We start from the raw sequence: 56,020 nt of genomic DNA, 5'->3' as shown, positions 1-56,020 counted from the left end.
TACGCCAGGTACGCGGATCTCTACAACAGCGATGACGACGACGAGGACGAAGAGTCCGGTCCGTCGACTCAGCGCCGCGGCGCTTGACGCCCTGAGGCGTCTGCACGACACAGCACCACACACGGAAACCCGGTCCAGGGCGTAGGCCCCGGGCCGGGTTTCCGTGCTGCTCAGCTCGCGTAGGAACCGGTCAGGGTCGCGCCCTCGGTGCGGTCGCCCCGGTCGAGGATCTCGCCCGCGACCCAGGCGTCGACGCCCCGGTCGGCCAGCGCGGTCAGCGCCACGTCCACCGACTCCTGGGGGACGACGGCCATCATGCCGACGCCCATGTTCAGGGTCTTCTCCAGCTCCAGCTGCTCCACCCGGCCGGCCTTGCCGACCAGGTCGAAGATTGCGCCGGGCGCCCAGGTCGAACGGTCGACGGTGGCGTGCAGGTGGTCCGGGATCACCCGGGCCAGGTTCGCCGCGAGACCGCCGCCGGTGATGTGCGAGTAGGCGTGCACCTCGGCCGTACGGGTGAGGGCCATGCAGTCCAGCGAGTAGATCTTGGTGGGTTCGAGCAGTTCCTCGCCGAGGGTCCGGCCGAGTTCCTCCACGTGCTGGTCGAGCGACATGCCGGCGCGGTCGAAGAGGACGTGGCGGACCAGCGAGTACCCGTTCGAGTGAAGCCCCGACGACGCCATCGCGATGACGGCGTCACCCGTACGGATGCGATCCGCACCGAGCAGGCGGTCGTACTCGACGACACCGGTGCCGGCGCCCGCCACGTCGAAGTCGTCCGGGCCCAGCAGGCCGGGGTGTTCGGCGGTCTCGCCGCCCACCAGGGCGCAGCCGGCGAGGACACAGCCCTCGGCGATGCCCTTGACGATGGCTGCGACGCGCTCGGGGTGCACCTTGCCGACGCAGATGTAGTCGGTCATGAAGAGCGGCTCGGCGCCGCAGACGACGATGTCGTCCATGACCATCGCGACCAGGTCGTGGCCGATGGTGTCGTACACGCCCAGCTGGCGGGCGATGTCCACCTTGGTGCCGACCCCGTCCGTGGCCGAGGCGAGCAGCGGGCGCTCGTACCGCTTGAGGGCGGAGGCGTCGAAGAGGCCGGCGAACCCGCCGAGGCCGCCGAGGACCTCGGGGCGCTGCGTCTTCTTCACCCACTCCTTCATCAGCTCGACGGCGCGGTCTCCCGCTTCGATGTCGACGCCCGCGGCTGCGTAGCTGGCACCGGTGGTCTTCTCTGTCATGACAGGAGAGAGCTTTCGTGTCGTTACTGCGGTTGGTGCGGGGCCCTGGGAAAAGCCTGAAAGACAGGGCCCCGCGCAGGTCGAGCCGGGGAACTCAGGGACGACGGAGGGCGTCGGCGGCGTCCGCGCCGCCGGCCAGCTCGGTCTCCAGGAGCTGCTTGCCGAGGAGCTGCGGGTCGGGGAGCTCCATCGGGTACTCGCCGTCGAAGCAGGCACGGCAGAGGTTGGGCTTCTGGATGGTCGTCGCCTCGATCATCGCGTCGATCGAGATGTAGGACAGGGAGTCCGCGCCCAGCGACGTGGCGATCTCGTCGACCGTCATGCCGTTGGCGATCAGCTCGGCCCGGGTGGCGAAGTCGATGCCGAAGAAGCACGGCCACTTCACGGGCGGCGAGGAGATCCGGATGTGGACCTCGGCCGCGCCGGCCTCGCGGAGCATCTTCACCAGGGCGCGCTGGGTGTTGCCCCGGACGATCGAGTCGTCCACGACCACCAGGCGCTTGCCCCGGATGACTTCCTTGAGGGGGTTGAGCTTCAGGCGGATGCCGAGCTGGCGGATCGTCTGCGAGGGCTGGATGAAGGTCCGGCCGACGTAGGCGTTCTTGACCAGGCCCGAGCCGTACGGGATCCCGCTCGCCTCGGCGTATCCGACCGCGGCGGGCGTGCCGGACTCCGGCGTCGCTATCACCAGGTCGGCCTCGACCGGGGCTTCCTTGGCCAGGCGCCGGCCCATCTCGACACGCGAGAGGTAGACGTTCCGGCCGGCGATGTCGGTGTCCGGGCGCGCCAGGTAGACGTACTCGAAGACACAGCCCTTGGGCTTCGCTTCCGCGAATCGGGAGGTGCGCAGGCCGTTCTCGTCGATAGCGATGAGCTCGCCCGGCTCGACCTCGCGGACGAAGCTGGCGCCGCAGATGTCGAGGGCGGCGGTCTCGCTCGCGACCACCCAGCCGCGCTCCAGGCGGCCGAGGACCAGCGGGCGGATGCCCTGCGGGTCACGGGCGGTGTAGAGGGTTCCCTCGTCCATGAACACCAGCGAGAAGGCGCCCTTGACCTGAGGGAGGACCTTGGCGGCCGACTCCTCGACGGTCAGGGGCCTGCCGTCCTCGTCCACCTGGCCGGCCAGCAGGGCCGTGACCAGGTCGGTGTCGTTGGTGGCGGCCACCTGGGTGGCACGGCCGTCCTGGCGGGGGAGGTCGGCGACCATCTCGGCGAGTTCGGCGGTGTTCACCAGGTTGCCGTTGTGACCCAGGGCCAGGGAGCCGTGGGCGGTCGCGCGGAAAGTGGGCTGCGCGTTCTCCCACACGGATGCGCCGGTGGTCGAATAGCGGGCGTGACCGACCGCGATATGACCTTGGAGCGAACCGAGGGAGGTTTCGTCGAAGACCTGGGAAACGAGGCCCATGTCCTTGAAGACGAGGATCTGGGAACCGTTGCTCACAGCGATTCCCGCGGACTCCTGTCCACGGTGCTGCAGCGCATACAGTCCGAAGTAGGTGAGCTTGGCGACCTCTTCACCCGGAGCCCAGACACCGAAGACGCCGCAAGCGTCCTGGGGGCCCTTTTCGCCGGGGAGCAGGTCGTGGTTGAGTCGTCCATCACCACGAGGCACGCTTCCGAGTGTAGGCGAGATCGACCACTGGTCCGAATTGGGGACGGCCGGAAAATGTCACAGCACAGAGGGTGACCGGACGCTTCCGTCTCGGTTCCGGATCACCTTGGCGATACGTACGAAGAAATCGGTACGGGCTCTCGGCGGCGCAGCCTCTCGGTGACCCCGCCGTCACCCTCATGGAGCGCCGCACGGGGACGCGGTCCGGGCCCTGAGCGCCGTCCGGCACCGCTCCCCGTCGCCCCGAACTCTTGCTCGTCCCCGCTCCCTTCCGCTTCGCTCCGCCCTGTGTCGCCGTGCCGCGCACCGCCCGTACCCCGCCCGGAGCCGGCCGGCGGATCGCCGCGTCGCGTACCTGTGTCTTCGTACGAGAGCGTCCTGTCGTGGCGTGCCGTCGCGAAGCCGCCGACGTGCCCCGCGGCCACCGCCGTCGGGGGCCCTACTCGGCGTCGGACGCGGCCTCGGCGATCAGTCCCTGGCCGTCCGCGGCGGTCAGCGTCAGCCGGCGGCCGGCGATCGTGGAGACCAGGGGCCCGCTCGCGAAGAGGCCGGTCAGCTTCTGCTCCACCTCGCCCGCCGGGCCGTCGCACGCCATCCGCGTGGTGGTGAGCGGCCCGAAAGTGAGCCGGTCGCCGTCGCGGGTGACCTGCGCGTTGAACCGGTTGCATCCGAGGGTCCCGCTCACCGACAGGTCGGCGGCGATCGTGAACCGCGCCGTGCCCGCCGCCCCGGCGGGCAGCGAGGACACCGACGCGCCGTCGACCAGGGACTCGACGGTCCACTCGACGGCGGTCAGCGAGGCGTCCGGTACGGCGGGCTGCGAGGTCATGGCGATGGTGCTCCCGTCCGCCGTCTTCAGGGTGAGCCGGTCGGGCCCGCGGTCGATGGCCAGCCGTCCGGTGAACAGCTTGGCGAAGGCCGTCTCGAACTCCATGTCCGCGCAGGCCATGGTGGTCGAGGCGCCGGGCGTCACGGTCACTGCGGAGGTGCCCGCGAAGGACAGGTCCGCTGTGAAGCCGTTGCAGCCGTAGTTCCCCTTGGCCTGCTTCTCGCCGAAGTCGACCCGCGCCGTTTCCGGGGCGTGCAGGGTGCGGCCGCCCGTGGTGAGGGACTCGACGGTCCAGCGGCCCACGGGATCGGGCAGCACGGCGCCCGCGCCCTGATCCTCGGCCCGGCCGCAGCCGGCCGCGGCGAGCGCGAGTACGAGGGCCAGCCCCGCGGGAAGGTGAACGTGCCGGAGGGTACGCATGCCCCTGGGACGAACGGGATCGCCGGTCGGTTCCACCCCGGCCGCGGCCGCGCTCAGCTCATCAGGGGCAGCAGCGCCGACAGGTCGGCCCGCTCGCCGCCGGCCCGTACGAGGGACCCGTCGAGCGCCGCGGCCCAGGTCGTACGACCGGTCGCGAGCCGGATCCAGGTCAGCGGGTCCGTCTCGACCACGTTGGGCGGGGTGCCGCGGGTGTGGCGCGGCCCCTCGATGCATTGGACCACCGCGAAGGGCGGGATCCGGACCTCGACCGAACCGCCCGGTGCCCGCACGGCCAGGGAGTCGGCGAGCAGGCGCGTGCAGGCGGCCAGGGCTTGCCGCTCGATCGGGATGTCCAGTCCGGCGGCCCGGTTGAGGTCGTCGGTGTGGACCACCAGCTCCACGGTCCGGGTGACGAGGAAATCGGCGAGGGTCATGTCGCCGACCCAGAGCTGGAGCACGCGCCGGCCCTGGTTCGCGGCAAGCTCCCGGGCCATCGCGGCGGCCGCCCGGTCGTACAGCTCCGGCAGGGAGGCGCCGGTCAGCGTCTCCCGGGCGGCCTCGGAGATCTTCCCGGCGAGGGAGGCGGTGGCGAAGGGCCATTCGACGGCGGTGAGCTCGGCGACGGCGGCGGGCGGCCGGGCGAGGCCGGCGGCCAGCGAGTCCGCGATCCAGGCGATGTGCGCGGCGAGGTCGGCGACGGTCCAGTCACCGAGCCCGCTGGGGCGTTCCAGCTGCTCGGGGCCCAACTCCCGGACGGCTCGTCCGACATGGCCGAACTGTGCGATCACGGCCGCCCTGATCCTGGCGTCGTCGTATCTGCGGGTCTTGGGTGCCATGCCGGGAGTCTGCCCGATCAGTCGCCACCGCGTGGCGGGGGCCTGCGGATCCAGGCGCAGAGCGCGAGCGTCGGCCCGCCGGCGGCCGGGCGTCGTGCCACGAAAGCGCCAGCCCCGCGAGCCCGGCATGATCCGAAAGACACGCCCCAGGGCCGGACGGCGGAGGCCGGGGCCCGCACGGACTTCCGTGCGAGCCCCGGCCCCGGTACGCCGTTCGCGCAGGTGATCAGGCCAGCAGCGCCGGGATCGTCGCCTCGTGGGCCTCGCGGAGCTCGGCCAGGGGCAGGCTGAACTCGCCCTGGACCTCGATCTCGTCGCCGTCCACCACGCCGATGCGGGCGACCGGGAGGCCGCGCGCACCGCACATGTCGGTGAAGCGGAGCTCCTCGCTGCGCGGGACCGCCACGATGGCCCGGCCCGCGGACTCGGAGAAGAGGAACGTGAAGGCGTCCAGGCCCTCCGGGACCACGATCCGCGCGCCGTTGCCGCCCTTGAGGCAGGACTCGGTCAGCGCCTGGATGACACCGCCGTCGGACAGGTCGTGCGCGGCGTCGATCATGCCGTCGCGCGAGGCGGAGATCAGGATCTCGGCCAGCAGCTTCTCGCGGCCCAGGTCCACCTTCGGCGGCAGCCCGCCGAGGTGGTCGTGGACGACCTGCGACCACGCCGAGCCGCCGAACTCCTCGGCGGTGTCGCCGAGCAGGTACAGCAGCTGGCCGGCCTCCGCGAACGCCATCGGCGTGCGGCGGTTGACGTCGTCGATCACGCCGAGCACGGCCACGACCGGGGTCGGGTGGATCGCCACGTCGCCGGTCTGGTTGTAGAGCGAGACGTTGCCGCCGGTGACCGGGGTGCCCAGCTCCAGGCAGCCGTCCGCGAGGCCGCGGGTGGCCTCGGCGAACTGCCACATGACGCCCGGGTCCTCCGGCGAGCCGAAGTTCAGGCAGTCGGAGATCGCGAGGGGCTTGGCTCCGGTCGCGGCAACGTTGCGGTACGCCTCGGCCAGGGCCAGCTGCGCTCCCGTGTACGGGTCCAGCTTGGCGTAGCGGCCGTTGCCGTCGGTGGCCATGGCGACGCCGAGGTTGGACTCCTCGTCGATGCGGACCATGCCCGCGTCCTCGGGCTGCGCGAGGACGGTGTTGCCCTGCACGAAGCGGTCGTACTGGTCGGTGACCCAGGACTTGGAGGCCTGGTTCGGGGAGGAGACCAGGGCCAGGACCTGCGCACGCAGCTCCTCGGAGGTCTGCGGGCGGGGCAGGTTGCCCGCGTCGTCGGCCTGGAGGGCGTCCTGCCAGTCGGGACGGGCGTAGGGCCGGTGGTAGACCGGGCCCTCGTGCGCGACGGTGCCCGGGGGCACGTCCACGATCTGCTCGCCGTGCCAGAAGATCTCCAGGCGCTCGCCGTCGGTCACCTCACCGATGACGGTGGCGATGACGTCCCACTTCTCGCAGATCTCCATGAAGCGGTCGACGTGCTGCGGCTCGACGATGGCGCACATGCGCTCCTGCGACTCGCTCATGAGGATCTCCTCGGGCGAGAGCGTCGCGTCGCGCAGCGGCACGGTGTCGAGCTCGACGCGCATGCCGCCGGAGCCGGCGGAGGCCAGCTCGGAGGTGGCGCAGGACAGGCCGGCGCCGCCGAGGTCCTGGATGCCCGCGACCAGCTTCTCCTTGAAGATCTCCAGGGTGCACTCGATGAGGAGCTTCTCCTGGAAGGGGTCGCCGACCTGGACGGCGGGGCGCTTGGTCGGCTTCGTGTCGTCGAAGGTCTCGGACGCGAGGACCGAGACGCCGCCGATGCCGTCGCCGCCGGTGCGGGCGCCGTAGAGGATGACCTTGTTGCCGGGGCCGGAGGCCTGGGCGAGGTGGATGTCCTCGTGCTTCATGACGCCGATGCAGCCGGCGTTGACCAGCGGGTTGCCCTGGTAGCAGGCGTCGAAGACGACCTCGCCGCCGATGTTGGGCAGGCCCAGGCAGTTGCCGTAGCCGCCGATGCCCGCGACGACGCCCGGCAGGACGCGCTTGGTGTCGGGGTGGTCGGCCGCGCCGAAGCGCAGGGGGTCGACGACGGCGACGGGGCGGGCACCCATGGCGAGGATGTCGCGGACGATGCCGCCGATGCCGGTGGCCGCGCCCTGGTAGGGCTCGATGTAGCTCGGGTGGTTGTGCGACTCCACCTTGAAGGTGACCGCGTAGCCCTGGCCGACGTCGACGACGCCGGCGTTCTCGCCGATGCCGACGAGCATGGCGTCGTTCTGGGGGGCCTTCTCGCCGAACTGCTTCAGGTGGACCTTGCTGCTCTTGTACGAGCAGTGCTCGGACCACATGACCGAGTACATGGCGAGCTCGGCGCCGGTCGGGCGGCGGCCGAGGATCTCCCGGATCCGGGCGTACTCGTCCTCCTTGAGGCCGAGCTCCTTCCAGGGCTGGGAGGCGTCCGGGGTTTCGGTGGCGTTCTTGACGGTGTCGAGGCTCATGCGCTGACCAGCTTCTTCAGGACCGACGTGAAGAACGGGAGGCCGTCGGTGCCGCCGGTTCCGATCAGCGGCTCGACCGCGTGCTCCGGGTGCGGCATCAGGCCGACGACGTTGCCCTCGGCGTTGGTGATGCCGGCGATGTCGCGGAGCGACCCGTTCGGGTTCATGTCGACGTAGCGGAAGGCCACTCGGCCTTCGCCCTCCAGTTCGTCGAGCGTGCGCTCGTCGGCGACGTACCGGCCGTCCATGTTCTTGAGCGGCACGGAGATCTCCTGGCCGGCGGTGTAGTCGCCGGTCCACGCGCTCTCCGCGTTCTCCACCCGCAGCTTCTGGTCGCGGCAGATGAAGTGCAGGTGGTTGTTGCGGAGCATCGCCCCCGGCAGCAGGTGGGCCTCGGTGAGGACCTGGAAGCCGTTGCAGATGCCGAGGACGGGCATGCCGGCCCTGGCCTGCTCGGTGATGGTCTCCATCACCGGCGAGAAGCGGGAGATGGCTCCGGCGCGCAGGTAGTCCCCGTAGGAGAAGCCGCCCGCGAGGACGACCGCGTCGACCTGGTGCAGGTCCTTGTCGCGGTGCCACAGCGAGACCGGCTCGGCCCCCGCGAGGCGGACGGCGCGCAGCGAGTCACGGTCGTCGAGCGTTCCGGGGAACGTGACGACTCCGATGCGAGTGGTCACCGTCAGGCCTCGACCTTCACGGTGAAGTCTTCGATGACGGTGTTGGCGAGGAACGTTTCGGCCATCTTGTGGATGCGATCGAGGGCGGCCTGGTCGACCGGACCCTCCACTTCCAGCTCGAAGCGCTTCCCCTGACGGACGTCGGCGATCCCCTCGAAGCCCAGGCGCGGCAGTGCACGCTGCACCGCCTGGCCCTGGGGGTCGAGGATCTCCGGCTTGAGCATGACGTCGACTACGACGCGTGCCACTGGCACTCCCGATGAGGTGTTGGTGCAAGGCGGTTCCATCAGCGTACCCGGCCGAAATTTCTACGCGGGTAGATATCGGAGCCCCTTGATCACCGCGCCGTTTCGGCTTCACCAACGCTTCGCAAAATCCCCAGGAAAACCACGTACCCGGCATTGCGGCGGGACACGCGGAGAGAATTAACTGGGCTTCGCAATGCAATGAGAATCGGGGTACAAAGGAATCAACCGGGATTCCGGCCGAAAGCTGCATTGCCCCAAAACATCCGAACAGGTGACATCGCCGCACGTCAGCGGGTGGCGGCGGCGCACGAAGGGACCGATATCCGTGGCTCAGCGCGTAGTGGTCACACTCTCCGACGACATCGACGGCGGAGAAGCGGCGGAAACGGTCATGTTCGCCCTGGACGGTAAGTCGTACGAGATCGACCTCAATGTGGCCAACGCAAAGAAACTGCGGAAGAGCCTCGCGCCCTTCGTGGCCGCCGGCCGTCGCCAGTCGCGCTCGGGGAAGACCTTCAAGCACACCTCGGTCGCCCCCGACCCGGCCGTCGTCCGCGCGTGGGCCCGGTCCCACCAGCACGACGTACCGCCGCGGGGGCGCATCCCCAAGAAGATCTACGAGGCCTACAACGCGGCCCACTGAGGGCCGATTTGCCATCCACCCCCTCCCTTCGGCTAATGTGTGGATCACGCCGAGGGGCGAGGCCGCAGGTCAGAGCCTCCGAGGTCGTGCGGGTGTAGTTCAGTAGCAGAACATCCCTCTTCCAGAGGGAAGGCGCAGTGTGCGATTCCTGTCACCCGCTCTGCATGACTCTCCGACCACTCCGGTGGATCGGGTAGAGTGATGCTCGTACTGCCCCGGCAGTGCACTGCTTGCGGACGTAGCTCAGTTGGTAGAGCACCACCTTGCCAAGGTGGATGTCGCGCGTTCGAGTCGCGTCGTCCGCTCTGTGAGTAGAGGGCCCCGATCCTGGTGATCGGGGCCTTCTTCGTTTTCCCTGAACTTCCCCCGCCGACCGCCGGGCGGCCTGACAAATGTCATCGCCGGTCATGACAGCGCGCACTGCCGAGCCGTTGCGGACGCCGCGACGCTGGCGTCATGACCGATACCGTGATCGAAGCCCGCGACCTGCGCCGCGGTTATGCCGGAGGATTCGAGGCCGTACGGGGCGTCTCCTTCTCCGTGACGCGCGGCGAGGTCTTCGCCCTGCTCGGCACCAACGGCGCGGGCAAGACCTCGACCGTCGAACTCCTGGAGGGACTGGCCGCCCCCGACGCCGGAGAGGTCCGCGTCTTCGGGCTCGACCCGTACGCGCGGCGGGCCGAGGTCCGGCCGCGCACCGGGGTCATGCTCCAGGAGGGCGGGTTCCCCTCCGACCTGTCGGTCACCGAGACCGTACGGATGTGGGCCGGGGTCACCACCGGGGCCCGCCCGGCGGCCGAGGTGCTGGACCTGGTCAGTCTGGCCGCACGGTCCTCCGTACGCGTCAAGCAGCTGTCCGGCGGCGAGCGGCGGCGGCTGGACCTGGGGCTGGCCCTGCTCGGCCGGCCCGAGGTGCTCTTCCTGGACGAGCCGACCACCGGCATGGACCCCCAGGGCCGCCGGGACACCTGGGACCTCGTCCGCGAGCTGCGCGCACAGGGGACCACCGTGCTCCTGACCACGCACTACCTGGAGGAGGCCGAGGAACTCGCCGACCGCCTCGCGATCCTCCACGAGGGCGAGCTCGTCCTGTCCGGCACCCCGGCCGAGGTGACCGCCACCCGCCCGGCCCGCATCCGCTTCACCCTGCCCGCCGGGGTGCCCGCGGCCCGGCTTCCCCTGACCCTGCGGGCGGCCGCCTCCGGGCAGCGCGTGGAGATCCGTACCGAACGCCTCCAGGCCGACCTGACCGAGCTGCTGGGCTGGGCGCGGGAGGCGGGCGTCGAACTGGCCGGGCTCGACGCCCGGTCCGCCTCCCTGGAGGAGGCCTTCCTGGAGATCGCCCGGAACCGCCGCGGCGCCGGCGGCCGTACCGAGGACACAAGGGCGGGGACCCGATGAACACGCTCACCCTGAACACCGGCCGGATCACCGCACTCGGCCGCTCCGAACTGACCCTGCTGGTGCGCAACCGGGCCACGCTCAGCCTGGCCCTGCTGATGCCGCTGCTGATGGTCCTCGTCCTGCGTTCCTCCCTCGGCGACGCCGACGGCGCGCAGGCGGTCGGCGAGGCCACCCTGACCGGCGGGATCGGCATGGTGCTGCTCCTCGTCGTCCACATGAACCTGGTGTCCTCCTACGTCGCCCGCCGCGAGGAACTCGTCCTCAAGCGGCTGCGGACCGGCGAGGCGAGCGACGTGGAGATTTTGGCCGGGACCGCCCTGCCCGCCGCCGCCCTGGCCCTCGCGCAGATCGCCGTCCTCGCCGTCGCCGGGGCGGCCGTCCTGGACGTGCGGATGCCGCGCAACCCGCTGCTCATCGGCGTTGCCGTCCTCGCCGGCATCCTGCTGCTCGCCGCCCTCTCCGCGGTCACCAGCTCCGTCACCCGCACCGTGGAGACCGCGGGCCTCACCACACTGCCGCTGTTCCTGGCGAGCGCCCTCGGATCGGGGATGTTCGCACCGGCGGACTCCCTGCCGGACGCGGTCGCCTCGGTGTGCGAACTCCTCCCGCTGAGCGGCGTGATGACGCTCGTACGGGCCGGCTGGGGCGGCGGCGCGGCCGGCGGGGACCTGCTGGGTGCCGGGCTCACCACGCTGGCCTGGATCATGATCAGCGTGTTTGCTGTCCAGCGGTGGTTCCGCTGGGAACCGCGCCGCTAGAACGAGTCGGGGGACGGGCACGGTGCCGAAGTTGACCGGGTGGTGGAAGAACCGCAGCAGTGCGGGGAAGGTCGAGCTGTACACACGGGGGTCGTTCCACCTCTTCGTGCTCCTGGAGATCACGTCGTTCGGGGTGGCCCCGGTGGCCTCCGCGGCCGGGAAGTCCTCCGTGGTGGTGCCGGTCGCGCTCTTCCTGCTGCTGTGCGCCCACGCCGTCCTGTGCGGGGTGCTCACCTCCAAGGCGCTGCACTGGGTGGTGGGGCGGCGCGAGCGCCCCACCCGGCTGGCGGTGACGACGGCCGCCGTGACGGGCGCGTGCGCCCTGGGCGTCCTGGTCCTGCGGGTGACCGGCCACATCTCCGAAGCCGCGGTGGCTCCGACGCTGGTGGCCGGGCTGACCTGGTTCGCCTCCGGTTCCCTCGTGCTGTGCCTGCGGTCGGTGAAGCGCATGTGGTACGTCCCGTCGACGGCGGCGGTCGCCGCGGGACTGGCCGCCTTGGCCGTGGGCATGCCGGCCGCCACGGCGCTCGGGTACGCCGTCGGTGTGCTGCTGGGCAGCCTGTTCTTCGGCGCGACCTGCGGGTTCTCGGCCTGGCTGCTCACCACGGTCTACGAGCTGGACCGCTCGCGCGAGGTCCAGGCCCGCCTCGCGGTGGCCGAGGAGCGGCTGCGCTTCGGCCGCGACCTGCACGACGTGATGGGCCGCAACCTGGCGGTCATCGCCCTCAAGAGCGAGCTGGCGGTGCAACTGGCCCGCCGCGAACGGCCGGAGGCCGTGGAGCAGATGATCGAGGTCCAGCGGATCGCCCGGGAGTCCCAGCGGGAGGTGCGCGACGTGGTGCGCGGCTACCGGGAGGCGGACCTCGCGGTGGAACTGGAAGGCGCGCGCGGTGTGCTCAGCGCCGCCGGGATGGACTGCCGGGTCGACTTCCGCGGCGGGCCGGAGCTGCCGTCCGAGGTGCAGTCGGCGCTCGGCTGGGTGGTCCGCGAGGCCACGACGAACGTCCTGCGGCACGGTGACGCCCAGCACTGCCTGATCCGGCTGACCGCCCTGGAGGGCGGAGCCGTGACGCTGGTCGTGGAGAACGACGGGGCCCCCGAGAGTCCCGCCGGGCCGCCCGGCTCCGGCCTCGCCGGACTGCGCGAGCGGCTCGCCGCCCTGGACGGGACGCTGCAGGCCGGACCGGTGGGCGACGGGAGGTTCCGGCTGCACGCGCAGATCCCGGGCCGACGACTGGAAGAACTGGAGGTGCGGGCGTGAGCCCCGTACGCGTACTGCTCGCCGACGACGAGCACCTGATCCGCGGGGCGCTGGCCGCGCTGCTCGCCCTGGAGGACGACCTGGTCGTCGTCGCCGAGGCGGCCTCGGGCCCCGAGGCACTGGCCATGGCACGGGCGCACCGGCCGGACGTGGCGGTGCTGGACCTGCAGATGCCGGGGGCGGACGGTGTGAGTGTCGCCACAGCGCTGCGGGCCGAACTCCCCGACTGCAAGGTCATGATCGTGACCAGTCACGGGCGCCCCGGGCACCTGAAACGGGCCCTGGCCGCGGGCGTGCGGGCCTTCGCCCCGAAGACGGTCTCGGCGCAGCGGCTGGCCGAGCTGATCCGCACCGTGCACGCCGGAGGCCGTTACGTGGACCCGGAGTTGGCGGCCGACGCGATCAGCGCGGGGGACTCCCCGCTGACCGCCCGGGAGGCCGAGGTACTGGAACTGGCCGGGGACGGCGCACCGATCGCGGAGATCGCGGAACGGGCCTCGCTGTCACAGGGGACCGTCCGCAACTACCTGTCCTCGGCGGCCACGAAGCTGGGCGCGGAGAACCGGCACACGGCAGTGCGTCTCGCACGGGAGCGGGGTTGGGTATAGTAGGTCTCGCCTTACAGCGCCTGCGGACATAGCTCAGTTGGTAGAGCACCACCTTGCCAAGGTGGATGTCGCGCGTTCGAGTCGCGTTGTCCGCTCTGCAGGGAAGAAGCCCCGGTCCTCGGACCGGGGCTTCTCGCGTTCCTACGACCAGTCGAGGCCGGTCAGACGCTCGTACGCCTCGATGTACTTGGCGCGGGTCTGCGCGACGACCTCGGCCGGCAGGGCCGGCGGCGGGAGTTCACCCTTCGGGTCCCAGCCGGAGGCCGCGGAGGCCAGCCAGTCGCGGACGTACTGCTTGTCGAAGGAGGGCTGCGGGCGGCCCGGCTGCCACTGGTCGGCCGGCCAGAAGCGGGAGGAGTCCGGGGTCAGCACCTCGTCCGCGGCGACCAGCGTGCCGTCCTGCGGGTCGAAGCCGAACTCGAACTTGGTGTCGGCCAGGATGATCCCGCGTTCGCGGGCGATGTCCCGGGCCCGGCTGTACACGGCGAGGGTGGTTTGGCGCAGCAGCGCGGCCGTCTCCGGGCCGGTGGTGCGCGCGACCTCCTCGTAGGAGACGTTCTCGTCGTGCTCGCCGACCTCGGCCTTGGCGGCCGGGGTGAAGATCGGGCCGGGCAGCTCGGAGCCGTCCACGAGGCCCTCGGGCAGGCCCAGTCCGCAGACCGTGCGGGTCCGGTTGTACTCGGCCAGGCCCGAGCCGGTCAGGTAGCCGCGGGCCACGCACTCGACGGGGACCATGTCCAGGTTCTTGCAGACCAGCGTGCGGCCGGCCCAGTCGGCGGGGGCCCCGGCGGGCAGCTCGGTGGAGACGACGTGGTGCGGGACGAGGTCCGCGAGCTGGTCGAACCACCACAGGGAGAGCTGGGTCAGGACGCGTCCCTTGTCCGGGATCTCGGTGGGCAGGACCCAGTCGAAGGCGGAGATGCGGTCGCTGGCGACCATGACGAGGCGGCCGTCCTCGTCCCGGTAGAGGTCGCGCACCTTGCCGGTGTGGAGGTGGACGAGGCCCGGAACCTGAACCGGCTCGGGCTTTTCGACGAATCCGGACACGGGATCTCCCTGTGGTTCTGTATGAAGCGCACACCGATTCTCGCGCACCCGTGTCCCCTCCACGGGACAGGGGGTGTGCCGGGCGCGTACGCGGCCGGGTCTAGTCGCGCTTGCAGATCCGGTCGAGGAGATTGGCGGTGGCCCGCTGCACGCGCTCGTCGACGTGGCCCGGGCGGTCGAGTGCCGGGGACCAGGCGAAGGTGCCGGAGGCGAAGACGAAGGCCCCGCTGGGCGCCCGGTAGAGAGAAGTCTCCTGGTGGCGCCGCTGCCCCTCGCTGTCGAGGTACGGGGAGTGCGCGAGCAGGATCCGGTCCTGGTGCTCGGGGAGCTGGGTGCGCGGGAAGTACCGGTCGGCCTCGCCCGCGACCAGGCCGGGCAGTTCGTCGTTCTCGGCGGCGCCGGTGGCGTCCCACAGCCAGTGCGTGGCGTTGCGCACGATCAGCGGCGCCGGGTCGGGGACGCGACCCGCGTACTGGATGCCGAGGAGCTGCTGCTCCGGGCGGTCGACCTCGCGCCAGAGGCTGGGGCGGCCCGGTCCGCGCCGTTTTCGGCAGGTGAGCAGCCGGTCCTCCACCCCCGACGGCGAGGGGGCCAGCTCGACCTGCCAGTACATGGTGTTCGCGGAGAGGAAGACGAGTGAGGTCCCGTGACTGCGGGCCCGCTCGACGGTGCGGCGCATGGCGGCCGACCAGTACTCGTCGTGGCCGGGGAAGACCAGGCCGCGGTAGCGGGTGGGGTCGACGCGGCCGGCGTGCAGGTCGCGGGTGTCGGCGTAGGCGATGTCGTAGCCGTAGCGCTCGGCCCAGCGGACGAAGTCGTAGGCGTGGCCCACGTGGAGGGGCAGGCCGGCGCCCGCGTAGGGCCGGTCGAAGGAGACGGTGACGGCCGCGTCCTGCTCGCCGAGGAGTCGGCCCGACTCGTCCCAGGCGTGGTAGAGGCTGGCACCGGTGCGGCCGTCCTCCGGGTAGAGGTTGTACGCCTGCCAGGTGATGTCGGGGAGCAGGAGCAGGAGGTCCGCGGGGTGGTCGTCGCGGACCGTGAACGGAATGTGGGAGCGGTAGCCGTCGACCGTGGTGAGGACGGCGACGTACGCGCCGACGCTCCAGTAGGACGGGACCTGCAGGCGCCAGGAGAGCCACCAGTGGTGGCAGGAGACGGTCCGGTCCGCGGCCAGCGGCGCGGGCTGGACGATGCCGGAGAGGCGCGGGCTGGTGGTGATCTTGGAGGCGCCGTCGCCGCCGTAGTGGCCGATCCGGTACACGTCGACGGAGAACTGCTGCGGCGGGTCGACGGTGATGTGGAAGTCGATGGCCTCGCCCGGGGCGACGGCGCCGGTGGAGGCGAAGCCCTTGATCTGGCGGTTCACGTCGTCCGCGGTGCGGGGGCCGCCGTTGCCCCGGGCCCGGGGGATCTGGCCGGTACCGGCGGCCGCGGCGGCCGGGTCCACGTACCAGGGGACGACCTGGCCGGTGTCGTCGAAGTAGAGCTCGCTGCCCCGGAACCAGGGCAGGGGGCCCTGCCCGAAGGGGTCGTTCACCGCGTGCGCGAGCGCACCCGACTCCCAACGCCGGATCTGGTCCGTACCCATGACCGCTCCCCTCCCTCGCTCCCCGGGCCGGCGTGCATCGCCTCGGTGGGTGGCGCCCGTTGCGCCGGTGCGGTACTTCTCGGACATCCGCCTCGGAACATCCAGCCGCTACCGGTCCCAGCACATCACATTACGCACGCACTCCGTCACCGTTCGTCGCGAATTGGCGGGAGAGGACCCAGGAGGCCGGGCGTCTGCGTCCCCTTGGCGCCTGCCGGCCGCTTGTCGGCGCCCTCTGTCGGCGCCCGCCTCCGCGTCCTGCCGTCCGTCTGCCGTCCGTGCCGCGTCTCAGACGAGGCGGACGGGCTTCTCCGGGCGGACGCCCAGGGCCGAGAGCCACTCCCGCAGCGGCTCGGGGTCGCCGTCCTCGACGAGGCACAGCACGCGGGGGGCCAGATCGCTGCGGCGGTCACCGCCGACCAGGAGGACCGGGCCGTCGAGCCAGTCCATGCCGGGGGCGGCGCCGGCGGAGTCCACGGCGGCGCAGCACACCATCGCCGTCACATGGTCCGCCAGCAGGTCCCGGCCGCTGCGCGGCGGCTGGAGGGGGAACAGCGGCACGGCGTCCGCGCCGCGCGCCTTCCCGGCGCTGCCCGCGGCCCGCTCCTCGCGGGCCAGCTCGGCGCTGAGCCGGCCGGCGAGGGCCTCGCCGAGGCCGCCCTCTCCCGCGGCGTTCGCCAGGCAGCCCAGCACCCGCTCCAATGTCGGTCCGGTGAAGGCGTCCCCGGCGGCGGGAGCGGTGTCGGAGGCCTCGATCGTGGCGGGACCGGCCGCGCCGGACGGGCCGGAAGCAGCGGGCGAGCCGGCGGCGGCAGCAGCGGCGCCGGCGGCGGATGTCGGGGCGGGGGTCATGGAGGCGGCAGGAGCGCTGCCGGCCGGGCTCGCGGCACCCGCGGACGCGGGTGAGCCGGGGGAGCCGGCCGGGCCGGTGAGGGCGTCCAGGGCCGCGTGCAGGCGGGCCGCCTCCGTACGCCACTTTCGGTCCACGACCTCCTCCGGATACGCGGCCCAGTCCACCGGCGACCAGTCGGGTCCGGCTTCGGCCGGGCCGCCGTGGAAGAGCCGGGCGGCCAGCAGGGAGGTCGCCTCGTCGATCGCGCCGGGCTGCTCCAGCAGGTCACAGGCGGGCCGCTCGCCGAGGCGCGAGGTGAAGCCCTCGGCCAGCCGGTCCCGCCGCGACAGCTCGGTCAGCGCCGAGACCACCCCGGCGTCCAGGTGCGCCGGCCATCGGCCCATCCGCCAAGCGGGCAGCGCCACCCGGGTCAGCAACCGGTCCCAGCCCGCGTAGGCGAGGCCGACCTGCTCCTGGGCGACGATCCGCAGCCCGTAGTCCACATCCTGGGCGCGGTCCGACGCGGCGGCGGCGACCCCGCGCTCCATCTCGGCCGCGTCCGTCCGGCACAGTCTCAGCAGCAGCCGGGCGGGGGCGGCGATCCAGCCGAGGCCGCGGCGACCGCCCACGTCCACGGCCGCGTCCAAGCCCCGTACGAAGCCGCGTGCGTCGGCTATGTCCGGATGCGCGGAGGGACCCGTACCGGCGACGACCGGCGCGAGGACCGCCCGCAGCTCGGCGACCCGCATCCACCACAGGAACGGCGAACCGATCACCAGCACGGGGGCCGCACCCGGCGCCGACTGGGGGCCGCCGGCTATGCCGCCCCGGCGGTGGGCCGCGTGGGTGCGGTCCTCCAGCCAGCTGTCGCAGTCCGGCGTCAGGGCTATGGCGGAGGGCGGCGGCACGCCCATCCGGTCGGCCAGGTCCCGCACCAGCCGGTACAGGTCGGGCGCGGCGGCCTCCGCCAGCGGCACCGTCGGCGTCACCGCCGGGCCCGCCCGCAGCACCACGGCGGCGAAGACCCCGCCGAGGAGCAGCACCAGCGCCGCGACCGCGCACACCGCGAGGGTGACGGCGCCCCAGGGCCCGCCGGTCAGCCGGCCCGTCGCCCGGGCGGTCACCAGCACCACGGCGACTGCGGCGGGCAGCAGCACGACGGCCAGGGCCCGGCTGCGCACGCGCAGCACGGCCAGAGCGCGGGACCGCGCGGACGGAACGCCCGCTTCCATGGTCGAACCGAATCCGGACACGGCCGGTCTCACCCCCTCTGCCCTGCGGCTGCGTTGCTCACTCCCCCACTGTGACACCCGCCACTGACATCGCAAGGTCGGTGGGCCAAGTGCCGGAATGCTTGCGCCGCACCCTAGTTGGGGCACGCCCGGCCGTCAGGCAGACAAGCTGACGATCACCCGATGGAATGGCTTTGGGTAAAGGTGGATGCGTTCGAAGAAGGCCGGATGCAGTCGCACGCGGACACGCCCGCGGGCCCGGGCGCAGGGAGTGCGCACCGGGCCCGCGGGCTGCGGAGCCGTTGCTCAGCCGAGGCCGGCCGCCTTCGCGGCGATGTCCGTACGGTGCTGCGAGCCGTCCAGCCGGATGCGCGCCACCGCCGTATACGCCTTCTCGCGAGCCTGCGCCAGATCGGAACCGGTCGCCGTCACCGACAGCACGCGACCGCCCGCGCTGACGACGGCGCCGCCCTCGCGCCGGGTCCCGGCGTGCAGCACGTACGCGTCGGGCGCGTCCTGGGCGGCCACGTCGGCCAGGCCCTCGATCGGGTCACCGGTGCGCGGGGTGCCGGGGTAGTTGTGCGAGGCGATGACGACCGTGACGGCCGCGTCCTCGCGCCAGACCAGCGGGGGCTCGTCGGCCAGGGTGCCGTTGGCGGCGTTCAGCAGCACGCGCGCGAGCGGGGTGCGCAGACGGGCCAGGACCACCTGGGTCTCGGGGTCGCCGAACCGGGCGTTGAACTCGATGACCCGGGTGCCGCGGCTGGTGATCGCGAGGCCCGCGTAGAGCAGCCCCGAGAAGGGGGTGCCGCGGCGGCGCAGCTCGTCGACGGTCGGCTGGAGGACCAGCTCCATGACCTCGTCGACCAGCTTGGGGTCGGCCCAGGGCAGCGGGGAGTACGCGCCCATGCCTCCGGTGTTGGGCCCCTGGTCGCCGTCCAGGGCGCGCTTGAAGTCCTGCGCGGGCTGGAGCGGGACCACGGTCACGCCGTCGGTGATGGCGAAGAGGGAGACCTCGGGGCCGTCGAGGTACTCCTCGATGACCACCCGGTCGCAGGCGAGCGCGTGGGCGCGGGCCGCGGCGAGGTCCTCGGTGACCACGACGCCCTTGCCCGCGGCCAGACCGTCGTCCTTGACGACGTAGGGGGCGCCGAAGGCGTCGAGGGCCGCGTCCACCTCCTCCGGGGTGGTGCAGACGTAGCTGCGCGCGGTCGGGACGCCGGCCGCCGCCATCACGTCCTTGGCGAAGGCCTTGGAGCCTTCGAGCTGCGCGGCCTCGGCGGACGGGCCGAAGACGGGGATGCCGGCGGCGCGCACGGCGTCGGCGACTCCGGCGACCAGCGGGGCCTCCGGGCCGACGACGACCAGGTCGGCGCCGATGTCGGCCGCGAGTGCGGCGACGGCTTCGCCGTCGAGGGCGTCGACCGGGCGGAGCTCGGCCACCTCGGCGATGCCGGCGTTGCCGGGAGCGCAGTACAGCGCGGAGACGTCGGGGTCGAGGGACAGAGAGCGGCACAGGGCATGTTCGCGGGCGCCGCCGCCGATGACGAGGACCTTCACGCTGCTCAGCCTAGCCCGGACGCCGGGCCCGGCTTCGTGCGGCCACCCAACTACGACGGGCTACTCATTCGTGTATTCCTCCACAACGGTGGCTCCGAGCTCGCGCACGATCAGGTCGTGACCGGTCAGTGCGCTCTCGACCAGGTCGGGGTCGTCGTCCTCCGCGAAGTCGTCCTCGGGGGCGACCGGCGCGGGCGCCTGCTGCACGGGAGGCGGCGGGGCGGAGGCCGACTGCTGGGACTGCTGGGGCGGCTGCGGCCGCTGGGACGGCTGCTGCGGCGCGGCCGGAGCCTGCGGGGCCGGGGACGTGGCCTGCTGCTGCGGGGGCGGCGGGGTGTGGGCCGGGGCGGGTGCGGAGGGCGCCCCGTACGACGACGGTCCCGGGCCGGCGGCCGGGGAGCCGCCTCCCACGACGGCGTCGATCTTCCAGTTGACCTGGAACTGCTCGGCCAGGACCGCCTTCAGCACGTCCTCGCTGCCGCTGCTGGCGAAGTTGTCGCGGGCTCCGGCGTTGGGGAAGCCCAGCTGCAGGGTGGTTCCGTCGAATCCGGTGACCTGGGCGTTCTGGCTGAGCAGGATCCAGGTGAAGCGACGGCGGTTCTTGACCGCCTCCAGGACCGTCGGCCACATGGCCTGGACCTGTCCGGCTCCGGCAGCCATGGCGGGGGAAGGCGCGGGGGCCGCGGCGGACGGCGCGGCGGCGGGGGCCGGCGTGGCCGGCACGTGTGCCGGAGCAGGCGCGCCCTGGCCGGGGGCCGCGGCGCTGGGCCACGCTCCGGGGGCGGGGGCCGCGGCGGCCGGCCGGGCGGCCGGGGCCCCGCTGCCGGGCTGCGCCGCCCCGGGCCACGCTCCGGGCACGGAGGGGGCCTGAGCGGGTGCGGCGGCGGCCGGCGCGGCTGCGGGCGGCTGCGCGGGGGCCGCCGGAGAAGCCACGGGAGCGTCAGGGGCGGCAGAAGCCACGGGAGGCCGTACCGGCTCCGCAGCGGCGGCCGGCGCGACCGGTCCCGCCGTCGAGGCCGGGGTGCGCGACACGGCGGCGGCCCGCGCGGCGGCGGGCCCCCCGCCCGGACCGGCGGGCGCCATGGCGTGCGCCTCCGGACCCGGCACGTAGCCCATCGCGGGAGCCACGGCCCGGGGCGCGGCGAGGGCGGCGGCCCCGCTGCGCTCCAGCCGGTCGAGCCGTGCCTGGAGGGACCGCTCGTCGTCGAAGGCGGCGGGGAGCAGGACGCGGGCGCAGATCAGCTCCAGCTGGAGCCGCGGCGAGGTCGCACCCCGCATCTCGGTGAGGCCGGCGTTGACCAGGTCGGCGGCGCGCGAGAGCTCGGCGGCGCCGAAGACCGACGCCTGCGCCTGCATCCGCTCGACGACATCGGCGGGGGCGTCGATCAGCCCCTTCTCCCCGGCATCGGGCACGGCTGCGAGGATGACCAGGTCGCGCAGCCGCTCCAGCAGGTCGGCGACGAAGCGGCGCGGGTCGTTGCCGCCCTCCACGACCCGGTCGACGACCTCGAACGCGGCCGCGCCGTCCCCGGAGGCGAAGGCGTCGACGACGGAGTCGAGCAGCGAGCCGTCGGTGTACCCGAGCAAGGAGGTGGCCATGGCATACGTCACACCCTCCTCGCCCGCGCCGGCCAGGAGCTGGTCCATGACGGACATCGAGTCACGCACGGATCCGGCGCCGGCGCGCACGACGAGCGGCAGCACACCGTCCTCGACCCGGGCGCCCTCGCGGCCGCAGACCTCGCCCAGGTATTCGCGCAGGGTGCCGGGCGGGACGAGGCGGAAGGGGTAGTGGTGCGTGCGGGACCGGATGGTCCCGATTACCTTCTCCGGCTCGGTGGTGGCGAAGATGAACTTGAGGTGCTCCGGCGGCTCCTCGACCACCTTCAGCAGGGCGTTGAAGCCCGCCGAGGTGACCATGTGGGCCTCGTCGATGATGTAGATCTTGTAGCGGCTGGAGGCCGGTCCGAAGAAGGCCTTCTCGCGCAGGTCGCGGGCGTCGTCCACACCGCCGTGCGAGGCGGCGTCGATCTCGATGACGTCGATGGAGCCCGGCCCGTTCCTGGCGAGGTCCCTGCAGGACTGGCACTCGCCGCACGGGGTCGGAGTGGGACCCTGCTCACAGTTCAGGCACCGGGCGAGGATGCGCGCGCTGGTGGTCTTTCCACACCCGCGCGGTCCGCTGAACAGGTACGCGTGATTGACCCGGTTGTTGCGCAGGGCCTGCATCAGGGGGGCAGTGACATGCTCCTGACTGATGACCTCGGCGAACGACTCGGGGCGGTAGCGGCGGTACAGCGCAAGGGACGACACGTCTACGAGGTTATCCGGGCCCACCGACAACAGCGGCCCGCCGAGGCCACCGGCCCCCACCACGGGCCCCGGAACACAGGCCCGGGAACGCAAAGGGCCCCCCACGCACCCGCCAGAGCCCACTTACCCTTGCTGCCTTCCGGCCCTGGGGGAGTTGGGTGAGATAGCGCCACGTGAGGGGCTGGGCCCCACCCTAGCGGATCCGCACCCCTGGAATCGACCCCGCCCCCACCCCCGACCCCCGGCCGGCTCCCGCCGGACGATCACGTTCGCGAGCACCCCTCCACGTCTTGTATTGTTTGCGGCGGAGGATTCGCCTAGAGGCCTAGGGCGCACGCTTGGAAAGCGTGTTGGGGGCAACCCCTCACGAGTTCGAATCTCGTATCCTCCGCCAGTGCCTCACCGGGCACTTGAAGACCCCGACCGGGAAACCGGCCGGGGTCTTCTGCGTTTGCCCGGTCCGCCCGACAAGACCGTCCCCTTCGGTACGGACACCGAGGAGATCGTCGCCGGGTACGCGAAGCAGCTGACGTACACGGACGTCCGCCGGCTCGGCCAAGCCATGCAGTGGTACGGCCCGGAGGCCGGTAAATAACGTGCGTCCGGCGGTCTCGGTCCTGGTCTCCTTCGCCCCCGTCCAGAGCTGTTGGGACGTGGCACAGCTGGGCGTGGCCGCAGGTCAGGACGTCCACGGTCCCCGCCGGACCCCCATACGAACAAGTGGGAAGCGTTCAGCCGAAGGTGGGCATCTCACCGACCGTCGTGGACATGTCGATCACCGCGAAGGCGGCGCCCTGCGGGTCGGAGACCGCCGCGAAGCGGCCGAACGGGCTGTCCATCGGGCCGAAGTGCAGCTTCCCGCCGTGCTTCTGCGTCTTCGACACGGCCTCGTCGCAGTCCGGGACGCCGAAGTAGACCTGGATGTACGGGGGCACCTCCGGCGGGAAGTCGTCGTCCATCTTCATCCGGCCGAGCACCGGGCGCCCCGGAGCGCCGACGCTGAAGACCTTGAAGTCCATGTCCATCGGCTCCGGGTCGTCACCCGGCTCCATCTGCGCCGCGGCGTAGGGGAAGACCTTCGTCAGGAACGCGTCGGGCTTGTCCGGCTCCCGGGTGAAGACCTCCGCCCAGGCGTAGGAACCCGCTTCGCCCATCTTCTCGAAGCCCTTGTGCTCGCCCGGCTGCCAGACGCCGAAGACGGCGCCGCTCGGCTCCTTCGCGATCAACATCGTGCCGAAGGCGCCGACCTGCATCGGGCCCATCAGGACCTCGCCGCCGTTCGCGGTCACCTTCCCGGCGGTGGCCGCCGCGTCGGGCGAGGCGAAGTACAGGCACCACTGCGAGGGGGCGTCGACCCCCGGCATCGGCGGTACGACGGCCGCGACGGCCTTGCCGTCGGAGTAGGCCTGCGTGTAGTTGCCGTACTCGGTGCTGGACTCGCCGAAGGTCCAGCCCAGCACGTCACCGTAGAAGGTCTTGGCGCCCTCCACGTCCCGGAACATCGCGTCCACCCAGCACGGCGCGCCCTCGGGGTACTCCTGCATGATCGATCGACTCCTCGGATCGTTCGCGGCTGTCGTCGTACTCACGCTAGGCGCGCGGTGTGCCGACCGCGCGGGGAGCGCGCCCGCGCGGGACGCTGGAGCCATGGACAAGGACATCACCATCCGCCTGGCCCAGCAGCCCGAGGCCGACGCGCTCCTCGGCCGCAGCCCGCTCGCCGCGCTCGTCGGCATGCTGCTGGACCAGCAGGTGCCGATGGAGTGGGCGTTCTCGGGCCCGTGGACGATCGCCCGGCGGCTGGACTCCGACGATCTGGACGCGCACACCATCGCCGCCTACGACCCGGAGGCCTTCGCCGCCCTGCTCTCCGAGAAGCCGGCCGTGCACCGGTACCCGGGCTCGATGGCGACGCGGATCCAGCAGCTGTGCGCGTACCTGGTGGAGCACTACGACGGGAACGCCGAGGCCGTCTGGGCCGACGCCACGACGGGCCGGGAGCTGCTGGGGAGGCTCAAGGCGCTGCCGGGCTTCGGCGAGCAGAAGGCGCAGATCTTCCTCGCCCTGCTGGGCAAGCGGTTCGGGGTGCGGCCCACGGGCTGGCGGGAGGCGGCGGGCGGCTACGGCCAGGCGAACGTCTACCGCTCGGCGGCCGACATCACCGGGCCGGAGTCGCTGGCCAAGGTGCGTGCGCACAAGCAGGAGATGAAGGCCGCCGCCAAGGCGGCGAAGGCCGCCGGAGGCGCCTGAGCCGTGGGCCCTCCGGGCCTCCTCCCGACCGCCTCCCCGGCAGGCGGTGCCCGCCGGATTGACCGGGAGTACGGGGCCGCGATTGACCCGTGCCGCCGGTCGATCGGCCTCCTAGATTGGTCGGCATGACACAGATCGCGACCCGCGCCGCCACTGCCGAGACCGTCCAGGACGCCCCCGGCAGCCTCATCACCCTGCTGGCCGACACCGCCGAACTCACCTGCAACACGGCGACCTTCGAGGAGGGCGCGGCAGGCGCCCCGGTGCACTTCCACACCCGCGCGACCGAGTTCTTCCACGTCACCGCCGGACGCCTCGACGTCCTGGTCGGCGACGAGATCCAGACCCTGGGCGCCGGGGACTTCCTCGCGATCCCGCCGGGCGTGAAGCACGCCTTCGCGCCCGCCGCCGGCCACCCGGCGAGCGTCTTCGTCGGCTTCACCCCCGGCATGGGCCGCTTCGACTACTACCGCCTCCTCGGCCGGGTCAACGCGGGCGAGGCCACCGTGCAGGACATCAAGGACAGCTCGGCGGCCTACGACAACCACTACGCCGAAAGCCCCGCCTGGAGCGGCCGCCGCCGCAGCGCGGAGCCGTAGACGACGTCCGCGTCGAGGCGGCGCAGTTCCTCCGCGAGCAGTTCCGCGCCGCTGCGGACCTTCAGCGCCACCCTGCGGTCGGGGCTGCCCGGCAGGATCAGGGTGGCCAGCGCCCCGGCGGGCCGGTCCACCCGGATCTCGCCGCCCGAGGTGTGCAGCACCACCCCGGTGATGACCGGGCCGTCGGTCGCGACCCGGTCCACCGGGACGCCGAGCCGGTCCTCCAGCCAGCGGGCCAGCAGCTCGGCGCTCGCGTTGTCCGGCTCGCTCTCCACCGCCGCGCCGGTCACCGGCAGCGGCTTCTGGTCCAGGGCGGCGGCCAGCAGGGCCCGCCACGGCGTCAGCCGGGTCCAGGCGAGGTCGGTGTCGCCGGGCTGGTATCCGGCGGCCCGCTCGGCCAGCACGCCGACCGGGTCGACGGCGGCCGCCGCGTCCGTGATCCGGCGCTGCGCGAGCGCGCCGAGCGGGTCCCCCGCCAGGTCGGCGGGGGCGTCGGCCGGCCACCACGCCACCACCGGCGCGTCCGGCACCAGCAGTGGCAGGACGACCGAGCCGGCCTGCTCGGTGAGCGCGCCGTGCAGCCGCAGCAGGACGAGTTCGCCGGCCCCGGCGTCCGATCCGACGCGCAGCTCGGCGTCGACCCGGCTCGCGCGCAGCTTGTGCGGGCCGCGCGAGACCCGCTTGATGACCGCGATGATGCGGCAGGGATGCTCGCGCGAGGCCTCGGAGGCCGCGCGTACGGCGTCGTAGGCGTTCTCCTCGTCGGTGACGACGACGAGCGTCAGCACCAGCCCCATGGTGGGGCTGCCTATCGCCCGGCGTGCTGCGAGCAGGGCCCGGTTGACCTTGCTGGACGTGGTGTCGGTGAGTTCGGTCCGCATGGGGCGAGTCTGTCACCGGGTCATCTGCGCCGGCGCGCCGTGCCGAAGAGGGACCGCGAGATCTCGCGGCCCAGCTGGGTGCCGACCGACCGGGCCAGCGAGCGGAACAGGCCGCTCCCCACGACCTGCTCGGCCAGTGAGGGGTCCGCCTTCGGGGCGCCGCGGCCGCTCCGGCGCGCAGCCGCCTTCTCCGGGGCCGTGTCCCGCTCCGCCGCCCTCGCCCGCTTCTCGGCCTCGGCCGCCTCCGCGGCGGCCTCCGCCTGGGCCTCCGCGGCGGCCTGCTCGGCGCTGATCCGCTCGTACGCGGACTCGCGGTCGACCGGCTCCGCGTAGCGGGGCCACAGCACGGAGGACTTCACGGCCTGCTCCAGGTCGGCGGCAGGGACGGGGCCCATCAGCGACTGCGGGGCGCGCAGCCGGGTCGCGGCGACCGGCGTGGGGGCGCCGTTCTCGCTGAGCACGGTGACGACCGCCTCTCCGGTCCCCAGGGCGGTGAGCAGCTCCTCCAGGTCGTAGGCGGAGCGCGGGAAGGTCCTCACGGCCGCCTTCAGGGCCTTGGCGTCGTCGGGGGTGAAGGCGCGCAGGGCGTGCTGCACCCGGTTGCCGAGCTGGGCGAGCACGTCGGCCGGCACGTCCTTCGGGGTCTGCGTCACGAAGAAGACACCGACGCCCTTGGAGCGGATCAGCCGGACGGTGCGGGTGACCGCCTGGAGGAAGGCCTTCGAGGCCCCGCCGAAGAGCAGGTGGGCCTCGTCGAAGAAGAACACGAGCTTGGGCTTCTCCAGGTCGCCGACCTCCGGCAGGCCGTTGTAGAGGTCGGCCAGCAGCCACATCAGGAAGGTGGAGAAGAGCTGCGGCTTGTCCTGGACCGCCGGCAGTTCCAGTACGGAGACCACCCCGCGGCCGTCGGCGGCCGTACGCAGGAGCTCGCTCGTGTCGAATTCGGGCTCGCCGAAGAACTGTGCGGCCCCCTGCGCCTCGAAGGCGGTCAGCGCCCGCAGGATCACCCCGGCGGTCGCCGTGGACAGGCCGCCGATGCCCTTCAGCTCCGGCCTGCCCCGGTCGGAGACGAGGAAGGCGACGACTGCGCGCAGGTCCTTGAGGTCGACCAGCTCCAGGCCCTTGGCGTCGGCGTAGTGGAAGATCAGGCCGAGGGACTGCTCCTGCGTCTGGTTGAGCTGGAGCACCTTCGACATCAGCACCGGCCCGAAGGCGGTGACGGTCGAGCGGACCGGGATGCCGGGGCCGATCCCGCCCAGCGAGTAGAACTCGCCCGGGCAGGCGGCGGGCTCCCACTGCTGGGCCACGTCCCGGGCCCGCTCGCCGATGCGTTCGCCGGGCGTACCGGGGGCCGTGATCCCGGAGAGGTCGCCCTTGATGTCCGCGAGGAAGACGGGGACGCCGTTCGCGGACAGCTGCTCGGCGATGAGCTGGAGCGTCTTGGTCTTGCCGGTGCCGGTGGCCCCAGCGACCAGCCCGTGCCGGTTCAGCATCGCCAGCGGGACGCAGATCTGGTGGCCGGGCAGGCACGCGCCGTCCCAGAGGAGGGCTCCCAGCTCGAGCGCCGGTCCGGTGAAGGCGTACCCGGCGGCGATCTGCGCGGCCGGGTCCGTCCGGTCCGCCGCGGCGGCTGCGTCGGTGCTCTCGCTCATGGATCACTCCCCATATGGCACTGTTCACCACCTTTGCACCACCCGTGCGAGGCTGCGCCCGCAGGCACGGGCCCGGTAGGCTTTCCGTGTGATCTTCAAGCGCATCGGAAGCGGGCGGCCGTACCCCGACCACGGCAGGGAAACCACCCGGCAGTGGGCGGACGTCGCGCCGCGCCCGGTCCGGCTCGACCAGCTCGTGACGACCAAGGGCCAGCTGGACCTCGAAACGCTGCTCGCCGAGGACTCGACCTTCTACGGCGACCTCTTCGCCCATGTCGTGAAGTGGCAGGGCGACCTCTACCTGGAGGACGGGCTGCACCGCGCCGTGCGCGCGGCCCTGCAGCAGCGCCAGGTGCTGCACGCCCGCGTCCTCGAGATGGACTGACGCTTCGCGTAGATTGCGCCTTTCGGGTCACCCTTGACCTATCAGCAGATCATTTAGTAGGCATCGCCACCGGGTCGCACTACGCTGCGCCCATGAGCATGCTCACTCCCCCCGGCATGGGCGGAAAGTACCGTGTCACGGGGACCGCCTATCCCCGCATGAGCCGTAAGCGGAGCCGACGTCGGATCGTCCTCGCCGTGCTGGGCTCGGTCCTCGCGCTTGCCCTGGTCGGCTACGGGGCACTGCAGCTCATCGACGTGTTCCGGGGCGACAGCCCCAAGCGGAACACGGCTGCCGGTGCCAAGGACTGCCCCACGAAATCACCCGAGGCCGCCGCCAAGGGAGGCGCCCCCGCGGCCGCCGCCGCGGCGTCCGCCACAGCCGAGCCGGCCGTCGTACTCCCCCAGCCCGGCGAGATCACGGTCAACGTGTACAACGCCACCCCGCGCGCCGGCCTGGCGAAGGCCGTCGGCGACGAACTCGCCAAACGCGGCTTCGTCATCGGCAGCGTCGGCAACGCCCCGGCCGACTTCGACAAGAAGGTCCCCGGTACCGGGATACTGCTGGGCTCCCCGACGACCGACAAGGCCGTCTACGCCGTGCTCGGCACCCAGCTCGCCGGCACCACCCAGCAGACCGACGCCCGCGAGACCGCGGACGTGGACCTGATCCTGGGCGACGCCTTCAAGGAGCTCAGCACGAAGGAGGACGCGGACAAGGCGCTGGCCCTGCTGGCCAACCCCGTGCCCGCGCCCGCCAAGAACTGCTGAGCCCCCGCGGACGGCGGCCCCTCCGGGCCGCCGAACCGCCCGGAAGCTACTCCGCCGAGCCGTACATCCGGTCGCCCGCGTCACCGAGGCCCGGCACGATGTAGCCGTGCTCGTTGAGCCGCTCGTCCACCGCGGCCGTCACGACCGTCACCGGGGTGCCCGCCAGGTCGCGCTCCATGACCTCGACGCCCTCCGGCGCGGCCAGCAGCACCACGGCGGTGACGTCGTCGGCGCCGCGCTTGATCAGCTCCTGGATCGCCGCGACGAGCGTGCCGCCGGTGGCGAGCATCGGGTCCACGACGTAGACCTGCCGCCCGGAGAGGTCCTCCGGCATGCGGGTCGCGTACGTGGAGGCCTCCAGGGTCTCCTCGTTGCGGACCATGCCCATGAAGCCCACCTCGGCGGTCGGCAGCAGCCGCACCATGCCGTCGAGCATGCCGAGGCCGGCCCGCAGGATCGGGACGATCAGCGGCCGGGGGGCCGAGAGCTTCACGCCGGTGGTCGGGGCCACCGGGGTCTCGATGTCGGCCTGCTCGGTGCGCACGTCACGGGTGGCCTCGTACGCGAGCAGGGTCACCAGCTCGTCCGCGAGGCGCCGGAAGGTGGCGGAATCGGTGCGCTTGTCGCGCAGGGTGGTGAGTTTGTGCGCCACCAAGGGGTGATCGACGACCTGCAAACGCACAACATCCTCCAAAACTCAGCCTGCGACCAGCAAAAACGGCCGCCCGACGCGACCTGCACCCAAAAGGCTACGCGCTGGCACGGCCCCTTCGCGTCCGAAGGGGCGCCCACGCCCCCGCTGGCCTGCGGATGCGGCCCGCGGGGACGCCCAGCACGCTGGACTGATGAGCCACGCACCGGTGATCGCAGCCGTCGACGGGTCCGAGCACAGCCTCAAGGCCCTCCAGTGGGCGCGCGGCGCCGCGCTGCGGCACGGGACGGGTCTGCTCGTCGCCCATGTCCTGCCGGACCACGCCCAGTTGTACGCGGGCCGCCGGGCGGCGCTGGCCGACGCCTCCGAGCCGGAGGCGTACCCCGACCCGGTGCACCACTGGGTCCGCAGCGTCCTCGGCACGCACCCCCTGCTGCCGGAGGGGGTCCGGTACGAGTCGCTGGAGGGCTCCGTCCCCGAGGCGCTGCGGGTGATCGGATCGGGGGCCCTGATGCTCGTGATGGGCTCGCGGGGCCGCGGCGGCTTCGCCAGCCTGCTGCTCGGATCCAGCAGCAGGGCGGTGGCATCGACCGCGCCGTGCCCGGTGGTGGTGGTCCCGCACGCCGACCGCGACGCCGGGGAGGGCGGTGCCGAGCAGTCCGCCGGCCGCGTGGTGCTCGGCCTGCACGCCGCCGAGACCCCGGACGACGTGCTGTCCTTCGCCTTCGCGGAGGCGGCCGTGCGGGGGACCACCGTCCAGGTGGTCTCCGCGTACGCCGTCCCGCCCGCACCGGCCCTGGTGATCGACCGGCCCTTCGAGGTGATCCCGCCGGAGGGCCTCGCCGACGAGGGGGACGGCGTACCGGCGGAACGGGAGATGCTGCGCTCCCAGACGCAGCGCCTGGAGCCGCTGCGGGCGCGCTACCCGGACGTCCCGGTGGAGCAGGCCGCGGTGCCCGGGGACCCGGCGGGGCGACTGGTCGACGCCTCCCGGTCGGCCGCCCTGGTCGTGGTCGGCCGCCACCACCCGCGGCGCACCGCGATGTCGCTGCAGATCGGCTCGGTGGCGCATGCCGTCCTGCACCACGCGCACGGCCCGGTGGCGATCGTGCCGACCCTCAGGGACGACGTCTGACCTGCACGGGGGTGGCATCAAACGCACGGTCCGGGGGAAGGTGGGTGCAGGGGGAAACGACCGACCAGCCCAGGGTGGTGGCCGATGCCCGACACGCAGCCGAGCGACGACACTCCGGAGACGGCGGCGCAGCGCCGAGCACGCCGCGCACAGTTCCTGCGCGACCTGATGGAGGCCCGCGCCCTGCGCGATCGCGTACAGCCCCGCCGCGCCCGCGCGGCCCGCATGCGCCAGCAGATGCGCATGCGCACCTTCCGCTGGTGAGGCGGGCGTCGGGCGCGGTGGGAAGCGGTCGCGACGGGGTGCTGAACCGGGTGTGTCCCGGCGCGACACGAGCGGCGCGCCGGGCAACCGGAGCGACTCCCGCCGGGCCGGAACGCCCCGGCGCCGCAACCCCGCATCGGCCCCGACGGGGCACGGCACGGCACGACGCAAGCGCGGAAGACCTCTCGCAAAGCCGCTGTTTCTGCCACGATGCCGATTGGGCGGGGCAGGACGGCGAGCAGCACGGCCGCTTTGTCCCGACCTCCGGCCGGGGGGACCTCCAACCGGCACGCCTACGACCAGTGGGAGAGTCACGGTGTATTTCGCCGCACTGCTCGCGCGCACCGAAGACGGGTGGGAAGCGAGCGACATGGAACTCGACGACGTCGAGTCCCTCAGTGATCTGATCGATCTCGCCCGTTCCGCCGCTGTCGACGAGGACACGGTGGTCGCCCTCATCGAGCAGGAGGACGCCTGGTTCGGCGTCGTCCGCGTGGACGGCGAGGAGGACCCGCGGTATTTCGTCTCGAACGCCGCCGCGGCCGCCCGCAGCTCCTACGGCTCGATGCTGACCACAGAGCTGCTGGGCAGCGACGAGGAGGACGACGAACTCGACGAGCTGGACCTGGACGGCACCGAGGACGGCGAGGAGGATGCCGTCGCCGCCTTCACGGACGAGGACGCCGACGAGGACGGTGAGCGCGGTATCGGCTCCGAACCGGTACCGGCCGGTCCGCTCGGCGATCCGCGGCTCCTGGACGACCTCGGCGTGACCCACAAGCAACTGATGACCCTGGACGGGGACGCCCTCTCGGAGATCGCCGAGTCCCTCGGGGCCACCGAGGTCCTGGAGGCCGTCCGCTAGTGCTCGCCACCGACACCGCCGATCCCGCCGACCCCGTGCGGGACCCGTGGCGGGACTCCATGCGCCTGGCGCTCCAGGAGGCCGCCCGGGCGGTGCCGGCCGGCGACGTGCCGGTCGGCGCCGTCGTGCTGGGCCCGGACGGGGACGTCCTCGCCACCGGCTACAACGAACGGGAGGCGAGCGGCGATCCCACGGCGCACGCCGAGGTGCTGGCCCTGCGCAGGGCCGCCGCCCGGACGGGCCAGTGGCGGCTCCCGGGATGCACCCTCGTGGTCACCCTGGAGCCGTGCGTGATGTGCGCCGGCGCGCTCGTGCAGTCGCGCGTCGCCCGGGTCGTGTACGGCGCGGACGACGAGAAGGCGGGCGCCGCCGGGTCGCTGTGGGACCTCGTACGGGACCGCAGGCTCAACCACCGGCCGGAGGTGGTGCGCGGCGTGCTGGGCGACGAGTGCGCACGGCAGCTGACGGACTTCTTCCGCGAGCTGTGACGCCCGGCAGCGGGCCCGCGGTGGGCCCGCGACGGAGCTCGCCCCCACCGATTTCAGCGGATGGGGTTCCTTAGGCTAGGATCCATCTCGGTAGTGTGTCCGAGTGGCCGAAGGAGCTCGCCTCGAAAGCGAGTATGGGGCAACCCATCGGGGGTTCAAATCCCTCCACTACCGCTCCGATCGAGAGCCCCGCCCCGCAAGGGACGGGGCTCTCGGCGTATTCCGGCGTGTTTCCGGCGCACTCCGGCCTGTTCGGCTCTCCGGAGGACAGCGGCGTGACCGCCTGCCCCGTCGGCCGTTGTCACGGCATGACCAAGACCCAGCGCATCCTCGCCGCCTTCGCCCTCGCGGGGGCCGCCGCGGGCCTCGCCGCACCCGCCGCCCAGGCGGACACGGCCCCGATCTCCCCGCTCACCCTCCCGGACGTTCCGATCCCCGCGCCCGGCCTGCCCGCGGGGGCGCAGCCCGCCTCCGTCCAGGAAGTCGTGGGGAAGGTCGGCGACGGCGCCAACGGGCTCAACGCGCTGATGGACCTGCCCAACCAGCTCGCGCCCGTCATCGCACCCGTTCAGCCCCTCACCGACCTGGCCGGCGCCATCCAATGACCCCTGCCGCGCGGCGGAACGCGCAGAAGGCCCCGACCGGGATCGGGACCTTCGACGCGTAGGACGGGGGAAGCGGCACGGGGGACACGCCGCTTCCCCCGACGAGGACGGGCCTGCCGCTCCGGGTCGCCGTCAGGGGAGAGCTCGCGTCCCGGACCCCGCAGTGCGGCCCTGTCCCTCACCCACCGGTTTCCTGCCAGAACCGGTGGGCTCACCTCCATCCTGTGCCCGCCGTGGGCGCCGGCCGCCCGGCAAAGGACCCGGACCACCGGGCCGTTGGTCCCTAAAGGACAGGTGAGTGCCCCCACGTGACCGGTTAGACTCACCCGACTTGCAAGGACCGGTTGGGGGAGGCCGCCCGCACGTGGACACCAAGAAGCTCATCACGGGTGCCCTCACCGTATTCGCCCTCTTCGTGATCATCACCCAGCCGAAGCGAGCCGCCGAGATCGTGGAAATAGGGTTCCAGGGGATATCGGATGCCGCCTCCGGCATCGGCGAGTTCATAACCGAACTGGTGCGCTGACCCGTACGCCGAAGCGGTTCCCGGACTTCCGGCCTCCCATCGACGGGTGGGGGGCTTTTTGCATACCCACAGCCGGGCATAATGCCCGGATATGCCCAACTTGCCCTCAACACGGCGATATACGGTGCTTGCGCACAGTGCACATCTCTTGTGATGCTATGACCGCTTTTGACGGATGAGTTGACTGAAGGGGTGGCGTGACCGTGCCGGCCAGTACTGCGCCTCAAGTGCCACCCCAGCAGGATCCCCAGGTACCACCCCAGCAGGAGCCGCGGACGGGAGCCCGGCGGGCGCACTCTTCCGGAGGGACCCAGCCGCCCGAGGAGCCCCCGACAGCCACGGCAGCCGCAGGGGCCGCGACAGCCACGGCGGCCCCTGCGGCCCAAGCGGTGCAGGGAGCCCAGGGAGTGCAGGCGTCCCAGGCGGTTCCGGTAGCCCCGGTGGCCCCGAGACCGGCCGGCCGGGGTGCGGACACCCGTGCCCTCACCCAGGTCCTGTTCGGGCAGCTGAAGGGCCTCCAGCCCGGCACCAGCGAGCACGCGCGGGTGCGCGGGGCCCTGATCGAGGCCAACCTCCCCCTGGTCCGGTACGCGGCCGCCCGCTTCCGCAGCCGCAACGAGCCGATGGAGGACGTCGTCCAGGTCGGCACGATCGGCCTGATCAACGCCATCGACCGGTTCGACCCGGACCGCGGTGTGCAGTTCCCGACCTTCGCGATGCCGACCGTCGTGGGTGAGATCAAGCGCTACTTCCGCGACAACGTCCGTACCGTGCACGTCCCGCGCCGCCTCCACGAGCTGTGGGTGCAGGTCAACGCCGCCACCGAGGACCTCACCACGCTCCACGGACGCACCCCCACCACCGCCGAGATCGCCGAGCGGCTGCGCATCACCGAGGACGAGGTGCTGTCCTGCATCGAGGCCGGGCGCAGCTACCACGCCACCTCATTGGAGGCCGCCCAGGAGGGCGACGGCATGCCCGGGCTGCTGGACCGCCTCGGCTACGAGGATCCGGAGCTGGCCGGGGTCGAGCACCGCGACCTGGTCCGCCATCTCCTCGTACAACTGCCCGAACGCGAACAGCGGATCCTGCTCCTGCGGTACTACAACAACCTGACGCAGTCGCAGATCAGTGCGGAACTGGGGGTGTCGCAGATGCACGTCTCCCGGTTGCTGGCACGCAGCTTCGCCCGACTGAGATCCGCAAACAGGATCGAGGCGTAACCGGAACGGGTGGAGATCATTCACGCGTTTCCCGACAGAACGGGCTGATCACGTTCTGCCCCTTTCTGTCACCGGGGATATATGTCGACTTGGCGCTACAGCGTGTTGCCGACATGTGACATTCTGCTTGAACCGCGTTTGCCGCGGCCCCGCCTCCGGTATTCAGGTGGAAGCTGCGTTCCTCAGACGGGCGCGCCGTACGCGACCGTCCGCGACCTCAAGGGGGTGGCATGTCCGTAGACCAGGGCAGCTCCAAGGTGCTCACGCTCGTCAAGCCTGTGACGCCGCCGGCAGTCTCCGAACGCTCGGAAGCCATCGACACCCGCACCCTCTCCCGCTCGCTCTTCCAGCGACTTGCCACCCTGGACGCGGACAGCCCGGAACGGGCCTACGTGCGCGACACCCTGATCGAGCTGAACCTGCCCCTCGTGCGGTACGCCGCCGCCCGCTTCCGCAGCCGCAACGAGCCGATGGAGGACATCGTCCAGGTCGGCACCATCGGGCTGATCAAGGCGATCGACCGGTTCGACTGCGAACGCGGCGTGGAGTTCCCGACCTTCGCTATGCCGACCGTCGTGGGCGAGATCAAACGATTCTTTAGGGACACCTCCTGGTCCGTGCGCGTCCCGCGCCGGCTCCAGGAGCTGCGCCTGGCGCTCACCAAGGCCAGCGACGAGCTCGCCCAGAAGCTGGACCGCTCGCCGACCGTCCCGGAACTCGCCGCCGTGCTGGGGGTGTCGGAGGAGGACGTCGTCGACGGCCTCGCCGTCGGGAACGCCTACACGGCCTCCTCGCTGGACTCGCCCTCCCCGGAGGACGAGGGCGGCGAGGGCTCGCTCGCGGACCGGCTCGGCTACGAGGACTCCGCGCTGGAAGGCGTCGAGTACCGCGAGTCGCTCAAACCGCTGCTGGCCAAACTCCCGCCCCGGGAACGGCAGATCATCATGCTGCGGTTCTTCGCGAACATGACCCAGTCGCAGATCGGCGAGGAGGTCGGCATCTCCCAGATGCACGTCTCCCGGCTGCTGACGCGTACGCTCGCGCAGCTGCGCGTGGGCCTCATCGGGGACTGACGCCAAAGCCGGGGCGCCCCACCGGGTCCGCCCCGGCAGGTTCCGCCCCGGCAGGGGACGGGCGAGCGCGAAGGACTTCGCTCCCGGGCTCTCGCCTCCCCGATGCCTTGCTCCCCCGGCACCTCGTTCCCTGCCGCTTCCCAATTGACGGAACGTCAGGAACACTGGCGCGATGCGAAAGGGATCGCGGGCGGCCACCGCCCTGCTCGTCCTGTGCTGCACCGCCGTCGCCGGGCTCACCGGCTGCGGCGGCCAGGCGCGCGAGGGCTTCTCCGCCGTCGGCGGCGCCGCCCCGGGCCCCGAGCGCAGCGCGGGAGAGAATGTCGCGCCGCAGGGCGTGGTCGAGTTCCAGCAGCTCGGCGGCCCGTCCCCGGCGGGCGCATCCGCCGGGTCGACCGGTACGTCGGCCACCGCCCCGGGACCGGAGACCGCGGGCGGCTCCACCCCGGGTGGAGCCACAGCCGCCCGTCCCGGCGGCTTCGGCAGCACCCCCGCAGGGGCAGGCGGCCCGGGTCGTACGACGCCGCCACCCGGCACCCCCGGCACGCCGACGAGCCCCGGGAGCCCCACCGGCCCCGTGGGCCCCACGGGCCCGACCAGCCCCACCGGGCCTCCCGGCGGGACCGGCACGAGACCCCCGGCGCCGCCACCGGCCACCCCGGCGCAGCTGACGCTGTCCCCACCCACCCGGTCCGCGGCGGCGGACCGCTGGTGCGAGCGGGTCACGGTGACCTTCACGAACACCGGTACCACTGCGGCGCGTTCGGGCACGGTCAGCTTCGCGACGCACGTCATCGGCGCGCTCGGCGTCGACTGGGCCACGATCACCACGACCCAGCCGCTGCCCGCGCCCCTCTCGGGCGGAGCCTCGAAGACGCAGACCTACATGGTGTGCCTGGAGGCCTGGCGGGTGCCGCTCGGCATGCATGTGGACACCCGGCGGGTCACCGCGACCTGGAGCTGACCCCGGCGGGCCGGCGGCAGACCCGGACGGCCGTCACAGGGCCCGCCGACCGCGGCGACCCCCGGCAGCGCCGGCTTCGGGCGCCGCCGCAGCCGCGGGCTCAGCGCAGGACCACCCAGGCGGCCGCGCCGATCATGAGCACGAGCGCGAGGACGAGCCCGACCTTCACCGCGGGGTTCGACGATGCGCCCGCCCCCTGCTCGGCGCGGCGCTGCTGACGTGACCCCGGTCCCGCCTGCCGGGCGGGTGCGGCCTCCTCGACGAAGGCGCGGAACATCTGGGTGCTGCCCGCCGGGTCGTAGTTGCCCTCGGGGCCCTGTGAGTTGTGGTTCTCAGCCATGGAGCAGGACCCTAGCCGGTTTTCCGATTCTTTTACCGCCCCACCCTCGGATTCGTTTGCCTGTAGCAACCATCCGCCTCTATGGTTGCCTTAAGCAACAAGATGGGGGTGCCCGGTGCCGACAGGGACCACACGGACCACGCCGGCGACACGGACCACCCGGACCGCTCCGCACGAGGAGCTGGCCGCCCGGCTGACCGGAATCGGTGCGGTCAAGCGCGAGCTCGCCCGCAACCTGCCCCCGGACTGCCCGCCCGGCGTCGCCGCCGTGCTCACCGTGCTCGACCGGCACGGTGAGATGCGGCTGAGCCGGCTGGCCGACCTCATGGCCGTCGACGTCTCGGTCACCAGCCGGCACGTCACCCACAGCGCCGAGCGCGGCTGGATCGAGCGCGAACCGGACCCGGTCGACGGACGCTGCCGCATCCTCCGGCTCACCCCGGCCGGACGGGCGCTGCTCGCCGATATCGGCGCCCGGTACACGGCCGCGCTGGAACGAGCCCTCCACGACTGGTCCGCCCAGGACATCGACGTACTCAACACCCTGCTGGCCCGACTCCGATCGAGCTTCTAGCGGAAGGAAAGACATGGCCCAGTCGGAGACGACGACCACCCCCGCTCCCCCATCCGTGGGCATGACGCACCCCCAGATCATGAAGGCGCTGTCCGGGCTCATGCTCGGGATGTTCGTGGCGATCCTGTCCTCCACGATCGTGTCCAACGCCCTGCCCCAGATCATCAACGACCTCGGCGGCACCCAGTCCTCGTACACCTGGGTGGTCACCGCAGCCCTGCTGTCCATGACGGCGGCCACCCCGCTGTGGGGAAAGCTGTCCGACCTCTTCAGCAAGAAGCTGCTGGTCCAGATATCCCTGGTGATCTACGTCCTCGGCTCCGTGGTCGCGGGCATGTCCCAGAACACCGGCACGCTGATCGCCTGCCGCGTGGTCCAGGGCATCGGCGTGGGAGGCCTCTCGGCCCTCGCCCAGATCGTGATGGCCGCGATGATCTCGCCCCGCGAGCGCGGCCGGTACAGCGGCTACCTGGGCGCGGTCTTCGCCGTCGCCACCGTCGGCGGCCCGCTGCTGGGCGGCGTGATCACCGACACCGACTGGCTGGGCTGGCGCTGGTGCTTCTACGTGGGCGTACCCTTCGCGGTGATCGCGCTGATCGTCCTGCAGAAGACGCTGCGGCTCCCGGTGGTGCGGCGCGACGTCAAGGTCGACTGGCTCGGCGCCTTCCTGATCAGCGCCGCCGTCTCACTGCTGCTGATCTGGGTCACGCAGGCCGGCGACTCCTACGCGTGGATCTCCTGGCAGACCTGGGCGATGACGGGCGGCTCGGTGGTCCTGGGACTGCTCTTCGTCCTCGTCGAGTCCCGTGCGAGCGACCCGATCATCCCGCTGCGGCTCTTCCGCAACACGACCATCACCCTCGCCTCGGCCGCCTCGCTCTTCGTGGGCATCGCGATGTTCTCGGGGACCGTGTTCTTCAGCCAGTTCTTCCAGCTGGCCCGGGGCGAGTCCCCCACCATGTCCGGAATCCTCACGATCCCGATGATCGGCGGGCTCTTCGTCTCATCCACCGTTTCCGGTCAGGTGATCACCAAGACCGGTCGGTGGAAGGCCTGGCTCGTCTCCGGCGGTCTGCTGCTGACGGCCGGCATGGGCCTGCTCGGCACCCTGCGCCACGACACCCCCTACTGGCACATCGCGGTCTACATGGCGGTGACCGGCCTCGGTCTCGGCATGATGATGCAGAACCTGGTCCTGGCCACCCAGAACCAGGTGGCTCCCGAGGACCTGGGCGCGGCCAGCTCGGTCGTCACCTTCTTCCGCTCCCTCGGTGGCGCGATGGGCGTCTCGGCGCTGGGCGCGGTCATGGCCCACCAGGTCACGCACTACGTCCAGGACGGCCTCACCGCCCTCGGCCCGAAGGCCGCGGCGGCCATGGGCCGACACGGCACCACCGGCGGCGGGATCCCCGACCTCGACCAGCTGCCCGCGCCCCTCCGCGAGGTCGTCGAGTCCGCCTACGGGCACGGCGTCGGCGACGTCTTCCTCTACGCCGCCCCGTTCGCGCTCCTCGGACTGGTGCTGGTGCTGTTCATCAAGGAGGTCGCCCTGAAGTCGAAGCCCGCGGTGCACTCCCCGGCCCCGGCTTCCGAGGGGGCAGCCCCGGTCACGGCTGGAAAGGCCACGGTCTGAAAGGGCAAGGGCAAGGGCAAGGGCACGGGCGGAGAGGGACACGACCGCCGGCCCGCGCCCGGGTCCCGGGCGCAGGCCTGATCCCGGCCGCGGCAGCAGCAGCGGTGGCCCTGGCCGGGATGCGGCGGTCAGGACATCGACAGCCGGGCGGAAGGAACTGCCGAACGGCCGGGTGGGCGCCGGTCGAACCGCCGCCCTGCCCGGTCCGCCCGGGTGATACCGGCGGGACACGCCTCGCGGCGTGTCCCGCAGATCAGTTCCCGCGACGGCATCAGGACGTCGGCTTGGTCAGATCGTAGAAGGCGGCTCCGCCGACCGCGGACTCCTCGAACGTCGCCCTGACCCAGTTCTCGATCTCCGTACTGGTGCCGCCACCCGGACCTCCGGGACCGCCGCCACGGCGTCCGCCGCCGTCTTCGGCGGCCTCGCCGGTACCGCTGCCGGCGCTGTCCCGGCCGATGAACCAGTGAATCTTCCCGTCCCGCACGTACTGCTGGAACTGCTCCAGGGTCGGTGACGGATCACTGCCGTTGAAGCCGCCGACCGGCATGACGGGGACACCCGACGCCAGCTGGTAACTGGCCGCGTTCTGCGAGCCGATGGCCGCCGCCGCCCAGGTGTAGGAGTCGGCGTCCGCCGTGAGGGCCGCCTTCGCCTCGGCGCCGACCCGGGCGCCGTTGAGCAGACCCCCGGCGCCGCCCGGGCCGCCGCCCGCCGGCCCGCCGGCGAAGCCTCCGGACCACTCGGCGCCGCGACCGTCCGCACCGGGCAGGCCGCCCTGACCCTGGCTCTGTCCCGGCGGTACGGCGCCCTGCGCGAACGCGCCGCCCGGCTGCTGCCCGCCGCCCTGACCCAGGGATCCGCCAGGACCTCCGGGACTGCCGACACCGCCCGGGGCACCCCGACCCGGCCCGCCCGGGCCGCCCTGCCGCAGTTCGCCGAAGCCCCCCGGTCCTCCCGGGCCGCCCGCCATCCCGCCCGGGCCTCCCCGGCCGCCCGCCACCGCCGGTCCCGCGGTCACGATGGAGCCGGTGTGCCCGGTGTTCACGGTGGTCAGGCAGTACGCGAACGGCCCGGCCAGGGCCGCCGCCACCCCGAGGCCCGCCGTGACCCGCAGCACCCGCCGGCCGACCCGCCCCGCGAACGGCAGTGCGACCGCAGCGAGCAGTCCGCCCGCCAACACCGCCCACCGCAGCCACGGCAGGTAGCCGGTGGCGCGCCCGAGCAGGACGTACGACCAGAGCGCCGTCAGCGCGAGCGTGCCGGAGAGGGTGACGGCGGCCGCAGCACTGCCGCGCTCCTCCCACAGCACGGCGACGCCCATGCCGATCAACGCGGCCACGAAGGGGGCCAGCGCCACGGTGTAGTACTCGTGGAAGATCCCCTGCATGGAGCTGAAGACCACCGCGGTGATCAGCAGCGGGCCGCCCCAGGCCAGGAAGGCCGCCCGCGCCATGCCGTCCACCGAGTCGGTGGCCCGGCCGGCCCGCCAGGTGATCACGAGTCCCGCCACGAGCAGCACCAGCGCCGCCGGCAGCAGCCAGGAGACCTGCCCGCCGATGGCGTCGGAGAACAGCCGGTCGATCCCGCTCTCCCCCCAACGCCCACCACCGCCCCCGGGGCCGGCCGCCCCGCCACCGACACTGCCGGTCTCGTTGCCGTTGATCCGGCCCAGACCGTTGTAGCCGAGGGTCAGTTCCAAGAAGGAGTTGTTCTGCGAACCGCCGATGTACGGGCGGGAGGACGCGGGCCACAGCTCGACCACGGCGACCCACCAGCCGCCCGCCACCACCATCGCGCCACCCGCCAGCAGCAGCTGGCCGAGCCTGCGACGCAGCCCGGTCGGCGCGCAGACCGCGTACAGCACGGCGAGCGGCGGCAGGATGACGAAGGCCTGCAGCGTCTTGGTGAGGAAGGCCGCGCCGACCGCTACCCCGGCCCAGACCAGCCAGCGGGTGTGCGCGCCTTCCAGGGCCCGAATCAGGCAGTAGACGGTGACGGTCAGCAGCAGGGTCAGCAGCGCGTCGGGGTTGTTGAAGCGGAACATCAGCGCGACGACGGGCGTCAGCGCGAAGGCGGCGCCGCTCAGCAGCGCGGCTCCCGCGCCGAACTGGCGGCGTACGGCGGCGTACAGGACCGCGGTGGTCGCCACCCCCATCAGTGCCTGCGGGACGAGGATCTGCCAGGAACCGAGGCCGAACAGCCGGACCGACAGCATCATCGGCCACAGGGCGGCCGGGGGCTTGTCGACCGTGATGGAGTTGCCCGCGTCGGACGAGCCGAAGAAGAAGGCCTTCCAGCTCTCGCTGCCGGCCTGGACCGCGGCCGAGTAGAAGGAGTTCGCGTAGCCGGACGAGTCCAGGTCCCACAGGAGCAGGGCCGCGGTGGCGAGCAGCAGCCCGGCGAGTGCGGGCCGTTCCCAGTGGGGGCGGTCGGTGGCGGCTCCGGCCACGGCGGCCGGGCGGATGGGGAGTGCTGCCGTGGTCATCGGCCCTCCTTGGATGTGGCGGTGCGGGAAGGGGTGCTGCGCCGCTCGGGGAACACCCAGGCGCGCAGCAGCAGGAAGCGCAGCACGGTGGCTGCGAGGTTCGCGGTGATCAGCACGGCCAGTTCGGTGCCGTGGGCGGGACGGGGCGTGGCCGCCGTCAGGGCGGCGAGGGAGCCGCTGGTGAGGGCCAGGCCGATGCCGAAGACCACCAGGCCCTGGGCCTGGTGGCGTACGGCCCCCGCCCTGCCGCGGACACCGAAGGTGAGGCGGCGGTTGGCCGCCGTGTTGGCCACGGCGGAGAGCAGCAGGGCGGCTGCGTTGGCGAGTTGGGGCCCGGCTCCGGCTCCGCCCCGGAAGGCGGAGTAGAGCACCAGATAGAGCAGCGTGGAGAGGACTCCGACGGTGCAGAAGCCGATGAACTGGCGGGCCAGGCCGCCGTCCACCCCCGGTACCGCGGTGCGGTCGCGCGGGTCGTCGCCGAAGGGGCGGGCGAGCCGGTCGAGCGGGAGCGCCCCGACGGCCAGCGCCCGGCCCACCCGCCAGACGCCTTTGAGGTCCTCGGTCGCGGTCCTGACGATGTGCACGGTGGAGTCGGGATCGTCGACCCAGTCCACCGGCACCTCGTGGATCCGCAGTCCGGCGCGTTCGGCGAGTACGAGCAGTTCGGTGTCGAAGAACCAGCCCGTGTCCTCCACCAGCGGCAACAGCCGCTCCGCGACCTCGCGCCGGATGGCCTTGAATCCGCACTGGGCGTCGGTGAATCGGGCAGCGAGGGAGGAACGCAGCAGGAGGTTGTAGGCGCGGGAGACGAACTCCCGCTTCGCTCCCCGCACGACCCGTGAGGAACGGGCCAGGCGGGTGCCGATGGCGAGATCGGAGTGACCGGAGATCAGCGGGGCGACCAGCGGCAGCAGGGCGTTGAGGTCGGTGGAGAGGTCCACGTCCATGTAGGCGAGAACGGGTGCATCGGAGCCGGACCAGACCGTACGCAGCGCCCTGCCCCGGCCCTTCTCCTCCAGACGGGTGCTGCGTACGCAGTCCAGTGCCGCGGCGAGCCCGGCCGCGACCTCGGGTGTGCGGTCGGTGCTGGCGTTGTCGGCGACCGTGATCCGGAAGGGATAGGGAAAGGTCCGCGTCAGGTGCTCGTGCAGTCTGCGCACGCACGGCCCGAGGTCCTTCTCCTCGTTGAAGACCGGGATCACCACGTCGAGGACGGGTTCGCCGGGCGCGGGCGCGAGGGGCGCGCGCGCCGGGAGGGCCCCGGGAGAGGTGTCGGTTGGCATGGTCCGACCCTCGTGGAGCCGCCTGTCACCTCGGTGTGCTGAGCCTGTGGCCCGTCTGTGAGTCCGGACCGGACACATTGGGAGCCTCGGCGAGCGGCAGCACGACCTCGAAGCAGGTCCGGCCCGGCTCGCTGCGCACGTCGACGCTGCCACCGTGGGCGGTGACCAGGGCCCGGACGATGGCCAGCCCGAGGCCCGTGGATCCGGCGGAACGCGACCGTGAGGCATCCCCGCGGGTGAAGCGCTCGAAGACACGGGGCAGCAGCTCGGGCGGGATGCCGGGGCCGTCGTCCTCGATGCGCAGCCGGACGGCGGATGTTTCACGTGAAACATGGGCGGTGACGGTGGTGCCGGGCGGTGTGTGCGTCCGGGCATTGGCCAGCAGGTTGACCAGCACCTGCTGGATACGCGCCGCGTCGGCGCGCACGGGCGCGGGTTCCTCGGGCAGGTGCAGACGCCAGTGGTGCTCGGGCCCGGCAACACGGGCATCGCTGACGGCATCGATGACGAGCGGGGCGAGATCGGTAGGGGCGTCACCGGTGGACGGCGGGCGGCCCGCGTCGAGCCGGGCGAGGAGCAGCAGGTCCTCGACGAGGCCGGTCATCCGGGTGGCTTCGGATTCGATCCGGCCCAGGGCGTGGCGGGTGTCGGGGCCGGGCTCCTCGCGGCCCCGGCGGGTGAGTTCGGCGTAGCCGCGGATGGAGGCCAGCGGCGTGCGCAACTCGTGACTGGCGTCGGCGACGAACTGCCGTACGCGCATCTCGCTCTGCTGGCGGGCGGTCAGGGCGGAGGAGACGTGGCCGAGCATCCGGTTCAGGGCGGCGCCGACCTGGCCCACCTCGGTGCGGGGGTCGGCTTCGGCGTCCGGGACCCGTTCGTGGAGGACCGGCTCGCCCTGGTGCAGCGGGAGTTCGGAGACCCGGGTGGCGGTGGCGGCGACCCGGCGCAGCGGGCGCAGGGCGACCCCGACCAGGGCCTGTCCGGCAAGAGAAGCGGCGATCAGCCCGGCGAGGGTGACGCAGACCTCGACCCCGACCAGGGTGCGCACGATGGAGTCGACCCCGTGGAGCGGGAAGGCGAGGATGAGACTGCGGTCGGGGGAGGCGAGCACCCGGTACGCGCCCAGGTCCGGCAGGTCAGCGCCCGCGACCTGCCCCGGCGAGGCCTGCGCGGCCCTCAGGGCGGCCTGGGTGAGGGTGGTGCTCTGCAGCTCGGTGAGAGCCGGCGGTACCTGGTCGGGCGACCATCCTTCGCCGCGGGTGTTCCGGGCGCTCCCGAGGACCGCGCCGCCGGGGTCCAGCCGGACGCCTACGGCGTCCAGCGGGCTGCCGGGGGGCATGACGAAGCCCACGCTGCTGTCCCGGGCCGCCTTCCCGCCGGGCGCCCGGGCGGCCATCTTCATGGACACCTCCAGCTGCTCGTCGAGCTGGGTGACCAGGTACGAGCGCAGCGCCAGGGTGGTGACGGTGCCGATGGCCGCGCCCACCACGGCGATGAGGGCCACCGCCGAGACGACGAGCCGGGTCCGCAGCGACCAAGGCCGCCAACCCCCCTGTCGCCGACTCCCGCGCGGTGCCACTATTCGGCCGGCTTGATCAGGTAACCGGCGCCGCGCCTGGTGTGGATCATCGACGGCAGGCCGAGGCCGCTCTCCAGCTTGCGGCGCAGGTAGGAGATGTACAACTCGACGACGTTGGCCTGGCCGCCGAAGTCGTAGGACCAGACCCGGTCCAGGATCTGCGCCTTGCTCAGCACGCGCCGCGGGTTGCGCATCAGGTAGCGGAGCAGCTCGAACTCGGTGGCGGTGAGGTGGACCTCCCGGCCGTCCCGCACCACCTCGTGGCTGTCCTCGTCGAGGCGCAGATCCCCGACGGTCAGGACGGAGCCGCCGCGAGCCGCCTGCGCCGCGCCCGAACGCCGTACGAGCCCGCGCAGCCGGGCCACGACCTCCTCCAGGCTGAACGGCTTGGTGACGTAGTCGTCGCCGCCGGCGGTGAGGCCGGCGATCCGGTCCTCCACGGAGTCCTTGGCGGTCAGGAACAGGACGGGGACGTGGGGGATCTCCCGGCGGAGCTGCCCGAGGACGGCGAGGCCGTCCATGTCGGGGAGCATGACGTCGAGGACCACCACGTCGGGGCGGAAGCCGCGCGCGGCCCGCAGGGCGCCGGCCCCGTCGCCGGCGCTGCGGACCTCACAGCCCTCGTAACGCAGGGCCATGGACAGCAGCTCGGAGAGCGAGGCCTCGTCGTCGACGACGAGTACCCGGCAGGGGCCTCCGTCGGGTCGGACCAGGGCCGTGTGGTTGCCGGTGGACGTGGACGCGTGGGAAGTGGTCGTCGCAGTCATACGGACACGCTCCCCGCCGCCTCTGAGAGCGTTCTTGCCCCAACCTGTGAATTCCCTGAGAAAGGACCGGTCAGCCGTCGAGGCGGAACAACCGGGCTCCGTTGTCGTGGCAGACCGCCCGCAGCCAGTCGTCGCCGAGCCCGAGCCGTTCGAGGGCGACGAGCTGGTGCTCGTACGGGTAGGGGATGTTCGGGAAGTCGGTGCCGAGCAGGATCCGGTCGCCGAGGTCCGCGAGCCGCCCCAGCTCTGCGGGCGGGAAGCCGCTCAGCCGCTCGGAGAAGTCGGTGAAGGCCATCGTCGTGTCCAGGCGCACCGCGCTGTGGCGGTCGGCGAGGTCGAGAAAGTCCGCGTACTCGGGCATGCCCATGTGGGCGATGATCAACGGCAGCCGCGGATGGCGGGCGAGCAGACGGGCGATCGGCGCGGGCCCCGTGTACGGGCCGGGGGCCGGTCCGGAGCCGCAGTGGATCACGGTCGGGATGCCGGCCTCGGCCAGCAGCCCCCAGACAGGGTCGAGCAGATCGTCGTTGGGGTCGTAGCCACCGACCTGGAGGTGCGCCTTGAAAATCCGGGCACCGGCGGTGACGGCCCGGCGGACGTACGCGGCCACCCCGTCCTCGGGGAAGAAGGTGGCGGTGTGCAGACAGTCGGGGGTGCGGGCCGCGAAATCGGCGGACCAGGCATTGAGCCAGGCGGCCATCTCCGGCTTGTGCGGGTAGAGCATCGCGGTGAAGGCCCGGACCCCGAACTCCCGCAGGAGCGCCACGCGCTGCTCCTCCTCGTGGCGGTAGGTGATGGGCCACTGGACGCCGGTCAGCGGGCCGACCGCGTCGAAGTAGTCCCACACCTTCCGCAGCACCTGCTCGGGCATGAAGTGCGTGTGGACGTCGACCAGTCCGGGCAGCCCGAGCCGCTGGCGGAAGGCGTTCACCGCATCAGTCGTTGCGGACAAACCCGTGGCTCCGCTCGACGGTGGCGACGTGCAGGGTGTAGCTCTCGTACCAGTCGGCGCGGCCCTTCCGCATGGCCGCCTGGTGCTCCATGTTCTCGCGCCACACGGTGAGGGCCTCGTGGTCCCGGAAATAGGCGACGGTGATGCCCAGGCCGCCGGGATTGCGCGCGGATTCGTAGCCGAGGTACCCGGGGATCGTCTGGACGATCTCCTCCATGCGGTCGTTGCGCTCGTCGAATCCGGTGTCGTCCGCGGTGCGGACGCTGGTGAAAACGGCCATGACATAGGGCGGTTCAAAGGCCGCCACCGGCTGAGTGGTCATGGCCTCCACCCTCGGTGGAGGGAACCCGCCATGTCCACTCGGAACGGCCCCGGAGCAGCAAAGGGATCCAAGTCTTGACCATGGCGCATGTGCCGACAGCATCCATGGCTGCGTGGAACGTCATGATCCCCCGCCGTCCTCCGGGTCCGCAACGTCAGAACAGCCCGTCCTGCTCCGTGGGAGGGCGGCCCGCGGACGGGATCCGCGCCACCGACACCGACGTCTGCGCGTCCTCGCCCGGACCGCGGAGCTCCCACCCGGCCAGCAGCCGGGTGTCGACCACCAGCCCGTCCTCGAAGTGCAGGTCGGGCCCGGCCGCGCCGACCAGCCGTCCCACGACGGCCCGGTCGGCTGTCATCTCGGTGACCACCCGGTCCGCAGCGGGGAACCCGTGCCGGCCGTCCATCCCGAACACCGCCGCGTGATCGATGACTTCACACCCCATCCGCTCCAGGGACTCCGGCCACCCGACCAGCGCCGCCGCGCGGCCATGCAGCTCGGCGACCTCCCGTGCCCGCTCCGCCGCACCCGGCAGGTGTGCCCGTACGGCGCGCTTGCGGGCGTACGCGATCCGGTCGGGCACCCCGAGCGCCGCCCGCAACAGCTCCTCGGTGCGCCGGGCCGCCATCAGCGGTCCGCGCCCCAGCCAGGTCCACGCCATCGCCCCCTGCTCCAGCAACCGGACGGAGCCGCGCTCCTCCGCGGTGATGCCGACTTTCACCAAGCCGGGCCCGAACCAGGCCAGGTAGACCCGGTAGGTCCGCGGATCGGCGGCATGGGTGTCGGCGGCCACCGAGAACGACCGGTCGAGGCGGGCGCAGTCGGGGCACTGCGCGCTCGTCCCACGACCGGGCACGGTGGCGCAGGTAGGGCACGGCGTCCGCTTTCCCGCCCGCCGCACACCGAGGCAGTGCCGCTCTCCGCGCGCGGTGAAGGCCAGCCGCTGCCCGTAGGCCAGGGTGCTCACCCGCTCGCCGCGCCCCAGGGCGTGCCACCCGATGACGGGTGCGGAGTCCTTCCACCGGATCCCGGTGCACCACCAGGTCACAGCGGGAGAGGCCGCTCGAAGAAGGTCTCCAGGACGACGGTCGCGTGCGTACCGCTCACGCCGTTGATGGCGTAGAGGCGGCGCAATACGTCCTGCAACTGCCCGGTCGAGGCGGTGCGCACCTTCACCAGTACCGACGCGCTGCCCGCGATGATGTGGGCCTCCTGGATCTCCGGGATCGCGGCGAAGTCGTCCGCCGACTCCCCCATCCACGCGTTGGAGTCGACCATCACGTAGGCGAGGACCCCGCTGCCGACCGCGGCCGGGTCGACGTCGATGGTCGTCCGCCGGATCACCCCGCGCTCGCGCAGCTTGCGTACGCGCTCGTGGGTGGCCCCGGCAGAGAGCCCGACGGCCGTGCCGAGAGCCGCGTAGGACTGCCCGGCGTCCTGCTGCAGGCGCAGGACGAGCGCCCGGTCGATGTCGTCCACGCAATCTTCCTTCCATGGGCCGGAGAACCCTTGCGAAGACGGTACCTGATCCTGCAATCTCACCATCAGACCGAAGAATATTCGGCTGCACACCTACAGGGGGAATCATGTCTGGCATAGCCGACCTCACTTTGTACGAGATCCTGGACGAACGCTTCAAGACGGGCCGGTGCGCCAACGGCGACGCCCGGCTGGAACGGCTCTACGACGACTGCCGCTGGGCAGAGGGTCCGCTGTACCTGCCGGCCTGGCGGCAACTGGTGTGGAGCGACATCCCCAACGACCGGATGCTCCGCTGGGACGAGGCGACCGGAGCGGTCTCCGTCTTCCGCTCGCCGGCCGGCCACGCCAACGGCAACACCCTTGACCGCGAAGGCCGCCTGATCTCCTGCGAACAGGGCAACCGACGCGTGACCCGCACCGAGCCCGACGGCAGCATCACCGTGATCGCCGACCGCTTCGACGGCAAGAGGCTCAACAGTCCCAACGACGCGGTGGTCCGCTCCGACGGCTCCATCTGGTTCTCCGACCCCGACTTCGGCATCACCAGCGACTACGAGGGCCACCGCGCGCCCGGCGAGATCGGAGCCTGCAACCTCTACCGGGCCGACCCCGCCACCGGAGAGGTACGCCTGGCCGCCGACGGCTTCCTCGGCCCCAACGGCCTGGTCTTCTCCCCCGACGAGAGCGAGCTGTACGCGGCGGACACCCGGGCGGGCCACATCCGCGCCTTCAAGGTTGCCGACGACGGCACCCTCACCGGTGACCGGGTCTTCACGACCTGCCCCGGCGTCGACAACATCCGCTTCGACGACGAGGGCCGGCTGTGGGTGGCCGCGATGGAGAACGGCGTCCACTGCTACGCCGCGGACGGCACTCTGATCGGCCGCCTGCGCGTCCCGGAGCCCGTCTCGAACATCGCCTTCGGCGGCCCCAAGAACAACCGCCTCTTCATCACCGCCACCACCTCCCTCTACTCGCTGGTGATGTCGGTGACCGGCCTCCCCCGCGTCCTGTGAGGCCGGCCGGGCGCCTGCCTACCGTGCGACGAACTGCGTCAGGATCGCCTGCACCTCATAGATGTCGACGCCCTTGGTGAAGGTCTTCTCGATCGGCGTCGAGCTCCCGGATATCCAGATCTTGAGCTCGGCGTCGAGATCGAAGTGACCGGCGGTCTCCACGGAGAAGTGCGTGATGCTCCGGTACGGGACGGAGTGGTACTCCACCTTCTTGCCTGTGAGCCCCTGCTTGTCGACGAGCACCAGCCGCCGGTCCGTGAACAGGATCGTGTCGCGGATCAGCAGGTAGGCGGCGTGCACCTGCTCCCCCTGCCCCAGCAGTCGGGCATAGTCCCGCTGCGCCGACACGGGGTCGACGGTGTGTGCGTTCCCGAACAGTCCCATGAGTGGCTCCCGTTTCCCAGCCTCGGACGATCTTCAAGAACCGTACCGACGCCGCCGGGTAGCCGGCGTCCCCCGCCAGAGCCATCCGGTCCCTGACATCTCCCGGGGGACCCCATCCCCTTCAAGGAGGACATCCCCGCACATGCGGGGACATACGACAGAGGCCCCGGACTTTCGTCCGGGGCCTCTGCCCTGCTGTGCACTCGGCAGGATTCGAACCTGCAACCTTCTGATCCGTAGTCAGATGCTCTATCCGTTAAGCTACGAGTGCTTGGGCTTCCCGGGGTTTTTCGCCCCGTTGGCCTTGCGAGAACAACAATACATGGACCTCGCCGGGACGCGAAATCCATTACCCAAACCCCTCCTGACCTGCGAAAACACTCCGGATGGAGATCGTCCGCACAAGTCGGCCGGGTGGGGCGACGGGACCGGTGCGCCCCGATGGGGTGCTCGGCCCCCACCGGAAGGCAAGCCCCGGAACGGGTCGAAGGCCGGGCGGCACCCAGGCCCTCAGAAGCGCGTCAACACTCTCTGGAACGCATCGAAGCCCCGGTCCGAGGGACCGGGGCTTCGACGAACTGCGGAGGCGGAGGGATTTGAACCCTCGATGGGTGGTAAGACCCAAACCGCATTAGCAGTGCGGCGCCATAGACCGGACTAGGCGACGCCTCCAGCACACCCCCGCGTACGAGGGTGCGTGCAGATGATGACACAGGCGCAGGGCCCCTCACCAATCCGCTCCCACGGTACTAGGCGGGACGGGCCCAGGGCAAAGCCTTATGGCGCTCCACCACACGCAACATCGGCGCGCTCGCGTCGTTGGTCAGGCGTATGACGTACGGACGACCTGGAGTGCCCCATGCTGCGTCTCGCCGCCTTCACCGTCACCTCGGCCCTGGCCACCGCGGCCGCCGGTCCGCTGCCCCCGCTTCCGCTCGGACAGCTGCTGGCTCCGCCCGACCGGCTGACCATGACCATGGCCGACACCGGCAACCGTCAGCTGGACCGGGAGTACACGCTCGAATGCGGCCCCGTCGGCGGCGATCACCCGCAGGCGCAGGGAGCGTGCGCGCGCCTGGACCAGCTCGCCGAGGAGGGGCGCAACCCCTTCGCCCCCGTCCCCCCGGACCAGATCTGCACCAAGCAGTACGGGGGGCCCGCCACCGCCCGTATCACCGGAACCTGGAACGGACGCAAGGTGAACGCAACCTTCCGCCGGACCGACGGATGCGAAATCAAGCGCTGGGACGAGTTGGAACCTCTGCTTCCGAGTGGGCGTTCCTGACCTGGGAGGATGCCCGCAAGGGACGTCGCCGGCCCCGCATCGGCCACCCCGCCGCGGGCCTGTGGCCTTAGACTCCTCCCGTGACTTGCCGGTAGTCGTTGGTCAGGGAGGAAGCTCGTCGTGAGCAGCAGGCCATCCCGAGGCGCTGCTCGCCTCGCAGCAATACTCGACGCCCTTCCGGACGCGCTGTTGCTCGTCAACGCCAACGGCACGGTCGTGAACGCGAATTCGATCGCGCTCGAGGTCATGGAGAGTCCCGGCACCGGACTGGTCGGCCGGGGCGTGCTCGACCTCCTGCCCGAGTTCGACTCCAAGCTGATCCCCGGCTCGATGCGCCGCCCCGGCGAGGACGACGGCGGCCGGACCAAGCCCAAGCGGATGGTCGCCCGCCGCACCGACGGCTCGGAGTTCCCCGTCGAGGTCACCAGCGCCCACCTCGACGGCCGCGACGCCTACCGCGAGCCGCAACCGACCTACACTGGTGACGAGCTCCTGATGCTCGTTGTCCGGGACCTCTCGCAGACCGTGGACACCGAAGCGGAGCTGGCCCGCTCCCAGCGGCAGACCGAGATGATCCTGCGCGCCGCCGCCGAAGGCGTCGTGGGCACCGACACCGACGGACGCGTGGTGCTCGTCAACCCGGCAGCCGCCCAGATTCTCGGCTACCGCGCGACCGATCTCGGCAACCGCGAACTGCACGGCCTGGTCCAGCACTCCCGCGCCGACGGCTCCCCCTTCCCCTTCGAGGAGTCCCCGCTGGCCGACACGCTGCGCAGCGGGCGCAAGCACCGCGTCCGCGGCCAGGTGCTGTGGCACAAATCCGGACAGCCGGTCGCCGTCGACCTGACCACCTCTCCCGTACGGGACGGGGAGCAGCTCGTGGGCGCGGTCATGACCTTCACCGACCGGCGCCCCTACGACGCCCTGGCCGCGCGGCATGCGCAGCTGCTCGCGGTCCTCGGGGACTCCCTGCGCGGGCCGCTGGACGAGCTGCGCGGCGAGCTGGCGACCCTGGCGGCCGACGACGCGGGCCAGCTGTGGCCCGAGGCCAACCAGCTGCTGCACCACCTGGCTGCCGGGTACTCGCGGATGACCACCCTGGTGGACAACGTGCTCGGCTTCCAGCGACTGGACGCCGGCCGCGAGAAGCTCGCCAAGAAGAAGGTCCTGATCAACGCTGTGGTCACCGCCGGCGTCGACGGGGCGGTCGAGCTGATCGGGCCCGGCCGTGCGCAGTTCGCGGTCCACGCGCCGACCATCGAGGCCGAGGTGGACGCCGAGTGGATCGCGACCGCCCTCGCGCACCTGGTCGCGGACGTCGCGGGCGTCGACGCCACCGGCAAGACCCGTCAGGGCAGCGGCTACAGCGACTCGACGATCGTGGTGGCCGCCGCGCAGCGCGGCGATGTCGTACGGATCGAGGTGCGCGGCCCGTACGAGGGCGGCAACCCGGTCCACGAGCCGATCGTCCGCGGCATCGTGGCCGCGCACGGCGGTGTGCTGCAGACGGTGGAGGTGCCGGGCGCACCCGGCGGGGCCTACGTGCTGGAACTCCCGCTCGGCGCGGGAGCCGGGACCGTGACCCTGCCCGAGCCGCCGGAGGAGCCCCCGGCGGGCACCGGACCGCACGGTGCCGTGGGGGCCGGGGGCGCGGCCCCCGGCAAGGTTTCCGGCGGCCGGCGGGGCCGGCGCGGTGTGGACGCCTTCCTGGAGGACGAGACCGGACCGGAGGCCGCCCGGGCGGGCCAGGGCGGAGGCGCACTGGCGCTGCCGTCGGGCCGGCGGCGGGCCGGCGAGGCCGGGCCGCCGACCGGGCTCGCACAGTCCCCGGTGAACCCGGCCGGGCTCGGTACCGGTCGCCGGCGCGGCCGGGCCGGCGACGACGGCGCGGAGAACGGCGGCACGCAGGAGCAGGCAGTCCCCGGTCGCCCCGTGGAGCCGCAGGGCACCGCCATGCCCGCGCTTCCGCCGGTGCCCGCGGTGCCGGTGAGCGAGCACCCGGCCGGCCGCCGGCGGGCGCTGGGGACGGCCGGTCCGGCGCAGCCCGGTGGTCCCGTGCCGGCGACAGGGCTCGGGCCGACGCCCGCCCCGGCCCGGCCCATCGCCCCGGAGGGCGGCTTCGCGCTGCCGGCCGGTCCGGCCTCCCCGGTTCCGCCCGCTCCGCCCGCCCCAGCCGGCCCCGGACTTCAGGGCGAGGGCGCGCCCGACGGCGAAGCACCGGCCGGGCGGCGTGCCCGCCGGACGCTGAGTGCCCCCGGCGCCGACCCCGAAGCACCGGTCGCACCGGCCGCACCGGCCGCACCGGCCGATGCTTCCGCTGAGAACCCGACCGGGCGACGGCGGGCCTTGGCCGGCGCCCCCTCGTGGCCCGTTCCGGGGGCCCGGAGCGCTGCCGACGATGACGGTGCCTCCGGCCACGTCCCGCTCCCCGGGGCCCGCCAGGCGCAGGACACCCCGGCGCAGGGGCAGGCCGCGCAGCCGATCAGCGTGCGGGCGCTGGGCACGCTCGGCCAGGGCATCGCCGTCGACCCGGCTGCGGCGGCCACCGCTGCGGCCTCGGGGTCGGGCCGGCGTCGCCGGCTGGCCGAGCCCAGCCCGCAGGGCCGGGCCTTCGCCATAAGCGCCCCCGAGGAGGGGGCCGAGGGCCCCGAGCCGCTGGACGGCCCCGGGGGCGCGGTCGAGGTGGTCAACCGCCCGGTGCCGCAGCCCGTGGACGACGAACTCCCGCCGGAGCCCCTGGACAACCCGCGCCGGCTCCTGGTGTGGCCGGCGCCCGACGTGCAGACGCAGCAGGCGCTCAGCGACCGCGGCTACCGCCCGGTGGTCGTGCACTCCCGCGAGGAGGTGGACGCGCAGATCGCCGCGTTCCCCGCCGCGCTGTTCGTCGACCCGCTGACCGGGCCGATCACTCGGACCGCCCTGCAGTCGCTGCGGCAGGCCGCCGTGGCCGCGGAGGTGCCCGTACTGGTCACGGCCGGGCTCGGACACGCCACGCGGGAAGCGGCGTACGGCGCCGATCCGGCCGTGCTGCTCAAGGCGCTGGCGCCGCGCGACAGCGAGCAGCACCCCTCGCGGGTGCTGCTGATCGAGGAGCGCGACGAGATCGCGACCGCGCTGACCGCCGCATTGGAGCGGCGCGGCATGCAGGTCGCCCGGGCGGGCGCGGACACCGACGCGGTGGAGCTGGCGACGCGGATGCGGCCGAACCTCGTGGTCATGGACCTGATGCAGGTACGCCGGCGGCGGGCCGGGATCGTGGACTGGCTGCGGGCGAACGGGCAGCTGAACCGGACCCCGCTGGTCGTCTACACGGCGACCGGTATCGATCCGGCCGAACTGCCGCGTCTGGCCTCGGGGGAGAGCGTGCTCTTCCTCGCCGAGCGCGCCACCACGGCGGACGTCCAGGGCCGCATCGTGGACCTGCTGGCCAAGATCGGCACCAACTAGCGATCCTGGCCCGATGGCCATCACCAACAACACGACAGAGCACTCCGTCCCCGCCGACAACGGCGAGGTGAACCTGCTCATCGCGCGACAGGTGGAGCCGGGGCACGAGGAGACGTTCGAGGCCTGGGCCCACGGGATCCTGGAGACGGCTGCCGGCTTCCCGGACCACTTGGGCTACGGGCTCTTCCGTCCTGCGACCGAGGGCGCGCCGTGGTTCCTGGTGCACCGCTTCCGCAACCAGGCGGCCTTCCAACGCTGGCAGGACTCACCGGAGCGGGCGCAATGGTTCTCCAACTGCCTGGGCCACCACCACACGGAGATAGCCCGCCGGGAACTGCACGGCATGGAGACCTGGTTCGCCAAGCCGGGTACGACCCGGCCCGCGCCGCCGCGGTGGAAGATGGCGATCAGCTCGGGGCTGGCCATCTTCCCGATCTCACTCGTCGGCAACGCGCTGCTCGGGCCGTACCTGGTGGATCTGCACTTCGTGCTGCGGACGGCCGCCTTCGCCGTCGTGTTCAGCACGCTGATGACCTACGTGGCCATGCCCGCCGTCAGCAGGCTGCTGCGGCCATGGCTCACGCGGGGTTGAGCCCCTGCCGGGGCGCGGGCGTCAGGCGAGCTTGGTGACGTCCAGTGCGCCATCGGCGTACTGCTGGCGGATCACCTTCTTGTCGAACTTGCCGACACTGGTCTTCGGGACGGCGTCGATGATCGTCCAGCGCTCCGGCAGCTGCCACCTGGCGATCGACTGCGAGAGGAAATCACGCAGTCCCACGTAGTCCACCGTCGCGCCTTCCTTGAGGACGACCGTCGCGAGCGGCCGTTCGCCCCACTTCTCGTCCGGTACGGCGACCACCGCGGCCTCGGCGACCTCGGGGTGTGCCATCAGCGCGTTCTCCAGCTCGACGCTGGAGATCCACTCGCCGCCGGACTTGATGACGTCCTTGGCCCGGTCGGTGAGGGTGAGGTAGCCGTCGGGGCTGATGACGCCGACGTCCCCGGTCTTGAGCCAGCCGTCGGCGCTGAACTTGTCCTCGGGCCGGAAGGGTTCACCGGCGGCGCCGCCGTAGTAGGCGCTCGCGATCCAGTTGCCGCGCACCTCCAGCTCGCCGGCCGATGTTCCGTCCCAGGGCAGCAGGTCGCCGCCGGGTCCGACGAGCCGGGCCTCGACACCCGCCGGGAAGCGGCCCTGCGTGATCCGGTAGGGCCATTCCTCCTCGGCGCTCAGGCCTGCCGGCGGGTGCGCCATGGTGCCGAGCGGGGAGGTCTCCGTCATGCCCCAGGCGTGGCAGACGCGGACCCCGAGCTTGTCGTAGGCCTCCATCAGGGAGGGCGGACAGGCCGCGCCGCCGATGGTGACCTGCTTCATCGAGGACAGGTCGCGCGGATGGGCGGTGACCTCTGCCAGCAGGCCCTGCCAGATGGTGGGGACGGCCGCGGCGTGGGAGGGCTTCTCCCGCTCGATCATCTCGGCGAGCGGGGCGGGCTGCAGGAAGCGGTCGGGCATCAGCATGTTGATGCCGGTCATAAAGGTGGCGTGCGGCAGGCCCCAGGCGTTCACGTGGAACTGCGGGACGACCACGAGAGTGGTGTCCTTGTCGGTCAGCCCCATCGACTCGGCCATGTTGACCTGCATGGAGTGCAGGTAGAGCGAGCGGTGGGAGTAGACGACGCCCTTGGGGTCGCCGGTCGTGCCCGAGGTGTAGCACATGGCGGCCGCCTGGCGCTCGTCCAGCTCGGGCCAGTCGTAGTCGTCGGAGCGGCCCTGGAGGAGCTCCTCGTACTCGTGCACGCGCACGTTCAGGCCGTCGAGCGCGGAGCGGTCGCCGATGCCGGTCACGACGACGTGCTCGATGGTCGGCAGGTGCGGCAGCAGCGGTGCGAGCAGGGGCAGGAGCGTGCCGTTGACCAGGACGACCCGGTCGGCGGCGTGGTTGACGATGAAGACGAGCTGCTCCGGCGGGAGCCGAAGGTTCAGCGTGTGCAGGACCGCGCCCATGGAGGGGATCGCGAAGTACGCCTCGACGTGCTCGGCGTTGTTCCACATGAGGGTCGCGATGCGGTCGTCCTGCTGCACGCCGAGCTCGTCGCGCAGGGCGCCGGCGAGGCGGGTGGCGCGGAGGCCGATCTCGGCGAAACTCCGGCGGTGCGGCTCTGCCTCCCCGGTCCAGGTCGTGACCTGGGACTTCCCGTGGATCGTCATCCCGTGACGAAGTATGCGGGTGACGAGGAGCGGTACGTCCTGCATGGTGCTGAGCAAAGCGTCCTCCCGGTGAGCGCTGCGGCGCTGCGGCGGCTACGGATGCTGCCGATTCTGCGCACGTACCGCTCGGTCTGTCACTACCCGAGGGTAGAAACCGCGTCGTGTTTCACGTGAAACACCTTCTCGTTTCACGTGAAACATCGACAGCTCAACGGACGGGGGTGAGCTCCGGGTCCTCACGGAGCTTGCCGAGCGCACGGGAGACAGCGCTCTTGACCGTGCCGACCGACACTCCCAGCAGCTCGGCCGTCTGCACCTCGCTCAGGTCCTCGTAGTAGCGCAGGA

General features: G+C 72.2%; 54 protein-coding genes, 7 tRNA genes and 1 other RNA gene (2 of these 62 cut by a window edge). 31 read left to right on the top strand and 31 right to left on the bottom strand.

All coding sequences use genetic code 11. From position 1 onward, the window contains the following. On the top strand, positions 1–87 hold the end of the coding sequence (locus IF89_RS0107220) for a DUF3073 domain-containing protein (RefSeq protein ID WP_030762867.1). Its footprint begins 174 nt before the window's first position; only the last 87 of its 261 coding nucleotides appear in the window; the start codon falls outside the window, past its left edge; its stop codon occupies positions 85–87. Between the two features lie 83 nt (positions 88–170). On the opposite strand, the gene purM is transcribed toward IF89_RS0107220, so the two are convergent. From purM to purS, 7 genes are all read right to left on the bottom strand, one after another. Continuing rightward, on the bottom strand, positions 171–1,241 hold the full coding sequence (purM, locus tag IF89_RS0107215) for a phosphoribosylformylglycinamidine cyclo-ligase (protein ID WP_030762864.1): 1,071 nt from the start codon (positions 1,239–1,241) through the stop codon (positions 171–173). 94 nt (positions 1,242–1,335) lie between these two features. Further along, complete coding sequence (purF, locus tag IF89_RS0107210) at positions 1,336–2,853, bottom strand: amidophosphoribosyltransferase (RefSeq protein WP_030762861.1); 1,518 nt, start codon at positions 2,851–2,853, stop codon at positions 1,336–1,338. Between the two features lie 439 nt (positions 2,854–3,292). Further along, the gene (locus tag IF89_RS0107205) at positions 3,293–4,102 is read right to left on the bottom strand and encodes an META domain-containing protein (RefSeq protein WP_030762859.1); all 810 of its coding nucleotides are present in this window, start codon (positions 4,100–4,102) and stop codon (positions 3,293–3,295) included. Positions 4,103–4,155: 53 nt separating this feature from the next. Next, on the bottom strand, positions 4,156–4,938 hold the full coding sequence (locus IF89_RS0107200; RefSeq protein ID WP_030762856.1) for a maleylpyruvate isomerase family mycothiol-dependent enzyme: 783 nt from the start codon (positions 4,936–4,938) through the stop codon (positions 4,156–4,158). Between the two features lie 226 nt (positions 4,939–5,164). Then, positions 5,165–7,414 carry a phosphoribosylformylglycinamidine synthase subunit PurL gene (purL, locus tag IF89_RS37765; RefSeq protein WP_043193204.1) on the bottom strand — a complete coding sequence of 750 codons (2,250 nt, stop codon included), beginning with the start codon at positions 7,412–7,414 and terminating at the stop codon, positions 5,165–5,167. Then, positions 7,411–8,091: a phosphoribosylformylglycinamidine synthase subunit PurQ gene (purQ, locus tag IF89_RS0107190; protein WP_030762853.1), complete on the bottom strand. Its 681-nt coding sequence runs from the start codon at positions 8,089–8,091 to the stop codon at positions 7,411–7,413. Before purQ ends, purL begins: the two co-directional genes overlap by 4 nt. A gap of 2 nt (positions 8,092–8,093) precedes the next feature. Then, positions 8,094–8,339 (bottom strand): phosphoribosylformylglycinamidine synthase subunit PurS, encoded by a 246-nt coding sequence (gene purS, locus IF89_RS0107185; protein WP_030009438.1) that lies wholly within the window; start codon positions 8,337–8,339, stop codon positions 8,094–8,096. 325 nt (positions 8,340–8,664) lie between these two features. Between purS and IF89_RS0107180 the strand changes: the two genes are divergently transcribed. The 8 genes from IF89_RS0107180 to IF89_RS0107145 all read left to right on the top strand — a co-directional run bounded on the left by IF89_RS0107180 (position 8,665) and on the right by IF89_RS0107145 (position 13,108). Continuing rightward, the gene (locus tag IF89_RS0107180) at positions 8,665–8,982 is read left to right on the top strand and encodes a histone-like nucleoid-structuring protein Lsr2 (protein ID WP_030762851.1); all 318 of its coding nucleotides are present in this window, start codon (positions 8,665–8,667) and stop codon (positions 8,980–8,982) included. A gap of 88 nt (positions 8,983–9,070) precedes the next feature. Further along, positions 9,071–9,142 (top strand) — tRNA-Gly (locus tag IF89_RS0107175). Positions 9,143–9,214: 72 nt separating this feature from the next. Continuing rightward, a tRNA-Gly gene (locus IF89_RS0107170) sits at positions 9,215–9,287 on the top strand. A gap of 151 nt (positions 9,288–9,438) precedes the next feature. Beyond that, on the top strand, positions 9,439–10,383 hold the full coding sequence (locus IF89_RS0107165; RefSeq protein ID WP_030762848.1) for an ABC transporter ATP-binding protein: 945 nt from the start codon (positions 9,439–9,441) through the stop codon (positions 10,381–10,383). Next, positions 10,380–11,144, top strand: a complete 765-nt coding sequence (locus tag IF89_RS0107160; protein ID WP_030762845.1) for an ABC transporter permease — start codon at positions 10,380–10,382, stop codon at positions 11,142–11,144. The genes IF89_RS0107165 and IF89_RS0107160 overlap by 4 nt, the downstream gene beginning before the upstream one ends. A 22-nt stretch (positions 11,145–11,166) precedes the next feature. Continuing rightward, entirely contained in the window at positions 11,167–12,405 is a 1,239-nt protein-coding gene (locus IF89_RS0107155; protein WP_030762842.1) for a sensor histidine kinase, read from the top strand. Beyond that, positions 12,402–13,013 carry a response regulator transcription factor gene (locus IF89_RS0107150; protein WP_030762839.1) on the top strand — a complete coding sequence of 204 codons (612 nt, stop codon included), beginning with the start codon at positions 12,402–12,404 and terminating at the stop codon, positions 13,011–13,013. The genes IF89_RS0107155 and IF89_RS0107150 overlap by 4 nt, the downstream gene beginning before the upstream one ends. Before the next feature lie 22 nt (positions 13,014–13,035). After that, positions 13,036–13,108 (top strand) — tRNA-Gly (locus IF89_RS0107145). 46 nt (positions 13,109–13,154) lie between these two features. Here the strand turns inward: IF89_RS0107145 and IF89_RS0107140 are convergent. The 6 genes from IF89_RS0107140 to ffs form a co-directional block, all read right to left on the bottom strand. Next, a complete protein-coding gene (locus IF89_RS0107140) occupies positions 13,155–14,060 on the bottom strand; it encodes a phosphoribosylaminoimidazolesuccinocarboxamide synthase (protein ID WP_030762835.1) in 906 nt (301 codons plus the stop codon). Positions 14,061–14,160: 100 nt separating this feature from the next. Further along, positions 14,161–15,648 carry a N,N-dimethylformamidase beta subunit family domain-containing protein gene (locus IF89_RS0107135; protein WP_030762833.1) on the bottom strand — a complete coding sequence of 496 codons (1,488 nt, stop codon included), beginning with the start codon at positions 15,646–15,648 and terminating at the stop codon, positions 14,161–14,163. 288 nt (positions 15,649–15,936) lie between these two features. Continuing rightward, complete coding sequence (locus IF89_RS0107130) at positions 15,937–17,712, bottom strand: hypothetical protein (RefSeq protein WP_043193258.1); 1,776 nt, start codon at positions 17,710–17,712, stop codon at positions 15,937–15,939. Between the two features lie 306 nt (positions 17,713–18,018). Then, entirely contained in the window at positions 18,019–19,272 is a 1,254-nt protein-coding gene (purD, locus tag IF89_RS0107125) for a phosphoribosylamine--glycine ligase (RefSeq protein WP_030762827.1), read from the bottom strand. A gap of 60 nt (positions 19,273–19,332) precedes the next feature. Further along, the gene (locus tag IF89_RS0107120) at positions 19,333–21,585 is read right to left on the bottom strand and encodes a DNA polymerase III subunit gamma and tau (RefSeq protein ID WP_030762824.1); all 2,253 of its coding nucleotides are present in this window, start codon (positions 21,583–21,585) and stop codon (positions 19,333–19,335) included. A 90-nt stretch (positions 21,586–21,675) separates the two neighbouring features. Beyond that, an RNA gene (gene ffs, locus IF89_RS41445) (signal recognition particle sRNA small type) lies at positions 21,676–21,770 on the bottom strand. 121 nt (positions 21,771–21,891) lie between these two features. Here ffs and IF89_RS0107115 point away from each other — a divergent pair. Next, positions 21,892–21,979: transfer RNA gene (locus IF89_RS0107115), tRNA-Ser, on the top strand. A gap of 57 nt (positions 21,980–22,036) precedes the next feature. Beyond that, the gene (locus tag IF89_RS45865; protein ID WP_158717820.1) at positions 22,037–22,180 is read left to right on the top strand and encodes a hypothetical protein; all 144 of its coding nucleotides are present in this window, start codon (positions 22,037–22,039) and stop codon (positions 22,178–22,180) included. Positions 22,181–22,316: 136 nt separating this feature from the next. Here IF89_RS45865 and IF89_RS0107105 read toward each other — a convergent pair whose 3' ends face one another. After that, positions 22,317–23,129, bottom strand: a complete 813-nt coding sequence (locus tag IF89_RS0107105) for a VOC family protein (RefSeq protein WP_030762821.1) — start codon at positions 23,127–23,129, stop codon at positions 22,317–22,319. A 103-nt stretch (positions 23,130–23,232) separates the two neighbouring features. Between IF89_RS0107105 and IF89_RS0107100 the strand changes: the two genes are divergently transcribed. After that, positions 23,233–23,835, top strand: a complete 603-nt coding sequence (locus tag IF89_RS0107100; protein ID WP_030762818.1) for an HhH-GPD-type base excision DNA repair protein — start codon at positions 23,233–23,235, stop codon at positions 23,833–23,835. A gap of 125 nt (positions 23,836–23,960) precedes the next feature. Further along, complete coding sequence (locus IF89_RS0107095; RefSeq protein WP_030762815.1) at positions 23,961–24,434, top strand: cupin domain-containing protein; 474 nt, start codon at positions 23,961–23,963, stop codon at positions 24,432–24,434. On the opposite strand, the gene opcA is transcribed toward IF89_RS0107095, so the two are convergent. Beyond that, positions 24,383–25,315: a glucose-6-phosphate dehydrogenase assembly protein OpcA gene (gene opcA / locus IF89_RS0107090; RefSeq protein ID WP_030762811.1), complete on the bottom strand. Its 933-nt coding sequence runs from the start codon at positions 25,313–25,315 to the stop codon at positions 24,383–24,385. The genes IF89_RS0107095 and opcA overlap by 52 nt on opposite strands. A gap of 20 nt (positions 25,316–25,335) precedes the next feature. Beyond that, positions 25,336–26,967, bottom strand: a complete 1,632-nt coding sequence (locus IF89_RS0107085; protein ID WP_030762809.1) for a helicase HerA-like domain-containing protein — start codon at positions 26,965–26,967, stop codon at positions 25,336–25,338. Positions 26,968–27,055: 88 nt separating this feature from the next. Between IF89_RS0107085 and IF89_RS0107080 the strand changes: the two genes are divergently transcribed. Beyond that, on the top strand, positions 27,056–27,352 hold the full coding sequence (locus IF89_RS0107080; protein ID WP_008740979.1) for a type II toxin-antitoxin system VapB family antitoxin: 297 nt from the start codon (positions 27,056–27,058) through the stop codon (positions 27,350–27,352). 92 nt (positions 27,353–27,444) lie between these two features. After that, positions 27,445–28,122: a LytR C-terminal domain-containing protein gene (locus IF89_RS0107075; protein WP_043193196.1), complete on the top strand. Its 678-nt coding sequence runs from the start codon at positions 27,445–27,447 to the stop codon at positions 28,120–28,122. Positions 28,123–28,168: 46 nt separating this feature from the next. On the opposite strand, the gene upp is transcribed toward IF89_RS0107075, so the two are convergent. Further along, positions 28,169–28,804, bottom strand: a complete 636-nt coding sequence (upp, locus tag IF89_RS0107070; protein ID WP_030647077.1) for a uracil phosphoribosyltransferase — start codon at positions 28,802–28,804, stop codon at positions 28,169–28,171. 163 nt (positions 28,805–28,967) lie between these two features. On the opposite strand from upp, the gene IF89_RS0107065 reads away from it, so the two are divergent. The 10 genes from IF89_RS0107065 to IF89_RS45860 all read left to right on the top strand — a co-directional run bounded on the left by IF89_RS0107065 (position 28,968) and on the right by IF89_RS45860 (position 35,917). Continuing rightward, positions 28,968–29,909, top strand: a complete 942-nt coding sequence (locus IF89_RS0107065) for a universal stress protein (RefSeq protein WP_030762804.1) — start codon at positions 28,968–28,970, stop codon at positions 29,907–29,909. A gap of 84 nt (positions 29,910–29,993) precedes the next feature. After that, positions 29,994–30,173, top strand: a complete 180-nt coding sequence (locus IF89_RS0107060; RefSeq protein ID WP_030647083.1) for a hypothetical protein — start codon at positions 29,994–29,996, stop codon at positions 30,171–30,173. A 316-nt stretch (positions 30,174–30,489) separates the two neighbouring features. Continuing rightward, positions 30,490–31,038: a hypothetical protein gene (locus tag IF89_RS0107055; RefSeq protein WP_030762802.1), complete on the top strand. Its 549-nt coding sequence runs from the start codon at positions 30,490–30,492 to the stop codon at positions 31,036–31,038. A 59-nt stretch (positions 31,039–31,097) separates the two neighbouring features. Next, entirely contained in the window at positions 31,098–31,526 is a 429-nt protein-coding gene (gene tadA / locus IF89_RS0107050; protein WP_051806864.1) for a tRNA adenosine(34) deaminase TadA, read from the top strand. An 89-nt stretch (positions 31,527–31,615) separates the two neighbouring features. Then, positions 31,616–31,700 (top strand) — tRNA-Ser (locus IF89_RS0107045). A 134-nt stretch (positions 31,701–31,834) separates the two neighbouring features. Continuing rightward, positions 31,835–32,131, top strand: coding sequence for a hypothetical protein (locus tag IF89_RS0107040; RefSeq protein ID WP_158717819.1), 297 nt, complete (start codon positions 31,835–31,837; stop codon positions 32,129–32,131). Between the two features lie 364 nt (positions 32,132–32,495). After that, complete coding sequence (locus IF89_RS46910) at positions 32,496–32,657, top strand: hypothetical protein (RefSeq protein WP_167344740.1); 162 nt, start codon at positions 32,496–32,498, stop codon at positions 32,655–32,657. A 203-nt stretch (positions 32,658–32,860) separates the two neighbouring features. Then, positions 32,861–33,880, top strand: coding sequence for an RNA polymerase sigma factor SigF (locus IF89_RS0107030; RefSeq protein ID WP_078628146.1), 1,020 nt, complete (start codon positions 32,861–32,863; stop codon positions 33,878–33,880). A 230-nt stretch (positions 33,881–34,110) separates the two neighbouring features. Further along, positions 34,111–34,953: an RNA polymerase sigma factor SigF gene (locus tag IF89_RS0107025; protein ID WP_030762791.1), complete on the top strand. Its 843-nt coding sequence runs from the start codon at positions 34,111–34,113 to the stop codon at positions 34,951–34,953. Between the two features lie 172 nt (positions 34,954–35,125). Beyond that, positions 35,126–35,917, top strand: a complete 792-nt coding sequence (locus IF89_RS45860) for a hypothetical protein (protein ID WP_030762788.1) — start codon at positions 35,126–35,128, stop codon at positions 35,915–35,917. Positions 35,918–36,017: 100 nt separating this feature from the next. Here IF89_RS45860 and IF89_RS0107015 read toward each other — a convergent pair whose 3' ends face one another. Next, positions 36,018–36,257, bottom strand: coding sequence for a hypothetical protein (locus tag IF89_RS0107015; protein WP_030762785.1), 240 nt, complete (start codon positions 36,255–36,257; stop codon positions 36,018–36,020). A 115-nt stretch (positions 36,258–36,372) separates the two neighbouring features. On the opposite strand from IF89_RS0107015, the gene IF89_RS0107010 reads away from it, so the two are divergent. After that, entirely contained in the window at positions 36,373–36,831 is a 459-nt protein-coding gene (locus IF89_RS0107010) for a MarR family winged helix-turn-helix transcriptional regulator (RefSeq protein WP_051806854.1), read from the top strand. A gap of 13 nt (positions 36,832–36,844) precedes the next feature. Then, on the top strand, positions 36,845–38,464 hold the full coding sequence (locus tag IF89_RS0107005; RefSeq protein ID WP_078628135.1) for an MDR family MFS transporter: 1,620 nt from the start codon (positions 36,845–36,847) through the stop codon (positions 38,462–38,464). Positions 38,465–38,735: 271 nt separating this feature from the next. On the opposite strand, the gene IF89_RS0107000 is transcribed toward IF89_RS0107005, so the two are convergent. The 8 genes from IF89_RS0107000 to IF89_RS0106965 form a co-directional block, all read right to left on the bottom strand. After that, positions 38,736–40,952 carry an ArnT family glycosyltransferase gene (locus tag IF89_RS0107000; RefSeq protein WP_030762776.1) on the bottom strand — a complete coding sequence of 739 codons (2,217 nt, stop codon included), beginning with the start codon at positions 40,950–40,952 and terminating at the stop codon, positions 38,736–38,738. Then, positions 40,949–42,235: a bifunctional glycosyltransferase family 2/GtrA family protein gene (locus tag IF89_RS0106995; RefSeq protein WP_043193187.1), complete on the bottom strand. Its 1,287-nt coding sequence runs from the start codon at positions 42,233–42,235 to the stop codon at positions 40,949–40,951. Before IF89_RS0106995 ends, IF89_RS0107000 begins: the two co-directional genes overlap by 4 nt. Positions 42,236–42,260: 25 nt before the next feature. Continuing rightward, positions 42,261–43,739 (bottom strand): sensor histidine kinase, encoded by a 1,479-nt coding sequence (locus tag IF89_RS0106990; protein WP_420706886.1) that lies wholly within the window; start codon positions 43,737–43,739, stop codon positions 42,261–42,263. 74 nt (positions 43,740–43,813) lie between these two features. Then, positions 43,814–44,581, bottom strand: coding sequence for a response regulator transcription factor (locus IF89_RS0106985; RefSeq protein ID WP_030762766.1), 768 nt, complete (start codon positions 44,579–44,581; stop codon positions 43,814–43,816). Between the two features lie 70 nt (positions 44,582–44,651). Continuing rightward, positions 44,652–45,533 carry an amidohydrolase family protein gene (locus tag IF89_RS0106980; protein ID WP_030762763.1) on the bottom strand — a complete coding sequence of 294 codons (882 nt, stop codon included), beginning with the start codon at positions 45,531–45,533 and terminating at the stop codon, positions 44,652–44,654. Next, positions 45,517–45,855 carry an antibiotic biosynthesis monooxygenase family protein gene (locus tag IF89_RS46905; protein ID WP_030762760.1) on the bottom strand — a complete coding sequence of 113 codons (339 nt, stop codon included), beginning with the start codon at positions 45,853–45,855 and terminating at the stop codon, positions 45,517–45,519. The genes IF89_RS0106980 and IF89_RS46905 overlap by 17 nt, the downstream gene beginning before the upstream one ends. Before the next feature lie 154 nt (positions 45,856–46,009). Further along, the gene (locus IF89_RS0106970) at positions 46,010–46,903 is read right to left on the bottom strand and encodes a DUF2797 domain-containing protein (RefSeq protein WP_030762757.1); all 894 of its coding nucleotides are present in this window, start codon (positions 46,901–46,903) and stop codon (positions 46,010–46,012) included. Then, positions 46,900–47,334 carry an Lrp/AsnC family transcriptional regulator gene (locus IF89_RS0106965; RefSeq protein ID WP_030762755.1) on the bottom strand — a complete coding sequence of 145 codons (435 nt, stop codon included), beginning with the start codon at positions 47,332–47,334 and terminating at the stop codon, positions 46,900–46,902. Before IF89_RS0106965 ends, IF89_RS0106970 begins: the two co-directional genes overlap by 4 nt. A gap of 107 nt (positions 47,335–47,441) precedes the next feature. Here IF89_RS0106965 and IF89_RS0106960 point away from each other — a divergent pair, with 107 nt between their 5' ends. Beyond that, a complete protein-coding gene (locus IF89_RS0106960) occupies positions 47,442–48,353 on the top strand; it encodes an SMP-30/gluconolactonase/LRE family protein (RefSeq protein WP_030762752.1) in 912 nt (303 codons plus the stop codon). Between the two features lie 18 nt (positions 48,354–48,371). Here IF89_RS0106960 and IF89_RS0106955 read toward each other — a convergent pair whose 3' ends face one another. The 3 genes from IF89_RS0106955 to IF89_RS0106945 all read right to left on the bottom strand — a co-directional run bounded on the left by IF89_RS0106955 (position 48,372) and on the right by IF89_RS0106945 (position 49,409). Beyond that, positions 48,372–48,737, bottom strand: coding sequence for a PH domain-containing protein (locus tag IF89_RS0106955; protein ID WP_030762749.1), 366 nt, complete (start codon positions 48,735–48,737; stop codon positions 48,372–48,374). Positions 48,738–48,935: 198 nt separating this feature from the next. Further along, positions 48,936–49,008, bottom strand: a tRNA-Arg gene (locus IF89_RS0106950). 310 nt (positions 49,009–49,318) lie between these two features. Next, positions 49,319–49,409: transfer RNA gene (locus tag IF89_RS0106945), tRNA-Ser, on the bottom strand. A 187-nt stretch (positions 49,410–49,596) separates the two neighbouring features. Here IF89_RS0106945 and IF89_RS0106940 point away from each other — a divergent pair. From IF89_RS0106940 to IF89_RS0106930, 3 genes are all read left to right on the top strand, one after another. After that, positions 49,597–50,022 (top strand): SSI family serine proteinase inhibitor, encoded by a 426-nt coding sequence (locus IF89_RS0106940; protein WP_030762746.1) that lies wholly within the window; start codon positions 49,597–49,599, stop codon positions 50,020–50,022. A 120-nt stretch (positions 50,023–50,142) separates the two neighbouring features. Further along, a complete protein-coding gene (locus IF89_RS0106935) occupies positions 50,143–53,469 on the top strand; it encodes a PAS domain-containing protein (RefSeq protein WP_030762744.1) in 3,327 nt (1,108 codons plus the stop codon). A gap of 13 nt (positions 53,470–53,482) precedes the next feature. Continuing rightward, positions 53,483–54,061, top strand: coding sequence for an antibiotic biosynthesis monooxygenase (locus IF89_RS0106930; RefSeq protein ID WP_030762741.1), 579 nt, complete (start codon positions 53,483–53,485; stop codon positions 54,059–54,061). 21 nt (positions 54,062–54,082) lie between these two features. Here IF89_RS0106930 and IF89_RS0106925 read toward each other — a convergent pair whose 3' ends face one another. Next, a complete protein-coding gene (locus IF89_RS0106925; RefSeq protein WP_030762738.1) occupies positions 54,083–55,732 on the bottom strand; it encodes a long-chain fatty acid--CoA ligase in 1,650 nt (549 codons plus the stop codon). A gap of 151 nt (positions 55,733–55,883) precedes the next feature. Next, positions 55,884–56,020, bottom strand: partial view of a SigE family RNA polymerase sigma factor gene (locus IF89_RS0106920; RefSeq protein WP_030762735.1) — the 3' portion only. Its footprint extends 397 nt past the window's final position; 137 of the gene's 534 nt are visible here — the last part of the coding sequence; the start codon falls outside the window, past its right edge — the gene reads right to left on this strand; the stop codon is at positions 55,884–55,886.

The sequence above is a fragment of the Streptomyces sp. NRRL F-2664 genome (assembly GCF_000719345.1).
In the GTDB taxonomy this organism is placed as follows: domain Bacteria; phylum Actinomycetota; class Actinomycetes; order Streptomycetales; family Streptomycetaceae; genus Streptomyces.
The sequence above is the reverse complement of the archived record's forward strand: the minus strand, read 5'-3'. Positions and strand labels throughout refer to the sequence as shown.

Coding starts and splice junctions, on each gene's coding strand:
- purM (WP_030762864.1), bottom strand. CDS start 1,241: ATGACAGAGAAGACCACCGGTGCCAGCTACGCAGCCGCGGGCGTCGAC.
- IF89_RS0107205 (WP_030762859.1), bottom strand. CDS start 4,102: ATGCGTACCCTCCGGCACGTTCACCTTCCCGCGGGGCTGGCCCTCGTA.
- IF89_RS0107200 (WP_030762856.1), bottom strand. CDS start 4,938: ATGGCACCCAAGACCCGCAGATACGACGACGCCAGGATCAGGGCGGCC.
- purL (WP_043193204.1), bottom strand. CDS start 7,414: ATGAGCCTCGACACCGTCAAGAACGCCACCGAAACCCCGGACGCCTCC.
- IF89_RS0107165 (WP_030762848.1), top strand. CDS start 9,439: ATGACCGATACCGTGATCGAAGCCCGCGACCTGCGCCGCGGTTATGCC.
- IF89_RS0107160 (WP_030762845.1), top strand. CDS start 10,380: ATGAACACGCTCACCCTGAACACCGGCCGGATCACCGCACTCGGCCGC.
- IF89_RS0107135 (WP_030762833.1), bottom strand. CDS start 15,648: ATGGGTACGGACCAGATCCGGCGTTGGGAGTCGGGTGCGCTCGCGCAC.
- IF89_RS0107130 (WP_043193258.1), bottom strand. CDS start 17,712: ATGGAAGCGGGCGTTCCGTCCGCGCGGTCCCGCGCTCTGGCCGTGCTG.
- IF89_RS0107105 (WP_030762821.1), bottom strand. CDS start 23,129: ATGCAGGAGTACCCCGAGGGCGCGCCGTGCTGGGTGGACGCGATGTTC.
- IF89_RS0107100 (WP_030762818.1), top strand. CDS start 23,233: ATGGACAAGGACATCACCATCCGCCTGGCCCAGCAGCCCGAGGCCGAC.
- IF89_RS0107095 (WP_030762815.1), top strand. CDS start 23,961: ATGACACAGATCGCGACCCGCGCCGCCACTGCCGAGACCGTCCAGGAC.
- opcA (WP_030762811.1), bottom strand. CDS start 25,315: ATGCGGACCGAACTCACCGACACCACGTCCAGCAAGGTCAACCGGGCC.
- IF89_RS0107085 (WP_030762809.1), bottom strand. CDS start 26,967: ATGAGCGAGAGCACCGACGCAGCCGCCGCGGCGGACCGGACGGACCCG.
- IF89_RS0107075 (WP_043193196.1), top strand. CDS start 27,445: ATGAGCATGCTCACTCCCCCCGGCATGGGCGGAAAGTACCGTGTCACG.
- IF89_RS0107065 (WP_030762804.1), top strand. CDS start 28,968: ATGAGCCACGCACCGGTGATCGCAGCCGTCGACGGGTCCGAGCACAGC.
- IF89_RS0107060 (WP_030647083.1), top strand. CDS start 29,994: ATGCCCGACACGCAGCCGAGCGACGACACTCCGGAGACGGCGGCGCAG.
- tadA (WP_051806864.1), top strand. CDS start 31,098: ATGCGCCTGGCGCTCCAGGAGGCCGCCCGGGCGGTGCCGGCCGGCGAC.
- IF89_RS0107040 (WP_158717819.1), top strand. CDS start 31,835: ATGACCAAGACCCAGCGCATCCTCGCCGCCTTCGCCCTCGCGGGGGCC.
- IF89_RS0107025 (WP_030762791.1), top strand. CDS start 34,111: ATGTCCGTAGACCAGGGCAGCTCCAAGGTGCTCACGCTCGTCAAGCCT.
- IF89_RS45860 (WP_030762788.1), top strand. CDS start 35,126: ATGCGAAAGGGATCGCGGGCGGCCACCGCCCTGCTCGTCCTGTGCTGC.
- IF89_RS0107015 (WP_030762785.1), bottom strand. CDS start 36,257: ATGGCTGAGAACCACAACTCACAGGGCCCCGAGGGCAACTACGACCCG.
- IF89_RS0107005 (WP_078628135.1), top strand. CDS start 36,845: ATGGCCCAGTCGGAGACGACGACCACCCCCGCTCCCCCATCCGTGGGC.
- IF89_RS0107000 (WP_030762776.1), bottom strand. CDS start 40,952: ATGACCACGGCAGCACTCCCCATCCGCCCGGCCGCCGTGGCCGGAGCC.
- IF89_RS0106995 (WP_043193187.1), bottom strand. CDS start 42,235: ATGCCAACCGACACCTCTCCCGGGGCCCTCCCGGCGCGCGCGCCCCTC.
- IF89_RS0106985 (WP_030762766.1), bottom strand. CDS start 44,581: ATGACTGCGACGACCACTTCCCACGCGTCCACGTCCACCGGCAACCAC.
- IF89_RS46905 (WP_030762760.1), bottom strand. CDS start 45,855: ATGACCACTCAGCCGGTGGCGGCCTTTGAACCGCCCTATGTCATGGCC.
- IF89_RS0106960 (WP_030762752.1), top strand. CDS start 47,442: ATGTCTGGCATAGCCGACCTCACTTTGTACGAGATCCTGGACGAACGC.
- IF89_RS0106955 (WP_030762749.1), bottom strand. CDS start 48,737: ATGGGACTGTTCGGGAACGCACACACCGTCGACCCCGTGTCGGCGCAG.
- IF89_RS0106940 (WP_030762746.1), top strand. CDS start 49,597: ATGCTGCGTCTCGCCGCCTTCACCGTCACCTCGGCCCTGGCCACCGCG.
- IF89_RS0106930 (WP_030762741.1), top strand. CDS start 53,483: ATGGCCATCACCAACAACACGACAGAGCACTCCGTCCCCGCCGACAAC.